Source organism: Soonwooa sp., from assembly GCF_032062245.1.
Lineage (GTDB): Bacteria > Bacteroidota > Bacteroidia > Flavobacteriales > Weeksellaceae > Soonwooa.
In genome coordinates, this window is the sequence record NZ_DAMBQF010000003.1 from 57,703 (window position 1) to 114,868 (window position 57,166).

The window sequence follows — 57,166 nt, forward strand, 5'->3', positions numbered from 1 at the left end:
TTAGGAATTAGGAATTAGGAATTAGGAATTAGGAATTAGGAATTAGGAATTAGGAATTAGGAGTTAGGAGTTAGAACTTATAAGTTCTTAGAATTGGGAATTAGATATTGTGGTCACTGAGCGGAGCCGAAGTGAATTTAGAAGTTCAAATATTTACGAATGGCGAATTACGATTTTAGAATCGTAAATCATAAATCTAAAATCTGAAAAAATCAAAACAAAATAAATAAAAATGAACATAATATTAGCATCGACTTCCACATTATTTGGAGGGCAATATTTAGAATATTTAAAACCAGAATTAGAAAAACTTTTCGCGGACGTTGACGAGATTTTATTTATCCCATTTGCACGTCCAGGAGGAATTTCGCATGAAGAATACACGGCGAAAGCTGCAAGTTTTTTTTCGACAATTGGTAAAAAAGTCAGAGGACTTCATGATTTCGAAGACAAAGCCGAAGCCATCAACCAAGCAAAAGCTTACTTCACAGGAGGCGGAAATACTTTTCTATTGGTAAAGACATTACATGAAGAAGATTTGATGTCGATTTTAAAACAAAATGTAGAATCAGGGAAAGCTTATTTAGGTTGCAGCGCAGGAAGCAATATCGGTGGTGTTAATATGAAAACCACTAATGATATGCCGATCGTGTATCCGCCAAGTTTCGATTGTATGGGATTCGTTCCATTTAATATCAATCCGCATTATTTGGATCCTAATCCAGATTTGCACCACAATGGCGAAACCCGCGAAACAAGAATTTTAGAATTTCTGACGCAGAACGATCTTAAAGTTATTGGACTACGAGAAGGAAACTGGATCAGAAGAATTGACAACAAAATTACGGTTGAAGGCTCACAACTAACCCGAATATTCGAGCAAGGCAAAGAACCTTACGAAATCGAATCGGGAAGCGAGTTATAATTACAAATAATAAAAATGAAATTACAGAAAGAAATAGACTTTATATTGGCGGTTGATGCGCTAAAAAATGTTAATCGAAGAAACTATAATGCTGACGACAGTCGTCGCGAAAACACCGCTGAACATAGCTGGCAGATTATCATTTTGGCGCAGATCCTTCATCCTTACGCCAAACACAAAGAACAAATTGATTTGTTACGCGTGATCAGGATGTTGTCGATCCATGATTTGGTTGAAATTCATGCGGGAGATACTTTTATTTTCGATGAAGCTTTAATGGAAGGAAAATTCGAGCGTGAAAAAATTGCAGCACGCAAGATATTCGGAATTCTTAATGAAGATCTAGCTGAAGAATTTTATAATCTTTGGATAGAGTTTGAAGAAGAGAAAACGCATGATGCTATTTTTGCTTGTTCTATCGATCGTATTATGCCATTTATCCTTAACTCTTATACAGAAGGAAAAAGCTGGACAGAAGCTGGTGTTACCTCAGAGCAAGCGCGCAAAATTATCGAAAATGCTGTGAAGCGTTCATCAGACGAAATGGGCGAAGTTTTCGATATTCTTATTGAAAAAAACATTGCTGAAGGACGATTGAAATAAACTTATATCGGTTAGAATGAAAAACGCAAAGCCTTGGCTTTGCGTTTTTTTTATGTTTAATAAAGTCCATTGAAAAATTCTAGGAACTTAGATTCTACAGGTTCTGGAAGTTTTTGGAAAGCTTCATCGGTATAAGTTTTCTTATAATTATCATCTTTATTTTTCCAAAGTTTATAAGCTTTATTATTAAAAACAACTAAGCCCCAAGCCTTTTCTAGTGGACTTTCGACACCATTTTCATTTTGCTCGATGTTATAAAGAAAATCGCCGTTTCCGTCTTTGTCAACATCGCTGTACATCATTCGATTATTAACAAAAGAAAGCGATTTGTTAATTGGGTGGGTAAATTTTTCGGTAACAACTTTTGTGAAAGTTCCATCGGCATTTTTACGAAATTTGTCCACATAAAGCAAATCATTTTCAGCACCAACTTTGTTCTTAGAAACGACTAGGTAATTTTCCGAAGTTTTGTCATTAAGACCAATGGCATAAAGCTTTCTGTCACCCGAAAAGTCTAAATCTGCTTTGGATAAGTTTGTTGAAAAACCGTCGGTAACCGTTGTAATTTGTGAAAAGGAAAATGTTGAAGTTAGAACTCCAAATGCTAGGATTAATTTTTTCATATTAGCGTTTTTTATTAAGATAAAAATAAGCAATTAAATTTTATTTTTGTTTTAAATTTGATTTAATTATAAATTTAAACATGAAAAAAATACTATTTGCACTTTCTATTTTGGCAGCTTTTTTCTTGGGTTTTGGATTTAAAACTTTAACCGATACAAGCTGGAAGTCTGATAAAGATCTGAAACGCGTCACAGGTATTGGTGGGATTTTCTTTAAAGTTAAAGACCCGAAAGCACTTCGACAACGGTACAGCGATCATCTCGGACTTAGTGTTAACGATTATGGCTCGGTGTTCGAGTGGTATCAAGGTGCGGACAATTCTAAAAAAGGCTTTACACAATGGAGTTCTTTTAATGAAAAAACTAAGTATTTCAACCATCAGAAAAAGAATTTATGATTAATTATCGCGTGCAAAATCTTGAAAAATTAGTCGAAATTCTTAAAAAAGAAAATGTCACTATTCTTGATAAGATTGAAACCTACGATTACGGAAAATTCGTACATATTATGGATATCGAAGGTAACAAAATTGAGCTTTGGGAACCCAACGACATCGAATATGAAAAAATGGGAAACAGCATGAATTATAAAACCACAAAATAAATTTGTGGTTTTTATTTTGAGAGTTAAATACTTAATCTGTTTTTACAATTCGCATCAATATACCATGCAATCATGAGATATATTATTAAAAAAATAGGATAAGTAAAAACAGCTAAAAGGATGTAACCTTACTTCAAATGCTCCTCGTTAATAACCAAGAATATTAGATCATGTCTGAATATAAAAACTAAGAAACAAAGTGTTATAACAAGTAAAGAACCTAAAATTACGCTATAATTAAACTCTTTTGGTCTGCGTTTTCTAGTGTTTTTAACCATTTAAAATGAAGAAAAGCTAAGATAAAAAATGAAATACATATCAAACCAATTGGTTGGATAAAAAGTAGAATTTTCCCCAATATAGAAGGCTTCGTCGAGAAATTTATTTCCAAATCGTCAAGAACAATCTTATCAATTTTGAGCTGATAGTTACCGTTTTTCAAATTTTTGAGAGCGCCTTGGTTAACACTTCGGATTTCCGTGTCATTGGGCATATTGATGTTGACTTCAATTGGACCAAAGCTTTCCCAAAATTTTGACGGATAAAGCGCGTATTCAGTTTTAAATTCTCTCAAAAGTGCATAGACATTGTAGTCTGGATATCCATTATATTCTATAATTATTTCGTTTTCGCCAGCTTCAAAATTTGCAACAAAAGTGATAACGTCATCTGGCGGAATATAATAGGTGTTTGTCTGATCGAATTTCAATTCATACAATCCATCGCCGTCTTTGTCTTTAAAATTTTCTGGAAATTTCTTGATTTTAGAAGCCGTAATTGTCTTTCCATTAACGCTGATATTTTCAGAAGCAAGCATATTAATATCAACAAAAATCAAATACAATTTTTCTTTTTTTTGGAGATGAAATCAGTAAGTTATTTTGTAGTTTATTAAATAAGATTTAATGTAATCTGAGTGGTCCTGCGTAAGTTTTAAGTCAATTTTTTTCCTTAATAACAGTACAATCCTTACTTCCAAATAAAGTCGAGGTCGTCGTGCCATCAACAGTAGGTTTCGCCATATTTGCAAACAAAAAAATGTGAGAAATGAAGAATATTAAAAAGTAAAATTTGGATTCTGTCATCGATTTTGTATCTGGTTTAAAAATAAAAATATATTTCTGTTTTTAAAATTTCAGATTAAGTTTTTTAAAATTCTTTTCATCCTTAAGCTAAAATTTTTAAGTTAAAACGTTAGATTTTTTTTATATTTAAAAAAGCAAAAAATAAAAACACTAAAATGAAATTATTCCGAATTAGTTTTCTAACAATTTGTCTCTTAAGTTCTTGCTCTGATAAAGCGCAAAAGCCAGCAGTTTCAACTGAAAAAATTGTAAAACCTGCGACAACTTTAGAGAAAATTCCGTCGCAAGAAGAGATCGCGAAAATGCTTCAATTAAAGAAAGTTGAGAAAAATGTGACGTTTGATAAAGATAATTTTATTTTGCCTTTTAATATTAAAATGAAAGCCAAGAACCGTGCAGAATCTTTGTTTTTGTGGCAACTTGGCGATTTGGAATTAAATAGCGAAAGCAATAATTTTTTCAGTTTTGGTTTTGAAGATGAGTTAGAGTATAAATTTAATAATATCGATCAAGGTGCGATGAATCTTGTGTGGACAGACAAGCAAGAAGCGGTGACGATTGCAAAGGTTAAAGAGCAGTTAAAAGATGTTGATTCGATTTATTATTCTGATAACGAAAGTATTATCTATCGCGAAAGAGGTTCGGTTAACAGTATTTATTTCAAATATTTAAAAGATAAAAAAGCCTTTGCTTTATTCTTTTCGTCGAATGATCATTTTTCGTTTGAGCTGGAAATTCCTCAAAAATTAGAGTTTGCTATTAGTCAATTGTCTTTGGCTAAAAACTTTTTTAGATCTGAGCCAACAAGCTTACCAAAAGATTGGGAAGCTTACGAAAAAAGCTTGAATAGTGTAGATTTAGAAACGATTAAAGAAACAAAATCCGAACTCGCAAAAAGCTTAGAGTCTGCTAAAGAAAAGCAGTTTTCTAAATTAAAATTAATGTCAATAGAAGTGATGCCAATTGCAACGGATAGTGGAAAAGCTTGGGCTACACTTCAAAATTATTATTCTAAAAACATAAAAGATATCGACGAAAATCTCTTCCCAAATTCGGAATATTCTTTGCAAAATATAAAAATCATAAAGTCATATATTCGGAGGCAGATGCTATGATTTTGGAATTGACGGACGTTTTTGACCATGTCGCTTATGCAACAATTTTGAAAACTAAAATCCAAAATAAAGACGTGCTTCTAGCCACACAAAATATCTCCAATTGGGTTAACGATCGACATTCTAAAGAAATGGCTTATTTTTATTTATCGATGTTTCGACATTTTTGGAAGTGATAAATAATTTCCGTCTGGACTAAATTATTTTTCTATTTCCAATTTTAAAATTTCGTTGTTTGCTTCTCCATTTGCATAAATGATTCGAACATTTAATCCATCATGGAAAACATTACTATGATTTCCTCCAAAATGACTGAATTCGGAGATTGCATTATCATAATATTCAAAATGAATTGAATCAACATCAAAACTTTCGAAGCTAGTTTTTCCTTTGTGACCTCTAGTGAAATTGGATATTTTCCCTTCTACTACTTTTCTTTCGCTAGAATTAATAAATTCAATTAACCTTTGTTGACTATCGTCTTTTGCGAAAAAACGTGTATGAATATACATTGGCAAAGTAATAAGGATAAATATTCCTACTATGAACAAATAGAATTTCTTTTCGAAGTTTGATTTTTTAAATTTTAATATAATTAAAAAAACGAAAATGGAAATTAGCAAAGCAATAAATAATACAATATCTGAAGAAATTGAATTGCTTGGTGTGTCAAGAAATGACCAGTAAGTTTCATATTTCATATTGTTTTGAAGGTGTTTTTGCGATCTTACTTAATCTAATTCGCTATAATTATTACGTATTTTTTGCTTTATCTAGATCTTAAAATCTTAAATCCTCTCTAACTCATCTGCGCTAATCACTGTTTTGAAAGTTCCGTAATTAACCGTGATTTTATTCTTGTTAATCATTTCGATGGTTCCGACGCTGGTGCTTCCTGAGATGCGAACACGTTGCCCGATTTTCAACCAAAGTGCACGTTCTTTTTGACGCTTTTCTTCGATTTTTTCATTGGTTTCAGCAATCTTTTCAATGACTTCTTCTTTCTTCAGTTGTTGCGTAATTTTACGTTTTACAACTTGCAGACGCTTGGATTCATCTTTATCGGCGCCAACTTTTCGGAATTTTTCTTGTTCCAAAAGTTTAACAAAATCTTTAACGATATCTTTACGAGATTTTCCTTTCGTATAGCTGTCAATAAAAGCTTCGACTTTGTTTCCGAATTGCAATTTGCGATGTTCATCTTCGTACAATTTTTGAAAGTTAAACAACTTTTGTTGCAATTGTTCATTCAGTTTGTGAAGATTATCACGTTTGTCTTCAACAGATTCTTTTCGAGTTGTAAGGTCAGATTTTAGTTTTTCGACTTCATATTTTTCTTGTTGAAGTTTTACAATCGTTTTGTCAAGATTAACGATGTCGTGCTCAACTTTCTTTTTCGCATTATGAATGATGAATCTCGGAATTCTATTTTTCTCCGCAACTTCGAAAGTAAACGAACTTCCCGCTTGTCCGATTTCCAATTTGTACATCGGCTCCAAAGTTTCTTCATCGAAAAGCATTGCCGCATTCATCGCGTGTGGAAGTTGCTCGACAACCAATTTGATGTTGGTATAGTGCGTTGTGATAATCGCATAACTTCCTTTTTCGTAGAAAAATTCTAGAAAAGCTTCTGCCAAAGCACCACCCAATTCTGGATCGGATCCTGTCCCAAATTCGTCGATTAACAATAACGTATTGTCGTTGGCTTCGCGAATGATGCTCGCCATTTTTTTGAGTCGAGAAGAGTAGGTCGAAAGATGATTTTCAATCGATTGGTTATCGCCGATGTCCGTCATTAATTTATCAAAGAAAAACATCTCCGACTTTGGATGAACAGGAACCAAAATCCCTGTCTGGATCATCAACTGAAGTAAACCTAAGGTTTTTAACGTAATCGACTTTCCGCCAGCATTTGGACCAGAAATACAAATGATACGATTCTTCTCAGAAAGTTCTAAAGTCTGCGAATATATCTCTTTGTTTTCGGCTTTGTTTCTTAACCAAAGTAAAGGATGGAAAGCGTTAATCAGTTTTAAACTTTTATGACGATTAATTTTTGGTAAAACACCATTAATGATTTTTGCAAACCTTGCTTTTGCACGGATGATGTCGAGGTCAAAAATATAAGTCTGATAATCCTCTAATTGCGGCTGAAACTCTGCAAGTTCGGCGGTTAGCTTTCTAAGAATTTTGTCAATTTCTTTTTTCTCTAATTCTTCATTTTCACGAAGACGAAACTGATGTTTAACAACACTTTCTGGCTGAATGTAAGTGATAGAACCTGTTTTGGAAACGCCTAATGTACGACCAGCAACTCTTTTTTTATAACCAGATTTAACTGCTAAAACGCGTTGGTCATCGATAATACTTTCACGAATATCATCCAAAAAATCACCTTGCGCAAGCGAAGATAATGCGCGATTAAAATTCTCCTGAATGGCTTTTCTGGCATGTTGAATTTCGCCTCGAATTGTTTTTAAATCCGTTGATGCATCACTTTTAACTTCTCCAAAACGATTAAAAACTTTTGCGATTTTATCAATGATTTCTTTTCTAAAATCTAAATCTTTAACATCATTATTAAGATTTGGAAAAACGTCGATCAACTTTGGAAAGTAATTTTGAAGCTTGCCAACTTGCTCTGTTAAGTTTTTGATTTTGATAAAAGCATGATTTTCTAATCGATAATTCTCGATGTGCATCACTTTTAACGCATCTTCGATATCTTCATACTCATCAAAAGGAATCGCGTTTTCGCTTTCGTAAGAACTTAAGAATTCGGATGTTTTTTTTAATGACAATTCGGCTTCATCAATAGACATTGGTTGAAGCTCGAGGATTTTTTCGGATATTTTGGGAGAGTAGGCGAGTGGCGCGATTTCGGCCAACAAGCGCGGAAACTCTAATTCTTGTAAATTTTCTTGACTGACTTGCACACGACAAAGATAAGAAATTGAAGTGATAGATATTATGTAATAGGTTTCAGGTATTAGGTGGCAGTTTGTAAATCAAAGTTAGCAGAAGATGTAACTGCTGCATTTTCCATCACATAATAATATCGAGAACCAGCTCTGTCACCGTCATAGAAATATAAACTATGTGTTTGCGCTGCATTGTAAACCGAACCTGTTAAACGAACTCTCAGATCATTGTTAACTTGCTTGTCATAACTAATTTTTGCGTAGACTGAAGGACTTGTTCAACCTGTAGTATTTTGGTTAAATCGGCCGTTGGTAACAGCCGCCATTCCTAAAAAGCCATTTTTTTAATATGTCTTAAATGATTGTGTATAGAAGTACAAAGAAATATGGATGTTAATTGAAGAAAAAGTATTCATTAGTCGATGAATAGGACTTTTGAGTGACAAAAATCAAGGTTTGGGAACTCTGTTTTGATGAGAAAAATTGTAATTAATAGAATTGAATTTTCATAATGAAATCAATGACATCGGCAAAATGAATAGGTGTAAAACTAGTGTCTATTTCTAATCTCACATTTTAAAAATAAAAAAGCCCATTTGTTTAAAAATAGGCTTTGTAATTTATTTGTTGATTTGATTGGTTTCGTTAAGGTTGTTAAAGATATCTGGGAAAAGTGCGGCTATCGCAAAGTATACAATTATCATTAATACAATAACTACAAACAAAACAATAACAAATATTGGAGGTTTATTTTTTAGATTTTTCATAATATAAAGTTTTGATGTACTAAATATTGATGCAAAAATCATTCTTATTTTGTATTTGTTTTAAATAAACGAATAAGTTTTAAAATATTTTAATTAAGAACTTGTAAAAAAGTTTTGAGTGTAAAAACAAAAAAAAGCAAACATTAAAAATGCTTGCTTTTAGTACTCGGAGTGGGAATCGAACCCACACTCCTAGGAACACGAGTTTGAGTCGTGCGCGTCTACCAATTCCGCCATCCGAGCGTTGTATTGAGGTGTGCAAATATACAAATATTTCGTTTTAGTAAAAATGTTTTCCGTGTTTTTTTAATTTGTAGATTCTATTTATTTGAAAATCAATTTCAAAAATTTAAAATTCTATTTCCAATCCATCATAAGCAGGCTGGATATGTGACGGAAGTTCGGCTACCAAATCATCATGAAATCCTAAAAGATGAGAAATATGTGTCAAATAAGTCATTTTTGGGTTTAATTCTTTCACTAATTCTAAAACTTCTGGTAAGATAAAATGCGAATGATGTGGTTGTTCCTTACGAAGACAATTAATAATGAAAAAATCAAGATTTTTAAGCTTTTCTTTTTCGATATCAGAGATGTGACTCGCATCTGTAACATAAGCCATATTACGAAGTTTGTAACCTAAAATAGGCAATGCAGAATGCATCACATCAATACTTGTAATTGCTTCTCCAAAAACTTCGAAATGCTCAGTCGCTCTTTCGATAATAAATGACGGCGATCCTGGATACTTTTCTTCTGCAAAAGCATACGGAAAACGGAATTTAATTTCTTTACCAACACGCTCTTGACAATAAAGAGGCATTTCCATTTTATTTTTAAAAATGAGAGGGCGTAGATCATCCAATCCGATAATATGGTCATTATGTTCGTGCGTAATAAGTACGGCGTCCACTTGTTCTTCGTGATTCGCAAGCATCTGTTGGCGAAAATCTGGGCCGCAATCGATAAGGATTTTCTTGTCATTATCAAGTGTGATAATAACCGACGCCCGAAGGCGTTTATCGTTAGGATTTGTCGATAAACAGACAGGATGATGACTTCCTATAATAGGGATTCCTTGGGAAGTTCCGGTGCCTAAAAATTTAAGCCGCATTCGTTAGATTTGGATTTATTTTGGTAAATTTACAAAAAATTCTACATGTCTGTTATTCATCAAAAATTAACACCAAAACAAAAAGCTTTAGCAATTAATTTAGATAGTTCAATTTACGGAACTTTTGCGGAAATTGGAGCGGGACAAGAGACAGTAAGATATTTTTTCCGTGCTGGGGCGGCATCACAAACAATCGCAAAAGCCATGTCGGCATACGATAAAGATTTTAGTGACGCTATTTATGGAAAAGAAACTAAAAACCGCTACGTAACTCAAAATCGTCTTCGCAAGATGCTTCGTTATGAAGTAGGCTTGGTGGAAGAGCGTATTTCTCGAGACAACAATCCAGGGAAAAAATTCTTTTCCTACGCCAATACTGTAACAACCATCAATTTTGATAAAACCATGAAAGGTCATGGTTGGGTGGGTATTCGTTATCAATTGTCAGAAAATGAAGATTATAACGAAATTGTTATTCATGTGAAATTCAATGACAATGATGCGACTTTGCAACAAGAGACTTTGGGTGCTTTGGGTGTTAACTTGATATATGGCGCTTTTTATTATGCTGACAATCCGAGAAGATTGATCGATTCGCTTTATGACGAATTATCGACAGACCGCGTGGAGATTGATATGATTGACTTTAGTGGACCATGTTTCGAATATGTTGATAATCGATTGATGAGTTTGCAATTGGTGAAAAAAGGCATGACCGATGCAGTTATTTTTAATTCGGAAGGTAACAATATGCTGCCAGCAGATATTCTTTATAAGAAAAATATTTTCGCAGTTAGAGGAAGCTTTAGACCAGTTACAAAAGTGAACATCGATATGTTTGTCAATGGACTTGATATGTTCCTAAAAGACGTTGGTTGTACCAATGAAGATACACAAGTTCTTTTTGAAATTACCATCGCAAACCTACGTGCATACGGTGATATTGACGAAAGAGATTTTCTAGATAGGGTGGATGTTTTGGCTAAGTTAGGTTATACGATTATGATATCTAACTTCTCAGAATATTACAGAATGGTTGATTATTTCTCAGCCTATACCAATCAGAATATTGGTGTAGCGATGGGCGTTAACAATCTTTTGGATGTTTTTGATGAAGAGTATTACAAAAATTTATCAGGCGGAATTTTGGAGGCTTTTGGAAAGTTCTTCAAAAAAGATATGCGCGTATATCTATATCCGTACAAAGATGCTACAACAGGCGATTTACTGACTTCCGAGAATTTGAAAGTCCAGTCAAATCTAAAAGAACTTTACAAATATTTTAAACTAAATAAGAGAATTGTTGACATCAAAGATTACAATCCTCAGTTTTTAGAAATCTATTCGAGAGACGTTCTCAAAAAAATCAATTGTCACGAATGCGGTTGGGAAGAGCAGTTGCCTAAAGGTGTTGCCGAAATCATTAAAGACCGAGGGATGTTTGGTTACAAAGAGGTGAGTCTTATCGATTAATATTATTAAATATGAACGAATTAAAAAAACGTGCAGGTCTAATTTTGGACGCGCCAGATGCAGATACAAATTCTAAATTATTAAAAATCTGCCAACTTCTTGATCAAGAGGTTGACTATTACAATTGGACGGGCTTCTATTTTAGAAATGGTGAAAAAGAAGAATTGATTCTTGGACCTTATGTTGGTGCAGAAACTGATCACACAATTATTCCGTTTGGGAAAGGGATTTGTGGGCAAGTTGCCGTTTCTGGAGAGACTTTCGTGGTTCCAGATGTACATGCGCAAGACAATTATCTGTCATGTTCGATTGATACAAAATCCGAAATCGTTGTTCCGATCTTTAAAGACGGAAAAAACATTGGCCAAATCGACATCGACAGTCACAAGATTGATCCTTTCACAAAGGCCGACGAAGAGCTTTTGCAATGGATTTGCGAGAAAGTTGCCGAGATTATTTAATCATAATTTTTGAGGCATGGATTTACAAATTGCCATCAATATCGAGACTTCTAAGTTTTACGCAATTATAGAATATTTGCAAAAAAGTTCTTGGAAATTGATTTGTTAATACAGTCATTTGGCTTTTGATAAAGGCGTTGATTTCGATTTTTATCAGTTTAAAAAAGATCAAGAAGAAATCTTATTCGCTTGGTCGAATTGGTTTGAAGGTGAAATAAAATCTTTGTCACATATTTTGGAAAATCTTTCCAACGAATTTGATTTTAAACTCCGCTTTGGAGAAGCAGAATATCTCAACAATGACAACATTATCGAAGAAATGAAATCTGTACTAAGTTTTCATTGGATTTAATCTTACATAAAAAACAAAAAGGCTAACCTGGAAAATTAGCCTTTTGTTTTGGAAATTGTTCAAAAAATATTTATTTACCAAATACTTGTAAAACTATTTTTCCGTTGTATTATAAATAAAATCACAACAGTCAAATTATTTATTATGAAACTAAAATCTCAACTTTTTTTACCAGTTTTTTATTACTTGTTTTAAGTTCTTGCTCCACCAAATATGTGACGCCAGGCGGCGATGTCAAATTTTCGGAATTGGCGGACGAAGACATTTCTAAAGTTTTGTCTAACAAACCAACAGCTGAATTTCCCGTAACGATTGCCATTGCAAGAATCCAAGCGCCGAGATATTCTAATTATCGTTATTCTCAAAATGAAAATCAAGCCAATAATGGAAATTTTACGATAATCTTGACACGAGATGCAAACGAGGAAAAACAAATTCAAGAGATTGAAAAACTGCAAGGCATCAAACAGATTTCACCATTCAACAGATTGTTGCTTCCTTATAATTATAGAACGATAAAAGATTTGCGTTTGGCTGCTGCAAAAATGAAAGCACAAATGCTCTTAGTTTACACGTTTGATACAGAATTTTCTGTCGATGCAAAGAATTTTGGACCTCAAAATGTTTTTGCTTTGGGCTACCTTAAAAACAAAGAAGTGAAAGTGAGAACGACCTCTTCTGCGGCTTTGTTTGATGTGCATACAGAATATTTATACGGTTTGACAGAAGCAACGGATGAAGTTGAGAAAAAATCTTATATTTGGAAAGAAAATCAAGATGTAGATAATCTGCGATTAGAATCCGAAAACAAATCGCTTGAAAAACTATCCAAAGAAATTGTAAAAATCTGGGACGGAATTTATCTAGAGTATAAAAAGTAGTTTGATTTAAATTCTCTTTACTTACTTTTTAAAACCTCCGAAACCAAGTTTTGATAATAATCTCCGATGTGCGCAATTCGGGTGCCGTACCAAGAAAAAGCTTCGCCATCAACAATTTTGATGATTTTGTTGGGATAAATTTTCTGAAGTTCTTCGACGTGCTTTTCTTTAAAAGGATAAGGTTCTGAAGACAGAAAAATAACATCAGCATCCGCCAAATCTGTTAGCTCAAAACTTGGATAACGTTTTTGATTGGCGAAGAAATTTTCGAAACCGATGTCTTGTAAAACATGATGAATAAAAGTGTCGCGACCAATGCTCATAAAAGGATCTTTCCAAATAAGATAAGCGACTTTTAGTTTGGTTTTAGCTTTTTCAAAATTAAATTGCTCCTGAATTTTAAGATTGAATTGTTGTGCAACTTCTTTTTTGTTAAGTAAATTTCCGAGGTTTTTTAGCAAATAATAATTGTCTTCCAAAGTTTCGACGTGCGTGACAATCACTTTGTGCGTTTGCATTAATTCTTCGACTTGCTCTTTAACGTTTTCCTCTTTGTTGGCGAGGATGATGTCGGGGTTTAGAGATTTTATCTTTTCAATATTAATGTTTTTGGTTCCGCCAATTATCGCAACATCTTGGACTTTATTTTTGGGATGAACACAGAATTTTGTTCTGCCAACAACCTCTTCGGAAGTCAATCCAAAATCAAACAAAATCTCTGTCAACGACGGTACCAAGGACACAATTCTCATAACTCAATATTAAAAAGAAACTCCATCAAAAATAAACCTTTTGATAGAGTTTTTATTGTTTTAATTAAAATTGTGACAATTCTTTACATAAAACTTTCAACGAATTTTACCCGAATTGACGATTTATAATTAATCTTCTTTTTTAGTGGTCTTTTTAGTTGCAGGTTTTTTAGCTGGTTTTTCTTCAGCATCCTCAGTTTTTTCAGTTGCTTTTTTAGTCGTTTTTTTAGCTGGTTTTTCCTCAGCTGCTGGCGCTTCTTCTACAACTTCCTCAACTTTTACAAAGCTTTCTGGTGTAATGTAACCCGCTTTTTGCAAAAGATTATACCATTGCGCTAATTTTTTGATATCAGACTCGTATACTCTTTCTGTATCGTAGTTAGGAAGCGATTCTTCCATAAAAGTCTTAAGCTCGTCACTTTTTGACTTGTGGTTAATCGTTTGTTTGAAATCGTATTTTTTAGCAATATTTTCAAATACTTCAAATAACGGAACTTCTTTATCAAAAGTGAACATCGCGATATTGTCTAGCAAGCTAACTTGGCTAGAGTTTGAGATGCTAACTTTCTTTTTAGTTGTGATATCTTCAACAATAAATCCATTTCTTAATTGAGAAACTAATTTGAAAAGTCCTGGTTTTCCTGAGATTGAAATTATTTTTTCTAACTGCATTGTTTCAATGTTTAGTCGTTGTTTATTTTTTTCTTATTTATTTTAAATTATTTCGGGAAGCGCATTTTGTAGTTAACGCCTACATCGCCGTTAGCGATTTTTTGTAGTTTTCCTTTTACCAATTTCTTTTTTAGTGCGCTTAGGTGATCCGTGAAAAGTATGCCCTCGATATGGTCGTACTCATGTTGAATAACGCGCGCACGAATATCCGAAAAAGTATCGATATGTTTTACAAAATTTTCATCAAAATATTCAATTTTGATAGTTTCTTTGCGTTTTACATCTTCTCTAACTTCCGGAATCGATAGACAACCTTCGTTGAATTTCCATTCTTCACCGCTTTCTTCAAGGATTTTTGCATTGATAAATACTTTTTTGAAAGTCTTAAGTTCTTCCGCAATATCTTCGTAATCTTCGTCGTCCGCAAGTGGCGTAATGTCCACGATAAAAAGTCTAATGTCCAAGCCGATTTGGGGCGCAGCAAGGCCAATGCCGTTAGCACCATTCATGGTTTCGAACATATTGTCTATCAAAGTCTGTAACTCAGGATAATCTTTGTCGATATCGTGAGCCACTTTTCTTAATATTGAATCGCCAAAGGCGCGTATTGGTAAAATCATTGTTGATCTAAAAAATTTTGCAAAATTATGGTTGCACTTACACGGTCTATAAGACCTTTTTCTTGTCTTTGTTTTTTATTTTTTCCGCTTTGACTTATAAAAAATGAAGCCATTTTGGAAGTAAAACGCTCATCCAAACGATATACTTTTTTATCAGGAAATTCAGTTTCAAAAACTTTCAAAAACTGCTGAATTTCCCTTTCTATTTCAGAAAGTTGTCCTTTGAGGTCGGTTGGTAAGCCAATAACAACCGCTTCTACATTATTCTTGCTGAAATAATCCTTTAGGAAAACGATCAACTTTGGCGTTTCCACAGTCGTTAGCACACTTGCGATAATTTTGGCATCATCGGTGGCAGCGAGTCCTGTTCTTACTTTTCCGTAGTCAATTGCGAGGATTTGTCCCATAGGTTTGCAAATTTACGAAAAATTTTAGGCTTTGAAAATTGTTTTAAAAGAGAAATGAATTTCAGAATTAGATTTAGTATTTTTGCCCTAGATATTTGTAAATAATGGCTTTAGATATTATAAATCTGACGAAGAAATTTGGTGACCAAGTGGCACTTAATGATGTTAATATTTTAATTAATAAAAACGAAATTATCGGACTTCTCGGTCCAAATGGTGCAGGAAAATCAACGCTGATGAAGTCTATTGTTGGCGCTTTGAAGATTGATGAAGGTCAAATTTTATTGGATCAAAAAGACATTACAACGCACGATATCGAAAGCAAAAAAAAGATTGGTTTTCTCCCAGAAAATAATCCACTTTATCAAGAAATGTTCGTTAAAGAATATCTTCAGTTTGTGGGGAACATCCACGGAATCAAAAAAAATAGAGTAGACGAGGTTGTTGAATTGGTTGGGATAACACCGGAAAAATCGAAAAAAATAAGTCAACTTTCTAAAGGTTACAAACAGCGTGTTGGCCTTGCACAAGCGATTCTTCATCAACCAGACTTATTGATTTTGGATGAACCTACCAACGGATTAGATCCTAACCAAATTGTTGAAATCCGAAATGTAATTAAAGAAATTGGGAAAGAAAAAACTGTTATTTTATCAACACACATCATGCAAGAAGTGGAAGCGCTTTGCTCACGCGTGATTTTGATTCATAAAGGAAATATCATTCAAGATTCGCCAATCTCGGAATTCAAAGGGAAATACGAAAGTCTCGAACAGGCTTTCCAAAGTTATACAGAAGCCAAACAATAAGAATAAAAGAAGCGCGATGTCCTTGGACATCGCGCTTTTATTTTATTATTAAGCTTGTAATTCTTCAACAAGTTTTTCGACTTTGTCAATATATTTTCCATAATAATATTGAAACCAGAATTTTCCTAAAAGCCATAAAAATAGAAGTCCTGCCAAGATTGATCCAACAAAATAAATGGCTAATGCTAAGTCGGGCAAATCTCTAGATTTTGGAATAGATTCTATAACGATAATCATTTCGCCAACCAAAAATGGAACGAAGCTGATGTAGAACGACAGATAATATTGCTTGTTAAGATTAAACTGTGTCAACAAGTCTTTTAATGATGTTAAAGTTTCTAATTCGGGATTGGTGATTTCTTTATAAAGTTTGAAAAATTTAGAATAGAAAAAGAAGGTAACCACAGTCATCGCTGCTACCAAAATTTCTAAATACAATCGGAATCTAAATGGCATTTGGATTCCCCAAATTGCAACCAACACAAAAGCTAAAAGTATTACGGTTGACCAAAACTCCCAACGCATATTCCGACGGATTTTTTCTAAAGGTAGATTTAGGCTTTTTCTTTGTTCTAGGCTGACTTCAGGCGTATTTTGGCTTTCGTCATTATCCCAAATATTTTTTAGTTCATCTATATTCATTTCTTTGTAATTTATGGATTAGATAAAATGTCTTTTAATTTATTTTTTGCACGATTCATTTTTACGCGGACGTTGCCCTCGGAGATTCCCATTTGTTGTGCAATATCTTTTCCCGAAAAATCTTCGAGATAATAAAAGATAAAAGCTTTATCGATAGGATTAAGTTGTTGGATGGCTTCGTACATTTTTTGAAGTTTCTCTTCTTTTTCGTGGTTGTAATCTTCTTGTTCAATTTTAAAATTTGAGACTTCTGCATTGTCGATAAAGCTTCTTCTTTTCTCTGATTTTAAAAATACAATAGCGGTGTTAAGCGCCACACGATAGAGCCAAGTCGAAAATTCGCTTTCGCCTTTAAAACTCGAAAAAGCCTTCCAAACCTGAAATGTAATCTCTTGGAAAAGATCTTCTTGATCTTCCCGATTGTCCATATACATTTTCGAAATTTTGAAAATGATGCCTTTATGCTTGTCGATTTTTTGTAAAAACTCAGATTCTAGAGTTGTCATTTATTTTAGTTCTCACAAGGTTAGTGACTGATTCTTTAAAATGTTACAAAAAAATAATATTATTTTTTCGAGGCTCGAATTTGATAATTGTCAATTTAGTTTTAAAATATTAGATTTGTATCACATCAAAGATAAAATTATGAAAAGAACACTTTTAGCATTGGCTGTAGTCAGCTTAGTTGCTTGTAAGAAAAATGATGATGCTAACGCAAAAACTTCCACTTCGGTAGGTGACGTTGTCAGCGGTGCAAAAACCCTCAACAACTTATCAGCATCTATGGATGATATCGAGAAAAAAATGAAAGAGTTGAAAACAACAGCTCCAGCAACTAATGATGAGCTAAAGTCTATTCTGCCAACAACCGCACTAGGTTTAGCAAGAACCGAAATAAGAGTAGGAGATAGCTCTATGATGGGTTTAGCTTCGGCAGATGCAAAGTATAGCGACAACGCAGATAAGTATGTTGAGATTAGCATTGTTGACGGCGCAGGCGAAGCTGGGAGCGGTATGCTTGCTATGTTGATGATGGCGCTAAAAGCAGAATCAGAAAAAACAGATGCTGAAGGTTATGAGAAAACAACCAATTTTAATAACGTACGTGCAAGCGTTTCTGAGAAGAAAAATGGAGAAATTATGGAATCGGAAATTCAGTATCTTGTTAAAGACCGTTATGCAATAAAGATACAAGGCGAAGGTTATACACTCGATCAGCTAAAAGCTGTCATGAGTGAGATTAATACATCTTTATTAAAATAAGCTAAAGCTTCCGAAAGGAAGTTTTTTTGTTTTAAATTTGATTTAAATTTTAGAAATATTGAAAGCTTTAAAAATATTAAGTTTCGGATTGTTAATGGTTGTTGGATTTTCAAACGCTCAACAATCGACAGTGTTAATGCGCGGTAAAGAAATAAAAACTTTTGCAAAACTTCCTAATGTTGGTGCTGTGGCTCCTAATTTTGAACTGACAGATGACAAAATGGAAAGCAAAAGTCTTGAGAGTTACAAAGGAAAATATTTAATCCTAAATATTTTTCCGAGTGTTGATACAGGCGTTTGCTCGATGTCAGTAAGAAAGTTTAATGAGATGGCAGCTGATCTTCCAAATACGTCGGTGTTATGTATTTCTAAAGATTTGCCCTTTGCGCAAAAGCGTTTTTGTGGTGCAGAAGGTATTAAAAATGTTGTAATGTTGTCAGATTTTAGAACAGATTTTGGGAAACGTTATGGCGTCGAAATGATGGACGGCGCGTCACGAGGATTGCTAAGTCGAGCGGTAGTTGTTATTGATCCGCAAGGCAAAATCGTGTACGAAGAACAAGTCGCAGACATTAGCCAAGAACCTCACTATGATAAAGCTTTAGCAGCAATTAAAAAATAAAAAAACAGTCTCAAAATTTTGAGACTGTTTTTTGTTTAAAAAAGATTGTATTTATTTCAGTTTTTTCAAACCCAAAGCAAGCATGATTTGGAAAACACCAATCATAATAAATGAAATAGCTGTGTAGTACACAATTGTTAAACCTCCAAAAACAGGATTTGCAATCATTAGTATCGCGAATAATAATCCCAAAATACTAAAAATCATCACAGTCGCCCAAGATTTAATCCCAACTTTTTTTAATGCTAAAGACGATCCAATACCCATAATCGAACGAAACAAAATCGTAATCCCAACATATAACGGCAATATTGTCGCACTCAAAGCAGGCGAAGAGATTAGCATAATCCCTAAAATTAAATCAACAATACCTCCAGCTAGGGACCATCCCCAGTTGGGATATTGTCTGTTGCTAAAAGCGTTTACAACTTCCATGATACCTGTAACAAAAAAGATAGCTGCAAATAACATCGATAATGTTAAATAAGAAGCAAGCGGTGTACGGAAAATATATATTCCACTAATGATAAAGATAATCCCTGTAATTAACGGAAGATACCAGTACTTGTAGGGATTTGTGTAGTTTTGACTCATTGTAATAATTTTTTTGAATACCAATAACTTGCAAAATATATACCTTATCCGACTTTCATGATATTTATTATGCGATACGTTATATTTAAAATTTTGTCATTTTATTAAATTTTTATTAAACGAAATCGAGAAGCTTTAGTTTTATCTTTATTTAATAAAGCATTAACATATTTTTGAAATTAAAGACAGTAATTTTATAATTCACAAATCACACAAAAATGGATACATTATAACAACTTAAAGAAGAATTAAAAAACGAGTACGAAACAACTTAAGCATTTTTGATCGTTTTCCTGAGAATAAAAATGATTACGCACCGCACGAGAAAAGTATGAAATTAATGCCGTTAGCATCACATATTGCTGAGGTTTTTGCGTGGCCAAATTTATTCTTAACACATCAGAGTTAGACTTTGGAAAAGGCGATTATCAACCAGTTAAGATCTCAACAAAAGCCGAACTTCAGCAAAAGTTAGAAGACGATTACAATGCTGGAATTGCAAGTCTAGAAGCGGCGACAGAAGATCAACTAGAACCGAATTGGGCTATAAAAAATAATGGCGAAACGATGATGGAATGGACAAAGTACTGTGCCATCCGACATGCGCTGAATCAAGCGACGCATCACAGAGCGCAACTAGGCGTCTATTATCGATTAAATGATATTCCATTACCACCAAGCTACGGACCATCTGCGGATACAAAGTATTAAAGATAAAAAAGGCTATTTCAAATCTGAATTAGCCTTTTTTATTTTAAATTATTTCTTTTTCGAGGTGATTACAATGACGCCATCTTTTGCTTTTTCGCCATATTTATTTTTCGCTTTTTCATCTTTGAGGACTTCGATTTTTTCTATATTACTAGGTTTTAGATCTTTAACTTTTTTCTCATCAACGATAATTCCGTCCAAAACATAGATTGGGTTGGCTTTGTCTTTATTAGGGTAAGCCGCAATTTTCCCAAGGCGGAAAGGCTTTCTAATCGTATCTTTTTTCGGAGGAATATAAGCCATTTTGCCCATTACACGAACATTGTTAGTGTCTTTGTTAGCACTAATATGTGTCACTTTTCCTTTCGTCGTTTGTTGATTTTCTTTTTGTTGAGCATTGATACTTACAATTCCAGCGGAGGTCAAAATAACACCTAATGCAAATTTTGAAAATAATGAATTAATAAAAGAATATTCTAAATTTCTATTCATTTGAGAATGGTTCGCAACGACGCAGATGTCGGTGTTAGATTGTAATTCATTTAGAATTTGATCATCAGACATTGTGGTAAGATCAGTAACATTTTTACTGCAAATACCACAATATTTTCCCTTTTCGGCGGGTGTCATTTGATCCCAATTTTCGTGACATGGTTTTGGAATGGAGATTTTCATAATTTAATATTTAAAACTTAGAGTTTTATTCTTTTTAAAAGTTAAATTAAATAAACGACTTTTTTAATATTAAATAATATTTTCAGTACCAACTTGTTTTCTAATTAAATAAGGTGAAAATAAATAAAAAAAAGCTATCAAATTTGATAGCCTTTTTTATTGAAGTTTAGAACTTTTGTTGTTTAATAATATTTTTAAAAAAAAATTAAAGTAAACTATCATCCACCAAATTCGGCAGCGTAACTTTCAAATTTGGTTCGGCTTCCATGGCACGTTTGATGGCAAAAATAGCACCTTCATTTCTTGCCCAACTTCTTCTGGAAATTCCGTTGTTCACGTCCCAGAAAAGCATTGATTTCAATCGTCTGTCTGCATCATCGCTTCCATCCAATAACATTCCGAAACCACCATTAATCACTTCTCCCCAACCAACGCCACCACCGTTGTGGATAGAAACCCAAGTTGCTCCTCGGAAACTATCGCCAATCACATTGTGAATCGCCATATCCGCTGTAAATCTTGAACCGTCATAGATATTAGAAGTCTCACGGTAAGGAGAATCCGTTCCCGAAACATCGTGATGGTCTCTTCCTAAAACTACTGCTCCGATTTCTCCGTTGGCAATGGCTTTATTGAAGGCTTCTGCGATTTTCATTCTTCCTTCCGCATCGGCATATAAAATTCTCGCCTGTGAACCAACCACCAATTTATTTTCTTGAGCGCCTTTTATCCATTGGATATTATCTTTCATTTGTTGCTGAATTTCAGCAGGAGAATTCTGAATCATCTCTTCTAAAACTGCACAAGCAATATCATCTGTTTTTTGTAAATCTTCCGGTTTTCCACTTGTACAAACCCAGCGGAACGGTCCAAAACCATAATCGAAACACATTGGCCCCATTATATCTTGAACATAGCTTGGATATTTGAATTCCCTTCCCAAACTTGGCGTTGCAGACATCACATCTGCTCCTGCACGCGACGCTTCCAATAAAAAGGCATTTCCATAATCGAAAAAATAGGTTCCTTTTTCTGTATGTTTGTTAATTTCTGCAGCGTGTCTTCTCAAGGTTTCCTGAACTTTTTCTTTGAATAATTCTGGATTTTCAGCCATCATCGTATTGGATTCTTCAAAAGAAATTCCAGCTGGATAATAACCACCTGCCCAAGGATTATGCAAAGACGTTTGGTCGGAACCGATATCGATTTTCAAACCAGCATCCTCAAATTTTTCCCAAACATCAACGATATTTCCAAGGTAAGCCAAAGAAACGGTTTCTTGATTTTCTTGAGCTTTTCTCACTCTTTCAATCAATTCATCCATATTTTCATGGATTTCATTCACCCATTTTTGGTCGTGACGAATTTTCGTGATTTTAGGATTCACCTCAGCACAAACCGTTACACAACCTGCGATATTTCCTGCCTTTGGCTGTGCTCCTGACATTCCACCCAATCCAGAAGTCACAAACAAGCCTCCTTTTGGTGATTTATTGATTTTTCTAAAAGCATTCAGAACCGTTATCGTCGTTCCATGTACAATTCCTTGTGGACCGATGTACATATAACTTCCTGCCGTCATTTGTCCGTATTGCGTAACACCCAAAGCATTGAATTTCTCCCAATCATCAGGTTTTGAATAATTTGGAATCATCATTCCATTAGTTACAACAACTCTCGGAGCGTCTTTGTGAGAAGGGAAAAGCCCCATCGGATGCCCAGAATACATCACCAAAGTTTGCTCGTCCGTCATTTCCGACAAATATTGCATCGTCAAAAGATATTGCGCCCAATTGGAAAAAACCGCACCATTTCCGCCATAGGTAATCAATTCGTGAGGATGTTGCGCCACGGCATAATCCAAATTATTCTGAATCATCAACATAATCGCCGCAGCTTGTTGAGATTTCGCCGGATAATCGTTTATCGGACGGGCTTTCATTTCATAATCCGGACGAAAACGATACATATAAATTCTTCCAAAATCCTCTAATTCTTTCTTGAATTCAGGGATTAAAGTGGCATGAAATTGAGGATTGAAATAACGCAACGCATTTTGTAAAGCCAATTTCTTTTCCTCGTCGGTTAAGATTTCTTTACGCTTTGGAGCGTGATTGATATTGGGTTCGTAAGCTTTTGGTTGAGGAAGTTCCGTAGGAATCCCTTGTTTTATTTGTTCTTGAAATGTCATTATTTAATTTGAAATTTGAGATTTGAAATTCAAAATTGGTTTTAAAGATATTCAAAATTGAAAATATAAAGCAAGAAAATTGACCTGATTAAAGGAGAATTTCATATTACAACGTTACAAAATCACTTCAAAAAAAATTATCTTTGCACTCGAAAAGGGTGAATCGTGTGTAACTCACGAGCTGTCGCGCAACCGTGATGCTTTTGCAAAGCCGGATCCCCGAAAACTTTCGCGATTTGAAGTAAGAATCTCATAGATTTTTATTCATTTCAATTGTTAAACTTTTAATTCTAAAAAAAGAAATGAATTACGACGACAAAATTAAAGCGTCTGAAACCCACGTTTTTAAAGTTGTTTTCCCAAACACAACCAACCATCACAACACCATGTTCGGCGGAAAAGTTATGGAAATGATGGACGAAGTTGCCTTTATGACAGCAACCCGATTTGCCAGAAAATCTTTTGTAACAGTGAGTTGTGACCGAATCGATTTTAAAAAACCTATACCAGCAGACACTTTAGTAGAGCTGATAGGAAAAGTAAAATATGTTGGGAACTCGAGCCTAAAAGTTAACATCGAAATCTTTATCGAAGAAATGTACGCCGATACGCGTGAGAAAGCCGTTTCGGGAGATTTTACTTTGGTAGCGATTGACGAGAATAAAAAACCACAACGTATTTTCGAATAAAATAAAAGGCTCTCAAAATTTGAGAGCCTTTTTGTTGCTTTTAAACCTAAGAATTCATTAAAGACTCGATTTCGTCGGCTTCGATAGGGATGTTTTTCATAAAATTTTTCGGATTTCCTGAAGCTTGAATCTCGTAATCGTCTTCAAGTCGCACGCCAAAACCTTCCTCTGGAATGTAGAATCCAGGTTCGTTGGTAAAGACCATTCCTGCCACGAAATCATCTGACAAAAGACCATAGTCGTGCGTGTCAAGGCCCATGTGGTGGGATGTCCCGTGCATCATGTATTTTTTGTAAGCTGGCCATTTTGGATCCTCATTTTGGACATCAACTTTATCAATTAATCCCAAATCTAACAAAGTAGAAGTGTAGACTTCGCCCATTTCTTTATGGAATTTATGCCAATTATTTCCAGCAATCAAACGATCTTCAGCCTCTTTTTTACAATTAAGAACCGCATTGTAGATTTGTTTTTGGCGAGGTGTATATTTTCCATTTACGGGGATTGTACGAGTTAAGTCCGATGAATAATTCGCATATTCTGCACCGACATCTAATAGGATAAGATCACCATCTTTCAGTTGCATATTGTTAGAAATATAATGCAAAACATTCGCATTGTTTCCGCTTGCGATAATGGGTGTGTAAGCAAATCCACGACTTCTATTTTTTATAAATTCGTGCGCCAATTCAGCTTCGATTTCATACTCCCAAACGCCAGGTTTTACAAAGCCGAGAAGTCTGCGAATTCCTTTTTCTGTAATGTCACAAGCATGTTGAATCAAAGCAATTTCCTCAGGTTCTTTGATACTTCTTAAACGCTGCAAAATAGGATTACTGCGCAAAATTATATGAAGTGGATATTGTTTTTTTACAAATTCGATGAAGCGATCTTCACGCGTTTGTGTCTCTACAGCCGCGCGATAATGTTCATTTTTATTTAAATAAATATTTTCTGCTTCAGCCATCAAATCATAAAATACTTTTTCGAATTCTGACAACCACATTACGGTTTTAATTCCAGATACTTCCGTTGCATCTTCTTTGCTCAATTTTTCACCTTCCCAAACGGCGATATGATCGTTAGTTTCTCTAACAAATAGAATTTCGCGATACTCTTCTTTGTAAGCATTCGGAAAAATTAACAAAATACTTTCTTCTTGGTCAACACCCGAAAGATAAAAAATGTCGCGGTGTTGCTGAAAAGCTAGTGTAGAATCGGCGCTGATAGGATAAATGTCGTTAGAATTAAAAATCGCTATAGAATTTGGCTTCATTTGAGTGACAAATTTTTTGCGATTTTTGATGAACAAAGTATTAGGAATTCTGTCGTATTTTGTAGTCATGTTCTATTTTTATTTTCAGTATTAAATTTAAAATTGCTTTCAAAATTACAAATAATAATATGGTTTTAATCGTTTTTAATTCAATAAAAATGTCGAAATTATTAAAAGTTAGTTTTAAAGTTAAGTTAATCTAACATTTTGTATCTTTGATGTATGAATTCCTTAACAGAAGAAAATTATTTGAAAGCCTTATATCATCTAATGAGTGATGAACACGAGGTTTCTGTAAATGATCTTAGCAAACGTTTGCAAATTAAAATGCCATCTGTGAACAGTATGATTAAAAAATTTGCAGAGAAAAATTGGGTGATTTACGAATCTTATAAACCAATCCGTGTTACCGAATCGGGTAGGAAAGAGGCTGCGCTCATCGTGAGAAAACATCGTCTAACAGAAATGTTTTTGGTGGAAAAAATGGGATTTGGTTGGGAGAATGTTCACGAAATTGCAGAGCAACTAGAACATATACATTCTGATGCTTTTTTTGATAAAATGGATGAAATCCTAAGTCACCCAAAAGTTGATCCTCATGGTGAACCAATTCCTGATAAAGATGGTGTTGTCGTACAACCAGAGCTTAAAAAGTTAAGTCAATGCAAAGAGAACGAAAATGTTGTTTTTGCTTCTGTCACAACATCTTCCGACGATTTTCTTAATTATCTTAATAAACGGAATATCCAATTAGGAACCGAAATGAAAGTTATAAGTATCGAAAATTTTGACCAATCGATGCTCATCGAAATTGATGGTAAACAGGAAGTTTTTAGTAAGTTAGTTTGCGAAAAACTTTTAGTAAAATAAATAATGATAAGCCTTTTAAAATTTGAAAGGCTTTTTTTGTTTGATACTTTTACCTTTTATATAAAATTGGTTTTTTTGATTAAAATTTGTATTATAGAATAGAAATAATAAAAAAAAGTATTCCTAAAAATGCAAAACGAACCTAATGTTATTTAGCTAGAAAGAGTTGTTTATGACAATACACATTGGGTGATGATAGCTTTTGATATTATGATCGTCTATTTTTTACTCTGCTTTTTAATGACTAGAAAATGGAAAAAAGATATTATCATACCATAATTTTCTTTGCCTAAAAATATGACGCCTGCTGAAATGGCTTATTTAATTTATGGTGACTTCAGAACAGGAATGTTGTCGACTTTGATCATTAATTTGGCGGTTAAAAAGTACATTAAAATTCGAAAATCAAAAGTTAATATCACGTATCAATTAGAAGTTTTGAAAGAACCTGACAATAATTTGTCTCTTGACGAAGCGCAGCTTGTTAGAAATTTATTTGCTCAGGATTCTAAGATTATCATTAATGGTGATAAAATGAAAACATCAATTCGGCTTGTGATAATCTGTCAAATTCTCTACGAAATCAATATCGAAAGACCATTCGAAGAGGTTTTCGTGGACGATTATTTTTGATGTTTAGCGCATCGGATTATTAGCTTTTTGTATTTCGGATTGACGATTTATTTTTACTTCAAAGGCAGTTATCGGGAAGTTCTTGACCTGATTCATAATATCGGATTTTATATTTTTTGGCTTGTTGTATTTTTGCTTTTTCAACAGATGAAAATCTTATTGCTACGACGATTCACTATGCCATTGTGAAAAACGTTGCTGACATTTTTAAATAAAAAAAACCTACTCAGAAAGTAGGTTTTAGATATATTTTGCAAATATTTAATCAAACAAATCTTTAACTTTTTCAAAGAAAGATTTTTCTTTTCCAGTTGGTTCTGCAGCCATTTCGTTATTATCTATTTGACTTTGGAAAAATGCTTTTTGTTCTTTAGTTAGCTTTTGAGGCGTCCATACATTGATGTGTACAAACATATCGCCTTTGCCACCATAGCCTTCAATATTTGGAAGACCTTTACCAGCAAGTCTCAAAATTTTTCCAGACTGCGTGCCTTCTTCAACTTTGATTTTTACTTTTCCACCAACGACATTGATTTCTTTAGAAGTTCCTAAAGCTGCTTCCGCAAAAGAAATAAACAATTCTTGGTGAAGATTGTCGCCTTCGCGTTTGATCAATTTGTCAACTTCTTCCTCAACCACAACATACAGGTCGCCCGCTGCACCACCAAAAGGCGCTTCGTTACCTTTTCCTCTTACATTAAGTTGAATGCCGTCTCTCGCTCCAGCTGGGATGTTGATCGTGATTTCTTCCTCAGTTTTAACCAAACCTTGTGCATTAGCGCCAGCAGGAATTTTATCAGCAACTTTTCCGATCCCATTACAAGTTCCACAATTAGCCTGAGTTTGCATCTGTCCGAACATGGTGTTCATCACTTTAATCTGCACGCCAGAACCTTGACAAGTAGGACAAGTTTTTGAAGTTACACCTTCTGCCAACTTCATTTTCTTAACTTTAACCGTCTTCTGCGTACCATTCACCATTTCTTCTAGGTTAAGTTTGATACGGATTCTAAGGTTAGTTCCTCTAGTTTGTTGTTGACGACCGCCACCAAAGCCACCGCCGAAATGTCCACCAAAAATATCTCCAAATTGGCTGAAAATATCTTCCATGTTCATGCCGCCACCGAAGCCTCCGCCAAATCCGCCACCTGCAGCGCCACCAAGACCTGCGTGACCATATTGGTCATAACGCGCACGCTTGTTGTCATCACTTAGGACTTCATAAGCTTCTGCAGCTTCTTTGAATTTTTCCTCAGCTTCTGCGTTGCCAGGATTTTTGTCAGGGTGATATTTGATCGCTTGTTTACGATAAGCTTTCTTAATTTCTTCGGAAGTTGCAGATTTCGTAACTTCTAATATCTCGTAATAGTCTCTTTTTGCCATTGTCTTAAATTCTAAAATGCTTTATATATAAGCGATTTTAAGCTCCTGTTACCACTTTTGTGAAACGAATAACTTTGTCATGAAGTTGGTAACCTTTCTCGATGACGTCAACAATTTTTCCTTTTAATTCAGGTGTTGGTGCTGGGATTTGCGTAATTGCTTCATGAAAATCTACGTTAAAGTCGTCGCCAGGATTAACTTCAATTGGTTTAAGGCCTTTTTCCATTAATTTTCCTTTGAATTTTTGATAAATCAATTCTACGCCTTTAATATCGTCTTCGTTGCCAGTTTTAGCAATTTCTTTAAGTGCTCTTTCGAAGTCGTCAAGGATTGCTAACATCGAGATCATAATGTCTTGGTTAGCATACATAAAGAATTCGTTCTTTTCTTTTGCAGTTCTTCTTTTGTAATTTTCGAATTCTGCATAAAGACGAAGGTAACGGTCTTTTTCTTCTGCCAATAATTCCTCAGAAGTCTTTTCGGCTGTCACATTGTCAGTCGTGTTTTCTTCTGTGTTGGTTTGTTCGTCAGTCGTTAAATGTTCGTTTTCCTCGTGTATATCTTTGTTATCTTCCATAATGTTATGTATTTCTTTGTCAGATTACACAAAGAAACTGCCAAAACGGAATTTTAGACATTTAGTCCGATTTTTTTTTGATATCGTTAAGAATCCATTCGAGTTGAAGATCTTTGCCTTGGTTGACATTATAGAAATCGGCATCAACTTCCACATCGGGCATTACGCCACGTTTTTGCCCAAGAGGTTCGATGTTAGGTTGGATGAAAAGTAAACCGATTGGTAGATTAAGTTTAGAATTGGTTAGTTCAATCGTATTATTGAAACCAGCAACAGTACCATCATTAGCGCCGCCAGTCTCTTCGCCAACGATAATGGCGCGTTTGTCGTGTTTTAATTTTGCTGAAATAACAGAGGATGCAGAAAAGCTTGAACCATTTACTAAAACATAAATTTTCCCTTGGAAAGCATCTTTTTTGGACTTACTTTCCTTAGCAGCAGATTCTTTAAAAATAGCTTTACCTTCTTTATTTTTTCCTGATAAAAAACGATTGCCAGCGATAAAAAACGGATAAGCTGGCGCTGAAATTATTTTGCTGGTTGTTGGTAAATTGTAAAAATAATTACGATGTATCGCAGCATTTTCAAAAGTCATTTCTGGCATTTTTACCAAAGTATAGTTCTCAGTTGTTAGGTAAGAATACAGATTGTTGATTTCGTCCAAAGAACCACCAAGATTATTTCTAATATCAAGAATTAAATATTTTGATTTAGCTTCCTTTATTTTTTTGAAAGTTTTTTTATAAAATTTTGAAGAACCTGTATCCGAGAAAGTTTTTATTTTCATGTAAGCGACAGAGCTATCTGCGACTGCAAAACGCATACTTCGGTTGAAAGAATTGGTTCTCGCATCAAAATCATAGATTTTTTTTATCTCTTTACTAGGCGTGTATTTTTGTTTTTTAATTTCCTCTTTATCAACTCTTTTTAAGGCAAAATCACTAATCTGATTTTTGAATTTTATCTTTAAATTAGCTTCACTCAAAAGACCATATTCTGCAGTGTAATAATTAAAAAAAGCCTCGCTCAACGCATATTTGTAATAGGTTTGGTTGTAAGCATCCGAAGTCATAACACTTCGATATTTTTTGATTAAATCTTTAACTTTTACACCATTTATTTCTAAAATTTCGGTGCCAGGAAGAAGCTTCTTTTCAGAATCAACCTTTGGTTTATAAACGATCATTTTCTCATCCGAAATGCGATAGGTATATTGACCAAAAAGTGGCGTTTTTTTATCGAAAACTTTTGTTTCTGCCTTTGTATATTGTTTTTGTGGAATGCGAAGTCGGAGATGACCTTCTCGGATTTGGGCGATAACTGGCGCGAGTTTAAAATAAAATTCTTGCTTATTTAACGGTTCCGAAATCGTGTTTTTAAGGCTGTCAAATTTCTTTTCTAAATCTTTTTCAGAAATGTACCAATAAAGTTCGGGGTGAAATCGTTTAAGAGAAACATAGGTTTGGTCAATATCGTCTTGTAGTTGCTGGATAGGGATTTTTTTTTCGAATTCGGCATTAGCTTTTTTAACAGATTGACAACCTATTATTAAAAAACAAAAAACGAATAAATAAAGTCTTGTCATCGAATATAAATCTTTCCGAAATCAAATGTAATGTTTTTATTGAAAAGTTTTTAAAAACTATTTATGAATGATAATTAATTAAAATTAAATTATCTTGCTAACCCATTATGGTATTGATTTTGTCATGACTAAAAAAGCTAAATAAGAACCAAAATTATGATTAAACAAATTTTGACCACAATGATGATTGCAGCAGGTACGACACTTGCGTTTGCACAAATGAAAAATGTAGGAAGCTTTACAAAACTTAAAGTTTTTGATCAGATTAATGTAGAACTAATCCCTGGCGACGAGTATAAAGCCGATATTTCTGGAAAAAATGCTAGTAATGTAGAATTTGTAAATAGCGGCAATGAGTTAAAAGTTAGAATGGTCACTTCTAAAGTGATGCAAGGTGATGCAACGAAAATTATCTTGTATTACAAAAACCTTGGAAGCATCCAAGCGAGCCAAGGCTCTATTATTTCATCGACTTCTCCAATTACGTCTTCTAATCTAAGTTTAATATCAAATGAAGGTTCGGTGATTGATGTTCTTGCAAACTCCACAGCTATTACTTCTAAAGTGAACACTGGAGGTTTAATAAAAATTGCTGGTGAAACTACCACACAAGATGTTGTTGTTAACGCTGGCGGAAAATATGAAGGTGCTGATATGAAGTCCGAAAATACTTCGGTGACTGTTAATGCTGGCGGTGAAGCTAATGTTTTTGCAAGTCAAGATGTTACGACAACGACTCGTGCAGGTGGAATTATCAATGTATATGGTAATCCAGAAAATCGAAACGAGAAAAAAGTTATCGGTGGAAAAGTGAATTATAAATAATTCAATAATAATCGATTATAAAAAAAGCTATTCAGTTGTGAATAGCTTTTTTATTTTATTGTTCTCCATTATTTGTGTTCGTAGAAAAGCTTGCAAATGCTATGCCACAGAAATAAATTGAGATTTATTAAGACTCGAAGAATGTCATCAAATCCATATAATTTTTTTGATTAACACCATGTCCACTCATATATTCTCTAAAACTGAAGTAGCAACTTAAATCGTAAAGCAATTCTGCAGCTTTTCGTCCCCAATCAATCGGGATAACAGCGTCATCTGTCCCATGAGAAACAAAAAATCTTAATTGCTCTAGTTTTTTCTTATCCTTAACAATGTTTGTTAAAAGCTTTTCTTCTGGATAACTGCTAAGACATGCAATTTTATTAAATAATTGAGGAAAACGTAATGCCATCGCGTAACTCAAAATTCCGCCTTGACTGAAGCCACAAAGATGCGTGGGGTTATCGACCAAGCCGTATTGGTTGCTGATTTTCATGATAGCTTCCATTATTCCAGAAATTGCAGCTTCCGCTTGTTCCACATCCACATATTTTTCGGGATTTGTAAGATCGATGTCATACCAAGCATAACCACCATAAGGCGTGTCTTTTGGCGCTCGAAAGCTTACAACTAACCAATCTTTGGGAAGCGTTGGTACAAAGCTAAAAAGGTCTTCTTCGTTGCTTCCATAGCCATGTATTAAAACTAAAAGTGGTGTAGAAGAAGTAATATTTTCGGGTTCTCTAAGAAGGTATTTTAAATCCATAAAGCAAAGATACTTTTTTAGTTTTTAAAGAAGCAAAAATCCTAAATGACGAATTGTCTTATAAATAATTAATGTTGAATAGCATAGGCTTTCTTTCTTTCTTTCTTTCTTTCTTTCTTTCTTTTTTCGCTTTCTTTTCAAGTTTTTTCAAAGCTTTTTTCTTTTTTTCGCAGCATATTCTATTTTATACTTAATAAAACCGTAAATAGATAGAACGAGAAAAAATCCTAAACCTGTACAAATTACTGCACCGCCAAAGCTCGTGTACCTTTTGCCTAAGATAAAATAATCGTAACCAATATTTAGGAATAGATAGATTAAAACAAAAAATGCAATGGGAAAAACAATGTAAGCGAAAATTATAAGCAATAAATTGGAAGACTCTTCGAAACCTCCAGTTTTTGCAAAAGTGTAAAAGATAAAGTAAAACATAAACATAAAAGCTAGTGTCACAATGTTCATGACAAATGCAAATGTTTTGATAGGTGTTTCTTGCATCCTAACTTTGTTATCTTCAACAATAACTTTTATGACGCTCCCGACTGGTTTCTGATTAATTTTACTGAAAGAAACATCTCCTTTGGCTTGTCTAATATTTCCGTTTTTATCGCGATATTCTAAAGTTGGTTTATAGTAAGTATTAGTGCTTGTTCCTCTGCCGATATTTCTTCGATTTGAGTCTTGCGAAGTACTTGTAAAAGTGTCGTAATTACCAATAGTTGCGGTTTGTTTATTAGGATTTAGTTCGTCTTTAATTGTGGTATAAAAACTTCCAAAAATTCCGAAGAACAACACAGCAACAAAATAAGAAGCAACGCCACCAACAATTCCTCCAAAAATACGTTGAAACATTGGTCGATGACTTTGATAAGAGAACCATGTCCCAGCAATACATAAAGCTGCCAGAACTGTAAATATCTGTATGAAAATGTTGTCACTGTCCTCGAAAGAAAGCGAAAATGGATGCATAATTGTGTTTGTCCAACGAATATTAAGATTTTTGACACAAAAAAAGCTTCCCCGATTTGAGGAAGCTTAGTCTATGTAGGTTTAAATAAAAACTTAAACAACTTTTATGATAAAGTAAGACTTTTTGCCTTTTTGTAAGAGTAAAAATTTACCATCGATAAGGTCACCTTCCGAAGCTGTAAAAGTATCATCAACTTTGTCTTTATTTACAGAAATTGAATTCCCTTTTAGTTCACGCGTAGCTTCAGATTTTGATTTTAAGAAACCAGACTTTTCCGAAACCAAATCCACGATGTTAGCACCGATAACTTCCGATTTTGCGATTTCCTTTTGCGGAACGCCATTAAAAATCTGTAAAAACAAATCTTCATCAAGACTTTGTAAATCCTCAGCAGTTGAACGTCCAAAAAGAATTTCCGAAGCTTTCAACGCTTTTTCGAACTCCTCTTTTCCATGAACCCAAATTGTCACTTCTTCCGCTAGACGCTTCTGAAGTTTGCGCTCGTGTGGCGCCGTTTTGTGTTCCTCGATCAAAGCTTCGATTTCTGGCTTGTCGATAAAAGTATAATATTTAATAAAGCGCTCAGCATCGTCGTCTGTCGCATTTAACCAAAATTGGTAGAATTGATAAGGCGAGGTTCTTTTCGCATCCAGCCAGTAGTTTTCACCACTTTCAGACTTTCCGAATTTTGAACCGTCCGCTTTAGTAATCAATTTAGTTGTCAATGCAAAAGCTTCACCTTGGGCTTTACGACGGATTAGTTCAGTCCCAGTCGTGATGTTTCCCCATTGGTCAGATCCACCCATTTGCAACTTCATACCCATAGTTTGGTATAGGTGCAGGTAATCGTAACCTTGCATCAATTGGTAAGTGAATTCTGTAAAGCTCATTCCGTCCGCGCCATCTTCGCCAGAGAAACGTTTTTTAACAGAATCTTTCGCCATCATATAGTTAACGGTGATGTGCTTTCCGATATTTTTAGCAAAATCCAAAAACGAAATATCCTTCATCCAGTCATAGTTGTTCACCAATTCTGCTTTGTTAGGTTCGTTACCATCAAAGTTTAGGAATCGTGACAATTGACCTTTAAGACAATCAACGTAATACAAAAGGGTAGCCTCATCTAACAGATTTCGTTCTGCGGATTTTCCAGATGGGTCACCAATCATCCCTGTCGCGCCACCAACCAAAGCAACTGGTTTGTGTCCATGACGTTGAAAATGAGCCAAAATTTTAATTGGAATCAAACTTCCGATGTGTAACGAATCTGCAGTTGGGTCAAAACCAATATAGGCTGTGGTCATCTCTTTTTCAAGTTGCTCCTCAATCCCAGGCGTCATGTCGGCAAAAAGCCCGCGCCATTTTAGTTCTTCAATAAATGCATTCATTCGGTTAAAATTTAATTTGCAAAGTTAAGCAATTGCTTTCTCCCACGCCTCATAAAAGCGCTGATAATTCTTAGGAGCCAGGAACCTGCTTTCCACTATATCTTTTGGGTTGTCGCTCGGACGGCTCCGCTGCGCTCCGCCGCCTCACGCCAACCCAAAAGGATGCCGTGTCAATCAGGGCTAGGGGATTTATTGTTCTATGATCATTGGTTCAGGAAAGATATTTTCTCTACCAAGGCGTCAGTTCGAGTAGCGAATCGTATCGAGAACTATTTTGAACAAAGTTCTCGATACGGTTTTTTCAAAATCTATTCTAACTGACGATAATTTTCTAATCTTAAACTCAGGCTATGACCGACTTCACAAAGTTGAAAGCTTCCGATTCCCAATTTTTATTTTCGAGGAGGATTTTCACGAAAGCAGTTCCGATGATGCCGCCTTGTGCTTTTTCGGTCACCGATTCAAAATCCTGTTTGTTTTTAATTCCGAATCCTACATAAACAGGATTTTTAAGATTGAGCGAAGCAAGTCGACTCAGATAACCATCATTCTTCAAAGTTGCGTTGGCATTTCCTGTTGTCGAAGATGAACTTACGGCGTACAAAAATCCAGAACTCAACAAATCCAAATATTTGATGCGCTCTTCCGAAGTTTCGGGTGTCACTAGAAAGCTAAAATTAATATTGTACTTTTTTAAAATCTCGCCGTATTGTTTCTCAAATTCGAAAGCTGGCAAATCTGGAATTATCAAGCCCGAAACGCCAACTTCCTGACATTTTTTGCAAAAATTCTCAAAGCCAAATTGCAAAACGGGATTTATATATCCCATCAAAACTTTTGGAATCGTGACAGAATCTTTTATTTCTAAAAGTTGTTCGAACAATTTTGCGATGGTCATTCCGTTTTCTAAAGCCAAAATGTGAGCATCTTGGATAACAGGTCCATCAGCAACAGGATCGGAATACGGAATACCGATTTCCATCATGTCTGCTCCAGAATCTTGGATAAGTTGAGCGACTTTTCCAGTATCTTCAAGATCAGGAACGCCTGCTGTAAAGTATATGTTTAATTTTTTCATTATAAAATAAATGTTAATAGTTGATTAATTGCGTACATAATGACTTCATAACTCAGTGCGACAACGATCGCAACAGGAATATAAATCCATCTAAATTTGAAAGTGAATCTGCCTTCCAAGGCTCTGTAAGCTTTAAAAATTTTGTGTCTATGTCTATAAAAAACAAATAAAATAACCAATTGATAAAAAATGGCGTTGGCTAAAGCGCCTTGAAGAACTTCGAAAAAGTAATCTTGCAATATGATGTTTGTCAAAATAACTGTCAACAAAAAACCACCAATTAGTCGTGTTCTTGGGATTACTAAAAGAAGCGCGCCCAAAATTTCGAAGAAGCCAATTATTATAACATAAGGTTTTGAATAGGAATAAAAAGCCCACATCAACGACATAGGATCTAGCTTTTTAACTGGTTTCGTATAACTAGAAATGTCACCAAATTGTAAAGGTTTTCCAACGCCATATCCAATCATGTGAATCGCTACAATAATTACAGAAATCCATTCGAAGATGTTGAGGATTTCGTCCTTTGTTATTTTGAGTTGTTTCATTTTTTGATAGGATTTTTCCATATTTCATTTCTATCCATGATAATACATTTTTCTAATATCGGATAATTGTCAGTTCCTTTTCTTCTGTTAACGACTCTGCGACCCGACTTGAGCGGAAATCCTTTTTTTTTAAGGTTTTAGGTGCTGGAAAAAAGATTGAGAGCGGAAGGCGGAAAAGTCGCCCACAAATTAATCATTCAAATGTTTGAGATAGGTTTCCATGTCTTTGTCGCCGCGTCCCGACAAACAAATCACGACTACATCGTCTTTTTCGAACTTTTTCTTGTCCAAAACCGCCAATGCATGGGCACTTTCGAGCGCTGGAATAATGCCGTCGAGCTTGGTCAAATCGAAAGCTGATTTCAGAGCTTCATCATCATTGATACTGAAAAATTCTGCACGTTTTTCTTTGAAAAGATTGGCGTGCATTGGTCCAATTCCGGGATAATCCAAACCTGCAGAAATCGAGTGTGGCTCGATAACTTGACCATCTTTAGTCTGCATCACCAAACTTTGACTACCGTGCAAAACGCCCAAAGTCCCAAGAAAAGTGGTCGCCGCCGACTTCCCAGAATCTACACCCAAACCGCCAGCTTCGGCAGCAATAATTTTGACTTTGGGTTCGTTTACAAAATGGTAAAAAGTCCCCGCTGCATTGCTTCCGCCGCCAACACAAGCGATAACATAATCGGGATTTTTGCGACCGGTTTGTTCGTGAAGTTGCTCTTTAATTTCTTTTGAAATCACACTTTGGAATCGCGCCACCAAATCGGGAAAAGGATGCGGTCCAACAACGCTACCAATGATGTAATGTGTGGTCGTTGGATTGTTGATCCAATCTCGCAAAGCCTCGTTGACAGCGTCTTTAAGAGTTTTGGAACCCGAAGTTGCGGGCACAACTTTTGCGCCAAGCATTTTCATTCTAGCAACATTGGGCGCCTGACGTTGTATATCGATTTCGCCCATGTACACGATACATTCGAGCCCAAGAAGTGCGCAAGCTGTCGCGGTTGCCACGCCATGTTGGCCAGCGCCAGTTTCTGCAATAATACGGTGCTTACCTAGCTTTTTTGCTAGCAAAGCTTGGCCAAGTGCATTGTTGATTTTGTGAGCGCCGGTATGGTTGAGATCTTCGCGTTTTAAATAAATGTTGGTATGATATTTTTCGCTTAAATTTTTCGAAAAATAAAGTGGTGTTGCACGTCCAACATAATTTTTAAGAAGCTCCTGATATTCGTTTTGGAAATCTTCGGAGTCGATAATTTCTAAATATTGTTCTTGCAATTCTTTCACATTTGGGTACAACATTTCAGGAATAAATGCACCTCCGAATTCGCCGTAATAGCCATTGTTATCTGGGTTTTTGTAGTTCATTTTATAATTTTTTTTATTTAAAAGAGTTCCGAAAGAACGATTTAACAAAGGATAGGAAGTCATTCCTATCGTTATATGTTTTTAATATTATTTTTTATTTGAAAAGAGTTCCGAAGGAACGATTTAGCAAAGGATAGGAAGCTATTCCTATCATTATATAGTTTTGGTTTTTTTAGTCCCAAAAGTATTTTTCGTCGTATTCGATTTGATATTTTTTATAATAATTTAGGATTTCGGTTTTGAATCCAAATTCTTTATGATGTTACAGTTGGTTTTTAATATAATTGATGACTGTATTTACATTAGTTGGACTTAATGAAAATGCGCCGTAACCATCTTGCCAAAAGAAGTTTTCATATTTTTCGGCTTTCGTTTTTATCCATTTAGAAGAATGTGCTTTTACTTCTTGAACAAGCTTTATCAATGCAATTTTTCTGGATAATAAACATAAAATATGTAGATGATTGTCTGTGCCACCAATTTGTAAAGCCTGACTTTCGGAATCTTTGCAAAGGCTGGCTATATACGAAAACAATTCATTTTCTATTGTTTCGTCAATAAAGTCAACACGATTCTTTGTGCTAAAAATGATGTGAACATAATTTTTGACTAATGACTGTGCCATAATTCTATTTTATTTTTTCAAAAAATTGAATTCTATAAATCGGATTTTATCCGATTCTGATTTAAGTCGTCCTTTTGGGACTTTTTATTTGTGTTATAAAGTTTTTTATTTTTTCTAAATCTTTGTTTCCAGCTTCGATTTCGAATTTTGAATTGATGTCCAAGGCAATAGGTTTTTGTTTTAAACTTGGTAATTGTTGGATATTGTCTTCTGAAACTCCGCCACTTAAAAAATAGGGAATAGGAATTTCTAATTCGTTTAACATTGACCAATCAAATGATTTTCCTGTCCCGCCAAAAGCTTTGGATTCGGTATCAAATAATAAATTTGAGATTTTAGATTCGAGGTTTGAGATTTCGGCTAACTTTTTTTTGACTTCCGAAATGTCATTTCCAACTCGAATAACCTTGATGATTTGGACATCATTAGATAGTTTTTGTCTTAATTCTGAAACAAAATTTTCGTCTTCTTCACCATGCAGTTGAATGTAATTGAGTTTTGCTTTTTCAGCTATTTTTATAATATTTTCTATTGTTTCGTTTACAAAAACGCCGACTTTTCCTTTATGATTGATTCCTGAAATTTGTTCTAAAGCCAAATGATTTAACACAAATCTTGGCGATTTTTCGTAAAAGATAAATCCTAAAAAGTCAATATCCATCGCAACCAAGTCTTGGATTTGGTCAAGTTTGGTCAATCCGCAGACTTTTAATTGGATTTGAGATTCGAGATTTGAGATTTGAGATTGCATTGTCGGTTGATATATTTCTATTTTGATACATTAGTTACAAATTCTTCAAATTTGTTTCTCGGGTTGTCAGATTTCATAAAATATTCGCCCATCAAAAATCCATCAAAGCCTTTTTCTTTTAAAAATCTAAAATCTTCTTCATTGTAAATTCCGCTTTCAGCAATGGATAAAATGTCTTTCGGTAATTGATTTTTGAGATTAAGCGAATTTTGTAAATCGACTTTGAAATCTTTGAGATTTCGGTTGTTGATGCCGACAAAGTCGATGTTGTTGTTAATGTGTTTTAGTTCTTTTTCTGAATGGATTTCCAATAAAACTTCAAGATTAAGTTGATGTGCTAAATCTGTAAATTCTGAAACTTGTGTTGGAGAAAGGCAAGCTGCAATCAGCAAAACGACATCAGCGCCGATTGCTTTGGCTTCATAAAATTGATAATAATTTATCATAAAATCCTTACGCAAAATCGGAATGTTAATATGATTTCTGACAGAAATAATATCCTCAAAATTTCCGCCGAAAAAATCTGAATCTGTCAAAATAGAAACCGCGCTTGCTCCAAATTTTTCGTAAGCTGTAACAACTTCCAAAGACGAAAATTGATTGTTGATAATACCTTTGCTTGGTGATTGTCTTTTGAATTCTGCAATGATGCCAGATTTTGATTTTAAAGTGTTTTTTAAGGAAATAGTTTCTCTGTTAAAAAACTCGGAGTCTTTTAATTGTTGAAGGCTGACTTTCGTTTTTGAAACTTCCAGTTCTTGCATTTTACGTTCTATGATTTTATCTAAAATTGTCATTTTTTTACTTAATTTTCTATTGTTGTAGAATCTGCGTCCCGACTTAAGTGGAACTCCTTTTTTTGCATGGCAAAAGCTTTGGCAAAAAAGAGTGGGAACGGAAGGCGGAAAAGACGCCCAAATATTAAATTAAATTTTGAAAGGCTTTAAGCGCCTTTTTTGAGGTTAAACTTTCGCTTGCTAAAGCCAAACAATCCGAATAATTACCATACTTTTCGGTGTTTAACAAAGCCATTGCAGCATTGACACAGACAACCTTATTTTGAGCTTCTGTCGCTTCGCCTTGTAAAACTGACATGAAGATTTTGGCTGCTTCAGCTTTAGTTTTTCCACCGAAAATTTCTCTTGGTTTTAGATTTTCGAAACCTAAATCTTGCGCAGAAAAAATCTTTTCGCCTTGTTGTGTAAATATCTTGGAATCAGCAGTTAGTGAAATTTCATCATAGCCGTCCAAGGCATTAACTAGCATGAAATTCTTATTTTCTTTTTGAAGTAAATATTGATAAATTCTTGCAATCTCTAGATTTGCAACACCAATCATCGAATATTTTGGCTGCGCAGGATTGACCAAAGGTCCCATTAAATTGAAAAATGTCTTCAAACCCAATTGTTTGCGAAGTGGCGCCACAGTCTTTAACGCAGGATGAAACAAAGGCGCGTGCAAAAAACAAATATTGGCTTTTTCTAAATCTTGTTGTAAATCTGTCTGAGTCGACTTGAATTTGTAACCCAATTCTTCTAAAACATTGGACGAACCGCTAACCGAAGATGCCGCATAATTACCATGTTTTGCAACTTTTTGACCAGCGCCAGCAACAACGAAACTCGCCAAAGTGGAAATGTTGAACGTGTCTTTTCCGTCGCCGCCTGTCCCGACAATATCTACAACATCGTCTGCGCCAAGGTCAATTTTGGTGCACAATTGCAATAACGCCTCGCGAAATCCATCAAACTCGTCCAAAGTAATGCTGCGCATCATGAAAACCGTGATGAAAGCTGTGACTTCGCTGTCATTGAATTTGTTCATCGAGATTTCTGTCAAAATAGCTTTGGCTTCGGATTTTGAAAGTGTCTGATGATTGAAAAGATATTCTAAAATTTGTTTCATAATCTGGTTTGGTTTTTAGTTGGCGGTTGTCAGTTTGTGGTTCTTGGATTTAAAAACTAAAAATTTAAAAAATTTTCGAGGATTTGTTTTCCGTGTGGTGTTAAAATACTTTCGGGATGATATTGTACAGCATGGACGTCATAAGTTTTGTGTTTAAGACTCATAATCATTCCTTTCTCATCAACCGAAGTGATCTCCAATTCTTTAGGGAAATCTTGTGGATTAACTGCCCAAGAATGATATCGTCCTACCTCTAAGTTTTCTGGTAAATTCTTGAAAAGCGAATGCTCTTTAGTTTGATTTGCTGTGGTTGCAACGCCATGGTAAATCTCGGAAAGGTTGATTAGGCTTCCGCCAAAAGCTTCTGCAATCGCCTGCTGACCGAGGCACACGCCGAAAATGGATTTGGTGGGCGCGTAGGTTTTGATGACTTCTAAAAGTATACCTGCTTCAGACGGAATACCGGGTCCGGGAGAAAGTATGATTTTGTCATACTTCTGAATTTCGTCAATAGAAATTTCATCGTTTCTAAAAACGTCAACTTCATGACCTGTGATTTGTTGTATGATCTGCACAAGGTTATATGTAAAGCTGTCGTAGTTGTCGAAGACTAATATATTGTTTTTCATGTTTTTCTTTTTTGTAATAAATTATAGTAAAACAAATAGGATTTTGCCCTATTCTTTGTTAAGGCGTCCTCTTGGCCTTTTATTGTTGTACATCATTATTTGTCGATTGATAAAATATAGATTTCAAAAACTCATTATTATCCATCATTTGCAGCCCGACTTGAGCGGAACTCCTTTTTTTGAATTGCAAAAGCGTTGGCAAAAAAGAGTGGGAGCGGAAGGCGGAAATGCCGCCCAAAAATTAATGCATTTTTTCAGCTTTTGAAATGGCTTTTTTGAGAGCTCCGAGTTTATTATTGACTTCTTGCAGTTCATTTTCTGAGACTGATTTTGCCACCAATCCTGCGCCAGCTTGGTAAAACAGTCGGTTGTCTTTGCTCAAAAAAGTACGTATCATAATCGCTTGATTGCAACTACCATCGAAACCGACAAAGCCAATACAGCCTGCATAAAAGCTGCGAGAGGTTTTTTCGTAATTGTCAATTAATTGCATTGCGCGATATTTGGGCGCGCCACTCAGAGTGCCTTGTGGAAAGGTTGTTGCAATCATTTCGTAAGGATTTTGATTTTCTGAAACATCGGCAACAACTTCCGAAACCATGTGAATGACATGCGAAAAGAAATGAATTTCTTTGAGTTTTGAAACTGTTGTGTTTTTCCCATGAATACTTAAATCATTGCGCGCCAAGTCCACCAACATTGTGTGTTCTGCATTTTCTTTCGGGTCTTTTTTAAGGTCTTCCGCCGATTGTAGATCTGTTTCTACATTTCCTGTTCGTTTGAAAGTCCCAGCAATAGGATGAATAATGGCTTTTCCATCTTTGATGATCAATTGACTTTCCGGACTCGAACCCATTAATTTGTAATCGCCATAGTCGAAGAAAAATAAGTAAGGCGACGGATTAATATTCCGCAATGCTCGATAAACATTGAATTCGTCACCGCGAAATTGCTGCTCAAATCTTCTACTTAACACCAATTGAAAAACATCGCCACGGAAACTGTGTTTCTTGGCAAGTTCTACCAAATCTAGATAGTCTTGATCGGTAAGATTTGAAGCTTCTTCACCTATTTTTTCAAAAGGATAAATTGGCGCATTTTTCTGATTGATGATATTTTCGACTAAAGAAATTTCAGATTTTAAACCATCGATTTTATTTTCGATAACGTACATTTCGTCGTTGTGGTGGTTAATTGCGATGACATATTGGTACAATCTGTAACGAAGAAGTGGGATTTTGGTTTCGTAACTTTTTTCTTTAAACTTAATATTTTCAAAGAAGGGAATGGCGTCATAACTCGTATATCCAAAAAGTCCTTGGGCTTGGGTTCCGATGTCATGATTTGGCTTTTCACAGTTAAAACTTTGAGAAAAGTCTTGAAGTATTTCTGTTAGTTTTTCGTTTGTTAGTTGGACTTTGAATGGATTTTCCAAAGGAAATTTCAGTTCGGCTTCGTTGTAATTTCTGATTTCGATACCAGCGATAGCATTAATGCAAATGAAAGAATAGTTTCTGTCATTATTTTGATTACCAGCACTTTCTAATAGAATGGTATCACGAAACTGATCTCGAAGTCTTAGATAAATGCCGATTGGCGTAAACAAATCGGCTAGTTGAGATTTAACCGATGTTTTGATTTGGATATTGCGTTTGAAGTTCATTTTTGATATTATTTTTAGTTTGACCAAGCCGCAAAATCCTACAAAAAAAGACTTTAACGGATTCGTCAAAGTCTTTGTGATTTAATATTTTATTTCTACACTATACAAAAAGCCGAATAGCTTCAAGACCTTGACCAAGATTTTGAAGACCACCACCAGTTTTTGTTTAATGATAAGTTCATGAGGCAAATGTAAAAATGTTTTTTAATAAAACAATAATGTTTTTAAATTTTTTATTCAAATTTTAGAACAAACATGAAAGCATGTGTTTGCATGGTCGAAATACCAGCTGCCCAATATGGTGGTGTTTCTGGATTGTCGGCAACAATTTCGTTGTTCATAAAGAATGTTCCACGAATAGCTGGCGTCAGTTTGAAACGGCTAAAATAGATCTGCATCCCAATCTCCGCAGTCCAACCAAAATTATGTGTTGTAGAACGGAAAATATTTCGAGAGTTATCTTCTGTACTGGTTTCGTTGGATTGTAAATTCATCAAATAATTGACACCACCAGCGGCGTAAGGACGTGTATTGTACCATCTGTCACCGTGGATTTCTAACATAATTGGAATGTCAAGGTAGGTCGATTTTACTCTTTTTACCTTGTCGATATCTGTTAAACTGATTGGTGTAAAAGCTGGAAATTGTGTAGTACCACCTGAATATTTATCATTACTTTGCGTATTAAAAGTATATTCTCTCTCAGTAAAATGAAGTCCAGGTTCCATACGAAGATCTAAATATTCGTTAAGACGCATCTTCCCTATAAGTCCTGCACCAAAGCTATAGCCAGGTTTTGAGGTGATAAGACTTTGCTGACCATTCATCCCGTAATACGGATCCAAAACTAGTTTTGAATCAAAATTATTCGCGGCAAGATAAAATCCCCAACTGAATTTTTGTGTGTCAAAATCTTCTAGGTTATCTAATCTATCTTTTTTCCTGAAAATATCCGTCAATTGTGCATTAGCTGAGAAGCTGCACAAGAGTCCGAATACTACAAGATGTTTTAGTTTCAGTTTTATCATCCTACTATTTTGTGGCTTTATAAATAGTTGCAATACCTAAACTTAGTTTTTTATATTCTACATTAGAAAAGCCTGTTTGCAACAATATATTTTTCATTTTTTCGCCAAAAGGGAAGGCATTAACCGAGTCTGGCAAATAGGTGTAAGCCCTGTTATCTTTGGATACCAACTTGCCAATTGCTGGCAAAATGTTTTTGAAATAAAACATATAAAGTGGTCCCATAAGTCCTTCAACTTTTGAAAACTCTAATATATAAACACTTTTGTTATTTTTCACAACTCTTTTTAATTCGGCTAAACCTTTTTCAAGATTTTCAAAATTACGAACACCAAAAGCTACTGTCACCGCATCAAAATGATTGTCCTCAAAAGGTAGATGTTCTGCATCGCCTTTAATCATCGTTATTTTGTCCAACAGGTTCTGCTTTTTCACCTTTTCGATACCAACATTCAACATTTGTTGAGAAAGGTCAAGTCCTGTAACTTGCGCTTGTGTACCTTTTTGCACTGCAATAGCAAGATCTCCCGTTCCTGTTGCAACATCCAAAACACTTTTTGGTTGGTCTTTATTTAACCATTTAACCAAAGTATTTCTCCAAAGCACATCAATCTTCATTGATAAAACATGATTAAGAAGGTCATACTTTGGTGCTATGTTGTCGAACATGTCTTCGACTTGACTTTTTTTGCTGTTACCGCTGTTATATGGTGTTACTTTATTATGATCCAAAATAAAAATATATAATTAAACGTGAAATTTGATTAAAACTTATAGTTTTCGTTGTAATAATTAATAAAATCTTGTTTTCTAAAGATTTTGGTGCGGCTTTCTACCTTGTCAATATTTTTGATGACTTTGTTATAATCTTCATCGATATTAAAATAGAAATCTTCGCAATACAATTTGTTCTCTTTTTTGATGTTTCCAAGAAAAGTTTTACCGTCAATGTTCATGCTGCCTTGTGCCATAATCAAAGAATCTTTATCACGGAAGTAACCATAAAACTGTTTGAAAACATAGTAATCTTTATGCGCAATATTGATTAGTCCTCGTTGGTTCTTTACATCAAAAGCAGAATCATACAGCATTTTTTTGTTTTGGTCAAAAACTTTGATGCTATTTTTTCCTTTATTAAGGTCAACCTTTAGATATTGACCAGATGATAAAATCTTTTGTTCGCCATTATTAACACTAAAGAAATAAGTGTCTGGTGTTGGATTATCCACCAAATAATAATTTTGTTTTGCTAGAAATATAAAATAAGTTGCAAAAGCCGCAATTGCTGCCAAAATAGCAAACAAAAGCCCCTTTAACGATGGGTTGTTCTTTAACATTTTAAAATTTATCTTGTTGATTAGTTTTCAAAAAGACAATGCGCAAATTTAGTAATAATTTGTAAGAAATTTAGATGATAAATTTCGTATTACTTATAGTTGTAGATACTTCTCTGTGATTGTGCATAGCTTTTCTAAGAAATCTCGACTTCTTATTCAAAAAAATATGTAATTTTGTTCTTTTAATTATTCAAAAATCTTCAATGCCAAATACAGTTATTATAGGCTCTGGATGTTATATCCCAGAGAATGTTATCACCGGTTCTCACTTCATGGACTCAGTTTTTTTTGACGAAAACAACGAAAAAATTGATAAACCAAATGATGAAATCATTCAAAAATTTGTAGAAATTACAGAAATTGAAGAAAGACGTTACATCAGTGCAGGTGACTATAACTCGGATTTGGGACTTCGCGCTTCTTTACAAGCGATTGATGATGCGGGTATTGATAAAGAAGAAATTGATTACATTATCTACGCAACTAATTTTGGTGAAGTTGATGAAAGAGGAATTCCGAATTTCATGCCTTCTTTAGCGGCTAGATTAAAAAATAAATTGGGCATCAAAAACAGAAAATGTATCAATTATGATATGATTTTCGGTTGTCCAGGTTGGGTAGAAGCTTTGATTTTGGCTGATGTTTTACTAAAATCTGGTCGTGCAAAAAATATTTTGGTTGTGGGTGGCGAAACTTTGAGCCGCGTTACAGATAACTATGACCGAAACAAATTAATCTTTGCAGATGGCGCTGGTGCGGTTGTCGTGACAACAACAGACGAAGAAAATGTTGGGATCATCGCAGATTCTACAATTTGTGATAATGGCGAAGAATTATGTTATCTGGAAAATGGAACATCATTAAATTTAGAAGATAAAGAGAAGCGCTTATACATCAGAATGCGTGGTCGCAAAATTTACGAATATGCTCTTAAAAATGTTCCTGATGCAATAAAAGCAACGATCGATAAAGCTAACTTAGATATTTCGGACATTGATAAAATCTTAATTCACCAAGCGAATGCGAAAATGGATTATGCAATGATTTCGAGATTGTTCAAGCTTTATGGGATTAAAGATTATGATCATGCGATTTCGCCAATGACGATTCAGAAGTTCGGAAACTCTTCGGTAGCAACAATTCCGACGATGTTTGATTTGATCAGAAAGGGCAAAATGGAAGGACAAAGTTTCAAACCTGGAAGTTACATTATTTTCACTTCTGTTGGCGCTGGGATGAATATCAATTGCGTGGTATATCGTTTTCCAGCTGATAAAATTTAATTTATTTAAATAAAAATAAGTCAAAAAGGCACAAAGTAACAATTTGGTTTACTTTGTGCTTTTTCTTTTTGCACATTTTTTTAAATTGTTTTTAAATGATGAAAAATATTTTGGGAATAATAGTTTTCTTTATTCTCATAGAATTTTATATTTACCAAGCTGTTCGCACTGTCGTTAGTCAGCCTTGGGCGCGCGGCGCATATTGGGTGATCACCATTGCTATCTATGCAATTTTGATATATTTGGTTACCCAATTCGATCGTACCGTTCGTAATCCAATGCGGGTCAACATTATTATGGGACTTATTTTGGTGTTTGTAATGCCCAAACTTTTAACCTTTGTTTTCTTATTAATAGAAGATATCGTTAGATTGTCAAGGTATGGATTTCAGGCGCTTTCTTCAACCAGTTCTGCGCATATGCCGAGCAGGAGGAAGTTTGTAAGTTTGGTAGGTTTGGGTGTTGCAGGATTGATGTCTTACGCGTTTTTGGATGGAATGATTTTCGGAAAATACCGTCATTGCGTTCGTAAAGTGAAATTAAAATTGAAAGGTCTTCCCGAAAGTTTTAAAGGTTACAAAATTGTACAAATCTCAGATGTCCACAGCGGAACTTTCCAAGAGCCCGCAAAATTGCAACATGCGATCGATTTAATTAATCAACAAAAACCAGATTTAGTCCTTTTTACGGGTGATATGGTGAATAATTATGCGGAAGAATTCCAGCCGTTCATTAATTTGTTTAAATCTATTCAGGCGAAAGATGGAAAATTTTCGGTGTTAGGTAATCACGATTACGGCATGTATGGAAAATTTAATTCTAAAGAAGAAGAGCGTCAAAATGTTCCGAATCTAATTAAATTTCAAAAAGAAGCTGGCTTTAGAATGTTGCGAAACGAAAATCTTAGCATCGATAGAAATGGTGAAAAAATCTACCTACTCGGTGTCGAAAACTGGGGCGAAAAACCTTTTCCACAATACGGAGATCTTGATAAAGCTTTACAAAATGTGCCAACAGATTCTGTTAAAATTTTGATGTCGCACGATCCAACGCATTTTGATTATGTAGTTAAAAATCATCCTAATTTTGTGCACTTGACATTGTCTGGGCACACACATGGGATGCAATTTGGGGTTGATCTCAAAAATGTGAAATGGTCGCCAGTAGAATATAAGTATAAAAAATGGATGGATCTTTATGAAAGTAACGATCGCTATCTCTACGTTAATCGAGGTTTTGGCGTCATTGGTTATTCGGGAAGAGTAGGGATTTTACCGGAAATTACCTTATTTGAATTGAGTTAAAACTTATTTTAAATATATAGAAGCCTTTCAGAGTTTCAAACTTTGAAAGGTTTTTTTATTCTAGTTAATCAAAATTTTAAAATAAATAATCCTTCATTCTCGACGTTGCGATTTCTTTTTCGGTAACAAATTCTAAGAAAGCGATAAGTTTGTCCTCAAATTTTTTTCCAAGATTATATTTTTTATAAAACGGAAACTTATAAGGCAAATTTTCCTTTTCATAAAACTGCCAAGCATTCATGTAGACTTGGACGTAATCTTCGTTTTGAAGCGTTTCCAAAATCATGTTTTCATAAAACTGCAAAGGCGTCATCTGGAAAACATAATCATTGAAGGGCAACTGAGAATAAGGCGATAAACTTTCTGGGACAATCACAAGATTATCATCATAATAAAGCTGCGTTTTTTCCTTTTTTAAACGACGAAAAACGAAACCAATATTAGAATGCTCAATATCCGAAACGTAAGAAAAACCTAGGTTTTTAATATCTTTATTGGGAAGTCGTAATAATTTTTGGCGAAGTCCACGGACACTTTTTTGAAGCTGATCTTCGAGATTATTTTTGACAATTTCGATATCTGCAACGGAGGACGAAATGTTGTACAAGGCGACTTCGTGACCTGCAGAAACTAACTTTTTTAAAGTTTTGCTAAGTCGTTCAGCTATTTTAACTTCGACAAAAAAAGTCACTAAAATGGAATAGATCTCAAGATTTTGAAGAATAATCTCAAGGTTTTGTTCCAAAGATGCTATCAAAGTTTCGTCGTCCAAATTCGGATCCGCACGATCTTCCCCAAAAGGAATTGTAAGATTGAAACTCAATAACAGCATCTCCAGAACATATTTTTATGACTATTTAGCCAATTTTATTTTTAGATTTTTAATCATGTCTTCCGACATTTTTTTGATATCAAAATCGTAGCTAAGTCCCCAATCTTGTTTTGCAACAGAATCGTCAATGCTTGCTGGCCAAGAGTCAGCAATCGCTTGACGGAAATCTGGCTCATATTTAATCGTGAAATTAGGAATGATTTTTGTGATTTCTTCAGCCAATTCTTTAGGATTAAAGCTCATGCCTCCAAGATTGTAAGACGTTCTAACTTTCACATCATCTTTTGGCGCAGTCATCAATTTAATCGTTGCATTAATGGCGTCATCCATGTACAACATTGGCATTTTTGTATCTTCTTTGATGAAGCTTGTGTAGTTACCATTTTCTACAGCTTCATAAAAAATCTCTACTGCATAATCTGTTGTTCCTCCACCAGCAGGCGCTTTCCAAGAGATAAGACCAGGATAACGGATACTTCTCACATCAACACCATATTTATCAAAATAATATTCGCACCATTTTTCACCCGCCATTTTTGAGATTCCGTAGACTGTTGAAGGGTTAAGCACAACTTCTTGTCCAACATTTTCTTTAGGAAGTCCTTTCCCAAAAACAGCGATAGAACTTGGCCAAAATATTTTGCTAATTACACCTTGTTTTGCCAATTCGCAAAGGTGAAGAAGTGGCTCTAGATTAAGCTTCCAAGCGAAAAGAGGTTGCTTTTCCGACGTGCCAGAAAGTAGGGAAGCCAAATGATAAACTGTTGTTATATGATGTTCTTTGATAAAGTTGGTCATCGCGTCAAAATTGCTAACGTCCAATCTTTCGTAATGTCCAGCTTCTGTAATGCCTTCTTTCCACTTGTCAAGGCCAGATGCAAACACATTTTCTTTACCGTAAAGTTCTACCAATTTTAATGTTAATTCGGTGCCGATTTGTCCCAAAGCACCAGTCACAAGAATGCGTTCTGTAGGGCTACTCATAATTACTTTTTATGTTATACAAAACTAAAGAAAAATAACTGCTCACCGAAATTTTTAATCGAAATTATCCACGATTTTATAATGATAAATATGCGATTCCCAAGAATTATTAAGTACCTTAGTTTCATAAAAATTTTAAAAATGAAACCCATCCTAAGACTTCAAGATTTTATTAAAATAAAAAACAATCCTGACATTCGAATTTATGATGTGAGAACAGGATCAAATGCTGTTGAAAATTACAAAAATGAGCATCTCACAAATGCAGCTTATGTAAGTTTGGATACTGATTTGGCTGAGATTGGTGATTTCAAAAATGGTGGACGACATCCATTGCCGAGCTCAGAAAAATTTGCGGACACTTTAGGAAATTTAGGAATAAACCCAAATTCGCATGTTGTAATTTATGATGATAAAAATGGAGGCAATGCTGCAGCGAGATTTTGGTGGATGCTAAAAGCACTTGGTCACGAGAAAGTACAAGTTTTGGATGGTGGACTTCAAAATGCGAAAGCCAACAATATTGAAACAGATTCTGGCGATTTTAAATATGAAAAAGAAAATTATCCAAGTTCTGATTGGATTTTGCCAACAATAAAAATTGATGAAGTTGAAAAGGCAACGGAAGACAATGATTTTGTGATTATTGATGTTCGCGAAAACCAAAGATTTGCTGGGATTACAGAACCAATCGATTTGGTTGCTGGTCATATCCCAAACGCTATTAATATTCCGTTTTCTGAGAATCTTGACGATAACGGAAACTTCAAAACATCAGAACAACTTCATAAAAAATATGAGGAAATTTTTAATCAACATTCTAAAAATCAAATTATTGTGCACTGCGGTTCTGGTGTAACGGCTTGTCACACCTTGTTGGCGATGAGTGAAGGTGGTTACGAGATACCAAATCTTTATGTTGGTTCTTGGAGCGAATGGTCTCGAAGTAAAATATAATTGATTGATTCTAAATGAAATATTCTTTTAAAAATGATTATACAGAAGCTTGTCATCCTAATATTTTGCAAGCTTTGGTGGATACTAATTCGATGCAGCAATTGGGTTACGGACATGACGATTATTGCAAGCAAGCTGCTGCTATTTTTCGATCAAAAATTAAAAATGAAAAAGCAGGTATTTTTTTTGTAAGTGGTGGGACACAAGCTAATCTGTTGGTGATTTCTTCTTTGTTAAAACCTTTTGAAAGCGTTATCGCGGCGCAAACTGGTCACATCGAATCCAACGAAACTGGCGCTATCGAAGCAGTTGGTCATAAGATTAATTTGATACCAACTGACAATGGAAAAATAACGACAGATGCGATCCAAAAAGTATTGGACACGCATCAAAATATTCCGCATCAAGTCCGACCAAAATTGGTTTATATCTCGAACACGACAGAAGTTGGGACACATTATTCTAAATCCGAATTGGAGAATTTATATCGATTCTGTAAGTCAAAAAATCTCTTGTTTTTCATTGATGGCGCAAGATTGTCACAAGCTATTGCGATTCCAGAAGCTAATTTAAGTTTAGAAATTATCGCTAAAAATTCGGATGTTTTTTATTTTGGTGGAACAAAAAATGGAGCGTTAATCGGTGAAGCTATTATTTTTAATAACGAAAAATTGTGTGAAGATTTTCCTTATTTCATCAAACAAAAAGGTGCGATGTTGGCAAAAGGACGATTGTTGGGCATTCAGTTTTTAGAATTGTTGAAAGAAGATTTGTTTTTAAAACTTGGAGAAAACGCCAATCGTCAAACTCAAAAACTTAAAAATGCTTTTGTTGAAGTTGGGACAGAATTTTTGACAGATTCGTCGAGTAATCAAATATTTCCGATTCTTAAAAAGGAAGATATTGAAGTTTTGCAAACCCAATTTGATTTTTATGTTTGGAAAGAAATAGATACAGACTTCGCAGCGATACGTTTGATTTGTTCATGGGCAACGACGGACGAAGCAATTGAAGAATTTGTTGCAGCCATCCGCAATTTGAATTAATTTTTAGAAAAAAATGCAATTCAAAGTTTAATATTTTCTAAGCTTTTGATATTTTTGTTCAACAAAATTTACAATAATTTATGGCTTCAGGCATTTTTGCACTTTTAGATGATTTGGCAGCGTTAATGGACGATGTCGCAGTAGCGAGTAAAGTCGCAACTCAAAAAACCGCTGGTATTTTGGGGGACGACCTCGCAGTAAATGCCGAAAAAGCAACAGGATTTCAGTCTTCGCGCGAGATTCCTGTGTTGTGGGCGATTACGAAAGGTTCGTTCCTTAATAAGTTAATAATCGTTCCGATTGCGTTGTTGCTAAACGCTTTTTTCCCAGTTATTATTAAATATGTTTTGATTGCGGGGGGCTGTTATTTAGCATTCGAAGGCATGGAAAAGATTTTCCATTTTTTGTTTCATAAAAAAGAAATCGAGCAAACGGATAATAATATTACTGAAGTTCTCGAGCATCAACTTCCTGAACAACAGGAAAAAGCAAAAGTAAAAGCTGCGATTACAACCGATTTTATTTTGTCCATCGAGATTGTGATTATTGCTTTGGGAACGGTTCTTAAGCAACCTCTTAATATCCAAATTGTAACCGTTTGCGTCGTATCAGTTTTAGCAACAGTAGGTGTTTACGGGATTGTTGCGCTAATTGTTAGGATGGATGACGCAGGTTTTAGATTGATTGATAAATCTAACGACCGCGGAATTTTCTCAAAAATTGGACATTTTTTAGTGAAACTTCTTCCGATTGTTATTAAAGTTTTGGGCGTTGTTGGGACGATTGCATTGTTACTGGTTTCTGGCGGAATTTTTATGCATAATATAGATCATCTTCATGATTATCTTCCTCATATTCCGGATATTATAAATGAAGCTGGACTTGGTATTATTGTCGGAACTGCGATGGTTGCGGTAATTACTTTAATTCAAACTATCGTAAAAAAGATGAAGAAGGCGTAGAAATATTAATTTTTAAATAAATCAAAATCGGCAGTTCCCAATGAGACTGCCGATTTTTTTTGAGTAAATATTAAATAAATTCTTAACCGCCAACGCGACTTTGTTCCTCAAATTTGGTTTGGTTGGTTGCGCCTTTTATGTTGTTATTTCCAAACTTGTAAGTCAACGAAAGGTTGGCGCTTTACGAAAGACCTTTGTATTTGAAATTCGATGTGAAATTCGAGTACGTTTCGCGGCCTTTGTAAGTTTGTGTGTTAAAAATATCATTAACACTCAAGGTGATCATAAGATTCTTATATAGTAAATTTAGTTTTAAACCTGCATAAAGATTATTACTGAAATTAATATCCGAATTGCCTTGTTTGCTTGGCAAATCCATCCAATAACCAAGCGTAAATGCTAAGTTTTTATCCTTTCTTAAATAGAAACTATTGTTGATATTAAGGTTGGCGCCAAAACTTGCTGGGAAAATATTGACATCGGATCTGGTACTCGTAGATTGGTTGTAGAAGCCCGTTAAGAATACATTTGACTCCAACCAACGTAATTTGTTAAAGCTGTAGTTAAGACTCATCCCAGTTTGATTTTCGGTAAAGAAATTCTCGGTTTTCGTGATTTTGTTTCCGTTTTCAATCTTCTGAATTCTACCCCAAGAAGCGGATGTATGTGTGAAGTAAAGCGTTGTCGTAAAGTTATTTTTTAAAACATAACTCAATTCCACATTGTCCGAGAAAGAAGGCTTCAAAAACTGATTTCCTACATAATATTCATAGTCTGAAGTGTAGACTTTTGAAGGACTAAGATTTCCAAAATACGGACGACGAATTCTACGCGAATAGTTAAGCGACATCGTGTTGTTATCGTTCGCTTTGTAGCTAAAATAAACCGTTGGGAAGAATTTCCCATAAGACGATTTAACCATTGCTCCGTCAGATTTTGCAGTCCCATCCAACTCTGTATGTTCGTATCTAAGTCCTAATTTTGCATCCCATTTTTCAGCTATTTTAAAACTTGATGACACATAAGCTGCATAATTTTTTTCATGATAAATAAAGGCGTTGCTTCGCAGAGGATTTAACTGTGTTTGTTCATTTTCAATATCAAAAAACTGAGCTGTAGATTCATTTTTAAACATGGTATATTTAAGACCTGATTCGGTTTTAATTTTCGAAAAATTCTTTTCAAGATCGACTTGTCTAGAGTAAACATTGTACAAGTTATCGTTGTAGTTAACAGCTTTTTTTTCTGTGTTTTGTAAGGTTGAAACATTGTTAATCAACGCCAATTTATTGGAGATTAAATTTCCAGAAAAACTTAATTTACTGCCTAAACTGTCCAATTTGATATCGTAGAAAGCTGTTGCGTAATGATTATTGTTATGATTGTGGTTGACATTTTGCGATACAAATTCAGTCGAAGTTCCGTTTTGTAAAGTTCTAACATTATTTTTTGCTAATGTTGTAAGGATTTGAAAATGAGTAATTATAATTAAAACCTATTAAATTTTTGTCATTGAGTTTGTATTCCGTTTTTATGTTGGCATTTTTGTAACGATAATTTCCCCAATAACTTCCATCCGAATTCCAATATTGATCTTCACCAATGCTATAATTATAGTTTTTTTGCTTCCAAATATTTTCGCCCATACTTCCAGATGTCGACACCGAAAGTTTTTTGCCTTGGTAATTAAAAGTTGCACCATCGCGCCAACTTGTGACAGAACTCACGCTTCCCGAAGTTTGCAAAGATGCATTCCAACCAATATTTGTATTTTTCTTGAGTACAATATTGATAAGGCCACTTTTGCCTTCAGCAGCATATTTTGCAGGTGGCGTCGTAATCACTTCGATTTTTGCAATGTCATCAGAACGTAGATTTTTAAGATAATTGATCAATTCTTCACCTGACAAATTCACAAGTCGGTCGTTGATCATAATTGCAACGCTGCTTTTCCCCGCAATGCTTATGGCGTCGTCGGTTGTGCGCAACATTGGCGTTTGGGACAAAGCTTCGACAGCGTCAACACCTTGCGACGCTACAGAATTTTCTACATTAAAAACCAAGCGATCAACTTTTCGCTCTACCAATTTTTTACTTGTTGCAACAACAGTTACGCCTTCGATTTGCTTTTCTGCTGTGGGTTGCGATGTTGTTTGTATATTTTTAAGAAGTGTCCCTTGCACTTGGATTTCTTCATTGAAAATACTTTTTTGGTCTTTAAAAATTTCTAGTTTGTAAGTTCCGTTTTCGGGAAGTTGCAGAGCAAAATTTCCATTTTCGGTACTAATACTGGAATATTTTTTATCCTTTTGTGTTGCCACAATTTCAACGTACGAAAGATTGGTATTGTTGGTATCAGTTATTTTGCCTTCGATTTTTTGTCTAAAAGTAAAAATGCCGATTAAATTGATTAACAAGAAACTTGCTTTTTTCATAACACTAATTTTATAGGTATAATAAAGCAGAAGGATTTCCTGTTACATCAAAAATGAAATTATTTTTAAATTAAATTGTAAGTTGTTGTAATTGAGTATTTTAAAAATGAAAATTATTTCTGATAATTCTCTTTTTTAATTTGATAAATGAAATTTAATTTTGGACTTTCTCCGAAATATTCAACCAATTGTTCGTCAATTTTTTCGGCACCGAGACGCGAAATAGAAATTTGAGAACGTAAATTTTCTGCGCCAATGTGGAAAATAACTTTATCAACATATTGGAAAATATAGTCCATCATCATGCGTTTCGCTTTGTGATTAAGTCCAGTTCCCCAAAACTTAGTTCCATAAAAAGTGTAACCAATTAAGATACTACTGTCAGCTTCATTGTAATCGTAAAAGCGCGAACTTCCTGCTAATTCGCCAGATTTTTTATCATAAATTTTGAACGCACCTCCGCTTTTTATGGCACCTTCGAAAAAATTTTGGAAAACTTCTATTTTATAACGGTCAGGATTGGGATGTTGCGCCCAAACTTCCTTTTCGGATGCAACTTTATATAAAGCTTCGAAATCTTCTTTTTGAAGTGGTTCCAAAATCAAAAAATCGTTTTCTAATCGAGATTGCAGCGAGAATTCCATATTATTGATAACGTTTGTGTTCTTTAGTTTTTGTAAATCTTTTCGTGATTGGTTTTAACAAAGTTCGATATTTCTCAATGTCAAATAGTTGAGAGTCTGTTAAAGCTTTGTATGTCAACCAAATAGCAAACGGGAACAAAATCATATTAGGTGCCCAAGTTGCCAAATAAGGATCGAGTTGTCCTTTCCAAGATAAGTTTTCGACACTCAAATTAATGACGTAGAAAATAATGAAAATGATAATCGCAATAACGACGGGAAGTCCCATTCCGCCTTTTCGGATAATGGATCCGAGACTCGCACCAATCATGAAGAAAATAATACAAGTCACTGAATAAGAAAGGATTCTCTGTTGGTAAATGACTATTTTATTCTTGTATTTTTTCATTTCCAAGATTTGCTCTTGCGATTGTTTGTTGCTGTCTTTTAGATTGTTAAGTCTTACGTAAGCATTGTAAAAGACTTCCATTTTTTTGTCCGCAGCGAGATCTTCACCTGTAAAGTTTGGCGTTGGATCAACCTTGGTTTTATTATGTGGATTATCTAAATATTGAACATAAGCATTGACCGTCATCATCGACTGATTCGATATACTATTGATGCTAACTTTGTTGTTTTCATCAGTTTTTGCTAAGGTTTCGTTGACTTCAAAATAGTTTTGAAAACGATAATCATCCGTAATTTTCTCACTTTCGATGGCTTTGTTGATAAGATCACTAATGTCGATGTGGAAAGCTAATGAATCAAATTTAATGGACTGATTGGGCTGATTTAACCTTTCATTATAAGCTTTGTTGGCGATATCGTCTTCGTAGATGTAACCGCTGTATAAGATTAATTTTAAATAATTAGGATCTGGTGCTTTTGCAAAACGACCTTTTTTAGCAATAATCGTTTGTTGGTTTTCGTAAGAATTTGAATTTTTGTGAAGAAAAACTCCTTCTAAATTTTCCTTATTTTCTCCCGATATTTTATCAAACTTTACAGAATATCCAGAGATTTGATCGATGAAAACGCCTGGGGTAAAATTAAGAGCAGGTTTACTAGAAACAATGTTAAACAACATATTTTTAGCTTTCCGTTGGAAGTCGGGTATGACGTTATTTGAAAACAAAAATAGGACAAAGGACATCATAGTTACTGTGATAAAAAGTGGTGCCATAACTCGCGTCAAGCTAATACCAGCAGCTTTCATCGCAGCGAGCTCATAACGTTCTCCAAAATCCCCAAAGGTCATAATGGCAGATAACAAAATCGTTAATGGTAAAACCATCGACACGACATTGGCGCTCATGTAGAACAAAAATTTAATAATCTCCCAATAAGTCAGCCCTTTACCCGTGAATTGCGACATCTGCACCCAAATGATGTTGACAATGAAGATGAAAAACAGGACACTGAATATAAAGAAAAATGGCCCGAAAAAGGTTTTAATGATATATTTGTCTAACTTTTTCAAATGGAAAAATTATCTAATTTGACGTCAAAAATACAGCAAAAAAGTCATAATGCGAAAGACATTATGACTTTTTATATTTAAGCTTTAATGATAAGATTAAAGTTCTGTGATTAAATATTTAGCATACTTCGCTTTATCGAAGCTAAAAACATTAGAAGATAAGTTTTGATTTTCTTTATAATCGCTAATGCTAATCGTTGCTAATTGGTTGTTAGTGGCGATTTGTTCCAGTTTTACCAATTTGTTTTGGGCGCTGTTAACATAAAGATTAACTTGTGATAGACCATTTTCTTTAACAGGCGTCATCTTGATATAATCCAAAGATTTTCCGTTAACAGTTCTTTTGCCAACATAGGTTACATTATAGTCTTTTTTATAAGATTCTAAATAACTAAGCGGCGAAAACATCACATCGCTATCATTTGGTTTTGCAATCGTAACTTCTTTGTCAGAATCGTTGATGTTGTATACTTTGCTACC

General features: G+C 34.6%; 63 protein-coding genes and 1 tRNA gene (1 of these 64 cut by a window edge). 23 read left to right on the forward strand and 41 right to left on the reverse strand.

Translation table 11 applies throughout. The annotated features are described in order from the left end of the window. Positions 1 to 232: 232 nt before the first annotated feature. Positions 233 to 925: a dipeptidase PepE gene (gene pepE, locus RT037_RS03005; protein WP_312324726.1), complete on the forward strand. Its 693-nt coding sequence runs from the start codon at positions 233 to 235 to the stop codon at positions 923 to 925. Between the two features lie 15 nt (positions 926 to 940). After that, positions 941 to 1,528 (forward strand): HD domain-containing protein, encoded by a 588-nt coding sequence (locus tag RT037_RS03010; protein ID WP_312324727.1) that lies wholly within the window; start codon positions 941 to 943, stop codon positions 1,526 to 1,528. A gap of 56 nt (positions 1,529 to 1,584) precedes the next feature. Here the strand turns inward: RT037_RS03010 and RT037_RS03015 are convergent, their stop codons facing one another. Further along, positions 1,585 to 2,151, reverse strand: coding sequence for a hypothetical protein (locus tag RT037_RS03015; RefSeq protein ID WP_313028060.1), 567 nt, complete (start codon positions 2,149 to 2,151; stop codon positions 1,585 to 1,587). Between the two features lie 80 nt (positions 2,152 to 2,231). On the opposite strand from RT037_RS03015, the gene RT037_RS03020 reads away from it, so the two are divergent. After that, entirely contained in the window at positions 2,232 to 2,549 is a 318-nt protein-coding gene (locus RT037_RS03020; RefSeq protein ID WP_313028062.1) for a hypothetical protein, read from the forward strand. Further along, a complete protein-coding gene (locus tag RT037_RS03025; protein WP_313028063.1) occupies positions 2,546 to 2,755 on the forward strand; it encodes a hypothetical protein in 210 nt (69 codons plus the stop codon). The genes RT037_RS03020 and RT037_RS03025 overlap by 4 nt, the downstream gene beginning before the upstream one ends. A gap of 226 nt (positions 2,756 to 2,981) precedes the next feature. Here the strand turns inward: RT037_RS03025 and RT037_RS03030 are convergent, their stop codons facing one another. After that, positions 2,982 to 3,599, reverse strand: coding sequence for a hypothetical protein (locus RT037_RS03030; protein WP_313028064.1), 618 nt, complete (start codon positions 3,597 to 3,599; stop codon positions 2,982 to 2,984). Between the two features lie 396 nt (positions 3,600 to 3,995). On the opposite strand from RT037_RS03030, the gene RT037_RS03035 reads away from it, so the two are divergent. Together RT037_RS03035 and RT037_RS03040 are read left to right on the forward strand one after the other, a co-directional pair. Next, positions 3,996 to 4,955 (forward strand): hypothetical protein, encoded by a 960-nt coding sequence (locus RT037_RS03035; RefSeq protein ID WP_313028065.1) that lies wholly within the window; start codon positions 3,996 to 3,998, stop codon positions 4,953 to 4,955. After that, a complete protein-coding gene (locus RT037_RS03040; protein ID WP_313028066.1) occupies positions 4,952 to 5,131 on the forward strand; it encodes a hypothetical protein in 180 nt (59 codons plus the stop codon). The genes RT037_RS03035 and RT037_RS03040 overlap by 4 nt, the downstream gene beginning before the upstream one ends. 24 nt (positions 5,132 to 5,155) lie before the next feature. Here RT037_RS03040 and RT037_RS03045 read toward each other — a convergent pair whose 3' ends face one another. The 4 genes from RT037_RS03045 to RT037_RS03060 form a co-directional block, all read right to left on the reverse strand. Continuing rightward, positions 5,156 to 5,506 carry a hypothetical protein gene (locus tag RT037_RS03045; RefSeq protein ID WP_312323899.1) on the reverse strand — a complete coding sequence of 117 codons (351 nt, stop codon included), beginning with the start codon at positions 5,504 to 5,506 and terminating at the stop codon, positions 5,156 to 5,158. A 237-nt stretch (positions 5,507 to 5,743) separates the two neighbouring features. Continuing rightward, positions 5,744 to 7,891: an endonuclease MutS2 gene (locus RT037_RS03050; protein WP_313028067.1), complete on the reverse strand. Its 2,148-nt coding sequence runs from the start codon at positions 7,889 to 7,891 to the stop codon at positions 5,744 to 5,746. Positions 7,892 to 8,806: 915 nt separating this feature from the next. Further along, positions 8,807 to 8,886, reverse strand: a tRNA-Leu gene (locus RT037_RS03055). Positions 8,887 to 8,992: 106 nt separating this feature from the next. Then, entirely contained in the window at positions 8,993 to 9,757 is a 765-nt protein-coding gene (locus tag RT037_RS03060) for an MBL fold metallo-hydrolase (RefSeq protein WP_312323825.1), read from the reverse strand. A gap of 45 nt (positions 9,758 to 9,802) precedes the next feature. On the opposite strand from RT037_RS03060, the gene RT037_RS03065 reads away from it, so the two are divergent. From RT037_RS03065 to RT037_RS03080, 4 genes are all read left to right on the forward strand, one after another. Continuing rightward, positions 9,803 to 11,230: a TonB-dependent receptor gene (locus tag RT037_RS03065; RefSeq protein ID WP_313028068.1), complete on the forward strand. Its 1,428-nt coding sequence runs from the start codon at positions 9,803 to 9,805 to the stop codon at positions 11,228 to 11,230. An 11-nt stretch (positions 11,231 to 11,241) separates the two neighbouring features. Next, positions 11,242 to 11,691 carry a GAF domain-containing protein gene (locus tag RT037_RS03070; RefSeq protein ID WP_312323822.1) on the forward strand — a complete coding sequence of 150 codons (450 nt, stop codon included), beginning with the start codon at positions 11,242 to 11,244 and terminating at the stop codon, positions 11,689 to 11,691. A 118-nt stretch (positions 11,692 to 11,809) separates the two neighbouring features. Beyond that, positions 11,810 to 12,043 carry a hypothetical protein gene (locus RT037_RS03075; RefSeq protein WP_313028071.1) on the forward strand — a complete coding sequence of 78 codons (234 nt, stop codon included), beginning with the start codon at positions 11,810 to 11,812 and terminating at the stop codon, positions 12,041 to 12,043. A 215-nt stretch (positions 12,044 to 12,258) separates the two neighbouring features. Continuing rightward, positions 12,259 to 12,924, forward strand: coding sequence for a hypothetical protein (locus RT037_RS03080; protein ID WP_313028073.1), 666 nt, complete (start codon positions 12,259 to 12,261; stop codon positions 12,922 to 12,924). A 17-nt stretch (positions 12,925 to 12,941) separates the two neighbouring features. On the opposite strand, the gene RT037_RS03085 is transcribed toward RT037_RS03080, so the two are convergent. From RT037_RS03085 to ruvX, 4 genes are all read right to left on the reverse strand, one after another. After that, positions 12,942 to 13,676 carry a helical backbone metal receptor gene (locus RT037_RS03085; RefSeq protein WP_313028075.1) on the reverse strand — a complete coding sequence of 245 codons (735 nt, stop codon included), beginning with the start codon at positions 13,674 to 13,676 and terminating at the stop codon, positions 12,942 to 12,944. 129 nt (positions 13,677 to 13,805) lie between these two features. After that, positions 13,806 to 14,348: a DUF5606 domain-containing protein gene (locus tag RT037_RS03090; protein WP_313028077.1), complete on the reverse strand. Its 543-nt coding sequence runs from the start codon at positions 14,346 to 14,348 to the stop codon at positions 13,806 to 13,808. A 47-nt stretch (positions 14,349 to 14,395) separates the two neighbouring features. Next, positions 14,396 to 14,968: a peptide deformylase gene (def, locus tag RT037_RS03095; RefSeq protein ID WP_312322341.1), complete on the reverse strand. Its 573-nt coding sequence runs from the start codon at positions 14,966 to 14,968 to the stop codon at positions 14,396 to 14,398. After that, positions 14,965 to 15,375, reverse strand: coding sequence for a Holliday junction resolvase RuvX (gene ruvX / locus RT037_RS03100; RefSeq protein WP_312322340.1), 411 nt, complete (start codon positions 15,373 to 15,375; stop codon positions 14,965 to 14,967). The genes def and ruvX overlap by 4 nt, the downstream gene beginning before the upstream one ends. A gap of 104 nt (positions 15,376 to 15,479) precedes the next feature. On the opposite strand from ruvX, the gene RT037_RS03105 reads away from it, so the two are divergent. Beyond that, complete coding sequence (locus RT037_RS03105; protein ID WP_313028080.1) at positions 15,480 to 16,184, forward strand: ATP-binding cassette domain-containing protein; 705 nt, start codon at positions 15,480 to 15,482, stop codon at positions 16,182 to 16,184. 48 nt (positions 16,185 to 16,232) lie between these two features. On the opposite strand, the gene RT037_RS03110 is transcribed toward RT037_RS03105, so the two are convergent. Beyond that, entirely contained in the window at positions 16,233 to 16,826 is a 594-nt protein-coding gene (locus RT037_RS03110; RefSeq protein ID WP_313028082.1) for a hypothetical protein, read from the reverse strand. Positions 16,827 to 16,837: 11 nt separating this feature from the next. Then, entirely contained in the window at positions 16,838 to 17,332 is a 495-nt protein-coding gene (locus RT037_RS03115; RefSeq protein WP_312322335.1) for an RNA polymerase sigma factor, read from the reverse strand. 139 nt (positions 17,333 to 17,471) lie between these two features. Between RT037_RS03115 and RT037_RS03120 the strand changes: the two genes are divergently transcribed. Beyond that, positions 17,472 to 18,089 carry a hypothetical protein gene (locus RT037_RS03120; RefSeq protein ID WP_313028084.1) on the forward strand — a complete coding sequence of 206 codons (618 nt, stop codon included), beginning with the start codon at positions 17,472 to 17,474 and terminating at the stop codon, positions 18,087 to 18,089. A gap of 94 nt (positions 18,090 to 18,183) precedes the next feature. Next, a complete protein-coding gene (gene tpx, locus RT037_RS03125) occupies positions 18,184 to 18,711 on the forward strand; it encodes a thiol peroxidase (RefSeq protein WP_409529540.1) in 528 nt (175 codons plus the stop codon). 51 nt (positions 18,712 to 18,762) lie between these two features. Here tpx and RT037_RS03130 read toward each other — a convergent pair whose 3' ends face one another. Further along, entirely contained in the window at positions 18,763 to 19,305 is a 543-nt protein-coding gene (locus RT037_RS03130; protein WP_312322333.1) for an HdeD family acid-resistance protein, read from the reverse strand. 375 nt (positions 19,306 to 19,680) lie between these two features. On the opposite strand from RT037_RS03130, the gene RT037_RS03135 reads away from it, so the two are divergent. Beyond that, a complete protein-coding gene (locus tag RT037_RS03135; protein WP_313028087.1) occupies positions 19,681 to 20,016 on the forward strand; it encodes a hypothetical protein in 336 nt (111 codons plus the stop codon). Between the two features lie 48 nt (positions 20,017 to 20,064). Here RT037_RS03135 and RT037_RS03140 read toward each other — a convergent pair whose 3' ends face one another. Both RT037_RS03140 and RT037_RS03145 read right to left on the reverse strand, forming a co-directional pair. Beyond that, a complete protein-coding gene (locus RT037_RS03140) occupies positions 20,065 to 20,691 on the reverse strand; it encodes a hypothetical protein (protein WP_312322329.1) in 627 nt (208 codons plus the stop codon). Between the two features lie 205 nt (positions 20,692 to 20,896). Next, complete coding sequence (locus tag RT037_RS03145; protein ID WP_313028089.1) at positions 20,897 to 22,882, reverse strand: urocanate hydratase; 1,986 nt, start codon at positions 22,880 to 22,882, stop codon at positions 20,897 to 20,899. Between the two features lie 302 nt (positions 22,883 to 23,184). Here RT037_RS03145 and RT037_RS03150 point away from each other — a divergent pair, with 302 nt between their 5' ends. Then, a complete protein-coding gene (locus RT037_RS03150; RefSeq protein ID WP_312322323.1) occupies positions 23,185 to 23,571 on the forward strand; it encodes an acyl-CoA thioesterase in 387 nt (128 codons plus the stop codon). Positions 23,572 to 23,617: 46 nt separating this feature from the next. Here the strand turns inward: RT037_RS03150 and RT037_RS03155 are convergent, their stop codons facing one another. Beyond that, a complete protein-coding gene (locus RT037_RS03155; protein WP_313028091.1) occupies positions 23,618 to 24,916 on the reverse strand; it encodes a Xaa-Pro aminopeptidase in 1,299 nt (432 codons plus the stop codon). 153 nt (positions 24,917 to 25,069) lie between these two features. Here RT037_RS03155 and RT037_RS03160 point away from each other — a divergent pair, with 153 nt between their 5' ends. Then, on the forward strand, positions 25,070 to 25,717 hold the full coding sequence (locus RT037_RS03160) for a metal-dependent transcriptional regulator (protein WP_312323715.1): 648 nt from the start codon (positions 25,070 to 25,072) through the stop codon (positions 25,715 to 25,717). Positions 25,718 to 26,014: 297 nt separating this feature from the next. Continuing rightward, positions 26,015 to 26,350, forward strand: coding sequence for a DUF2207 domain-containing protein (locus RT037_RS03165; RefSeq protein WP_312323714.1), 336 nt, complete (start codon positions 26,015 to 26,017; stop codon positions 26,348 to 26,350). Positions 26,351 to 26,611: 261 nt separating this feature from the next. Here the strand turns inward: RT037_RS03165 and dnaJ are convergent, their stop codons facing one another. The 3 genes from dnaJ to RT037_RS03180 all read right to left on the reverse strand — a co-directional run bounded on the left by dnaJ (position 26,612) and on the right by RT037_RS03180 (position 29,895). Further along, positions 26,612 to 27,733, reverse strand: coding sequence for a molecular chaperone DnaJ (dnaJ, locus tag RT037_RS03170; RefSeq protein ID WP_313028093.1), 1,122 nt, complete (start codon positions 27,731 to 27,733; stop codon positions 26,612 to 26,614). 37 nt (positions 27,734 to 27,770) lie between these two features. Continuing rightward, positions 27,771 to 28,310 carry a nucleotide exchange factor GrpE gene (locus RT037_RS03175; protein ID WP_079665615.1) on the reverse strand — a complete coding sequence of 180 codons (540 nt, stop codon included), beginning with the start codon at positions 28,308 to 28,310 and terminating at the stop codon, positions 27,771 to 27,773. A 61-nt stretch (positions 28,311 to 28,371) separates the two neighbouring features. Then, entirely contained in the window at positions 28,372 to 29,895 is a 1,524-nt protein-coding gene (locus tag RT037_RS03180) for a S41 family peptidase (RefSeq protein WP_313028095.1), read from the reverse strand. A 156-nt stretch (positions 29,896 to 30,051) separates the two neighbouring features. On the opposite strand from RT037_RS03180, the gene RT037_RS03185 reads away from it, so the two are divergent. Further along, a complete protein-coding gene (locus tag RT037_RS03185) occupies positions 30,052 to 30,720 on the forward strand; it encodes a head GIN domain-containing protein (RefSeq protein ID WP_313028097.1) in 669 nt (222 codons plus the stop codon). 127 nt (positions 30,721 to 30,847) lie between these two features. On the opposite strand, the gene RT037_RS03190 is transcribed toward RT037_RS03185, so the two are convergent. The 15 genes from RT037_RS03190 to RT037_RS03260 all read right to left on the reverse strand — a co-directional run bounded on the left by RT037_RS03190 (position 30,848) and on the right by RT037_RS03260 (position 44,780). After that, positions 30,848 to 31,486, reverse strand: coding sequence for an alpha/beta hydrolase-fold protein (locus tag RT037_RS03190; RefSeq protein ID WP_312324648.1), 639 nt, complete (start codon positions 31,484 to 31,486; stop codon positions 30,848 to 30,850). Positions 31,487 to 31,633: 147 nt separating this feature from the next. After that, complete coding sequence (locus RT037_RS03195) at positions 31,634 to 32,455, reverse strand: hypothetical protein (RefSeq protein ID WP_313028099.1); 822 nt, start codon at positions 32,453 to 32,455, stop codon at positions 31,634 to 31,636. Between the two features lie 93 nt (positions 32,456 to 32,548). Next, positions 32,549 to 33,844: a tyrosine--tRNA ligase gene (gene tyrS / locus RT037_RS03200; protein ID WP_313028100.1), complete on the reverse strand. Its 1,296-nt coding sequence runs from the start codon at positions 33,842 to 33,844 to the stop codon at positions 32,549 to 32,551. A gap of 343 nt (positions 33,845 to 34,187) precedes the next feature. Then, positions 34,188 to 34,922: a tryptophan synthase subunit alpha gene (trpA, locus tag RT037_RS03205; RefSeq protein ID WP_312323787.1), complete on the reverse strand. Its 735-nt coding sequence runs from the start codon at positions 34,920 to 34,922 to the stop codon at positions 34,188 to 34,190. After that, a complete protein-coding gene (locus tag RT037_RS03210; RefSeq protein WP_312323785.1) occupies positions 34,922 to 35,470 on the reverse strand; it encodes a DoxX family protein in 549 nt (182 codons plus the stop codon). The genes trpA and RT037_RS03210 overlap by 1 nt, the downstream gene beginning before the upstream one ends. Before the next feature lie 189 nt (positions 35,471 to 35,659). Then, complete coding sequence (gene trpB / locus RT037_RS03215; RefSeq protein ID WP_313028103.1) at positions 35,660 to 36,844, reverse strand: tryptophan synthase subunit beta; 1,185 nt, start codon at positions 36,842 to 36,844, stop codon at positions 35,660 to 35,662. 262 nt (positions 36,845 to 37,106) lie between these two features. Then, positions 37,107 to 37,469, reverse strand: a complete 363-nt coding sequence (gene tnpA, locus RT037_RS03220; protein ID WP_313028104.1) for an IS200/IS605 family transposase — start codon at positions 37,467 to 37,469, stop codon at positions 37,107 to 37,109. Positions 37,470 to 37,530: 61 nt separating this feature from the next. Continuing rightward, positions 37,531 to 38,220: a phosphoribosylanthranilate isomerase gene (locus RT037_RS03225; protein WP_313028106.1), complete on the reverse strand. Its 690-nt coding sequence runs from the start codon at positions 38,218 to 38,220 to the stop codon at positions 37,531 to 37,533. Positions 38,221 to 38,237: 17 nt separating this feature from the next. After that, on the reverse strand, positions 38,238 to 39,017 hold the full coding sequence (gene trpC / locus RT037_RS03230) for an indole-3-glycerol phosphate synthase TrpC (RefSeq protein ID WP_313028108.1): 780 nt from the start codon (positions 39,015 to 39,017) through the stop codon (positions 38,238 to 38,240). Between the two features lie 124 nt (positions 39,018 to 39,141). Continuing rightward, positions 39,142 to 40,125, reverse strand: a complete 984-nt coding sequence (trpD, locus tag RT037_RS03235; protein ID WP_313028110.1) for an anthranilate phosphoribosyltransferase — start codon at positions 40,123 to 40,125, stop codon at positions 39,142 to 39,144. Positions 40,126 to 40,181: 56 nt separating this feature from the next. After that, positions 40,182 to 40,754, reverse strand: a complete 573-nt coding sequence (locus tag RT037_RS03240; protein ID WP_313028112.1) for an aminodeoxychorismate/anthranilate synthase component II — start codon at positions 40,752 to 40,754, stop codon at positions 40,182 to 40,184. Between the two features lie 241 nt (positions 40,755 to 40,995). Then, a complete protein-coding gene (locus tag RT037_RS03245; protein WP_313028114.1) occupies positions 40,996 to 42,417 on the reverse strand; it encodes an anthranilate synthase component I family protein in 1,422 nt (473 codons plus the stop codon). 233 nt (positions 42,418 to 42,650) lie between these two features. After that, the gene (locus RT037_RS03250; RefSeq protein WP_313028116.1) at positions 42,651 to 43,445 is read right to left on the reverse strand and encodes a porin family protein; all 795 of its coding nucleotides are present in this window, start codon (positions 43,443 to 43,445) and stop codon (positions 42,651 to 42,653) included. Positions 43,446 to 43,449: 4 nt separating this feature from the next. Next, positions 43,450 to 44,175 (reverse strand): bifunctional demethylmenaquinone methyltransferase/2-methoxy-6-polyprenyl-1,4-benzoquinol methylase UbiE, encoded by a 726-nt coding sequence (gene ubiE, locus RT037_RS03255; RefSeq protein ID WP_313028118.1) that lies wholly within the window; start codon positions 44,173 to 44,175, stop codon positions 43,450 to 43,452. A 32-nt stretch (positions 44,176 to 44,207) separates the two neighbouring features. Continuing rightward, complete coding sequence (locus tag RT037_RS03260) at positions 44,208 to 44,780, reverse strand: hypothetical protein (protein WP_313028120.1); 573 nt, start codon at positions 44,778 to 44,780, stop codon at positions 44,208 to 44,210. Positions 44,781 to 44,983: 203 nt separating this feature from the next. On the opposite strand from RT037_RS03260, the gene RT037_RS03265 reads away from it, so the two are divergent. Both RT037_RS03265 and RT037_RS03270 read left to right on the forward strand, forming a co-directional pair. Beyond that, positions 44,984 to 46,063 carry a 3-oxoacyl-ACP synthase III family protein gene (locus RT037_RS03265; protein WP_313028122.1) on the forward strand — a complete coding sequence of 360 codons (1,080 nt, stop codon included), beginning with the start codon at positions 44,984 to 44,986 and terminating at the stop codon, positions 46,061 to 46,063. 95 nt (positions 46,064 to 46,158) lie between these two features. Continuing rightward, on the forward strand, positions 46,159 to 47,367 hold the full coding sequence (locus tag RT037_RS03270) for a metallophosphoesterase (RefSeq protein WP_313028124.1): 1,209 nt from the start codon (positions 46,159 to 46,161) through the stop codon (positions 47,365 to 47,367). 76 nt (positions 47,368 to 47,443) lie between these two features. Here the strand turns inward: RT037_RS03270 and RT037_RS03275 are convergent, their stop codons facing one another. Further along, complete coding sequence (locus RT037_RS03275) at positions 47,444 to 48,190, reverse strand: polysaccharide deacetylase (protein ID WP_313028125.1); 747 nt, start codon at positions 48,188 to 48,190, stop codon at positions 47,444 to 47,446. A gap of 30 nt (positions 48,191 to 48,220) precedes the next feature. Next, the gene (locus RT037_RS03280) at positions 48,221 to 49,183 is read right to left on the reverse strand and encodes an NAD-dependent epimerase/dehydratase family protein (protein WP_313028128.1); all 963 of its coding nucleotides are present in this window, start codon (positions 49,181 to 49,183) and stop codon (positions 48,221 to 48,223) included. Positions 49,184 to 49,324: 141 nt separating this feature from the next. Between RT037_RS03280 and RT037_RS03285 the strand changes: the two genes are divergently transcribed. The 3 genes from RT037_RS03285 (at position 49,325) to RT037_RS03295 (ending at position 52,148) form a co-directional block, all read left to right on the forward strand. Continuing rightward, on the forward strand, positions 49,325 to 50,140 hold the full coding sequence (locus RT037_RS03285; RefSeq protein ID WP_312321744.1) for a sulfurtransferase: 816 nt from the start codon (positions 49,325 to 49,327) through the stop codon (positions 50,138 to 50,140). Positions 50,141 to 50,154: 14 nt separating this feature from the next. Beyond that, the gene (locus RT037_RS03290) at positions 50,155 to 51,186 is read left to right on the forward strand and encodes an aminotransferase class V-fold PLP-dependent enzyme (protein WP_313028131.1); all 1,032 of its coding nucleotides are present in this window, start codon (positions 50,155 to 50,157) and stop codon (positions 51,184 to 51,186) included. 80 nt (positions 51,187 to 51,266) lie between these two features. Then, positions 51,267 to 52,148, forward strand: a complete 882-nt coding sequence (locus tag RT037_RS03295; protein ID WP_313028133.1) for a DUF808 domain-containing protein — start codon at positions 51,267 to 51,269, stop codon at positions 52,146 to 52,148. A 181-nt stretch (positions 52,149 to 52,329) separates the two neighbouring features. Here RT037_RS03295 and RT037_RS03300 read toward each other — a convergent pair whose 3' ends face one another. The 5 genes from RT037_RS03300 to RT037_RS03320 form a co-directional block, all read right to left on the reverse strand. Continuing rightward, positions 52,330 to 53,637 carry an outer membrane beta-barrel family protein gene (locus tag RT037_RS03300; protein ID WP_313028248.1) on the reverse strand — a complete coding sequence of 436 codons (1,308 nt, stop codon included), beginning with the start codon at positions 53,635 to 53,637 and terminating at the stop codon, positions 52,330 to 52,332. Then, positions 53,591 to 54,583, reverse strand: coding sequence for a TonB-dependent receptor (locus RT037_RS03305; protein WP_313028135.1), 993 nt, complete (start codon positions 54,581 to 54,583; stop codon positions 53,591 to 53,593). Before RT037_RS03305 ends, RT037_RS03300 begins: the two co-directional genes overlap by 47 nt. Positions 54,584 to 54,696: 113 nt before the next feature. Then, entirely contained in the window at positions 54,697 to 55,227 is a 531-nt protein-coding gene (locus tag RT037_RS03310; RefSeq protein ID WP_313028138.1) for a GNAT family N-acetyltransferase, read from the reverse strand. 1 nt (position 55,228) lies between these two features. Next, positions 55,229 to 56,686 carry an LptF/LptG family permease gene (locus RT037_RS03315; RefSeq protein ID WP_313028140.1) on the reverse strand — a complete coding sequence of 486 codons (1,458 nt, stop codon included), beginning with the start codon at positions 56,684 to 56,686 and terminating at the stop codon, positions 55,229 to 55,231. Positions 56,687 to 56,782: 96 nt separating this feature from the next. Further along, positions 56,783 to 57,166 carry the 3' portion of an outer membrane lipoprotein carrier protein LolA gene (locus RT037_RS03320; RefSeq protein WP_313028142.1) on the reverse strand. The gene runs 261 nt beyond the window's last position, so the window shows 384 of its 645 coding nt (coding positions 262-645); its start codon lies off the right edge, out of view; it ends in the stop codon at positions 56,783 to 56,785.

Bases quoted from the DNA above. Each gene is read 5' to 3' on its own strand.
- pepE (WP_312324726.1), top strand. From the start codon at position 233: ATGAACATAATATTAGCATCGACTTCCACATTATTTGGAGGGCAATAT.
- RT037_RS03010 (WP_312324727.1), top strand. From the start codon at position 941: ATGAAATTACAGAAAGAAATAGACTTTATATTGGCGGTTGATGCGCTA.
- RT037_RS03015 (WP_313028060.1), bottom strand. From the start codon at position 2,151: ATGAAAAAATTAATCCTAGCATTTGGAGTTCTAACTTCAACATTTTCC.
- RT037_RS03020 (WP_313028062.1), top strand. From the start codon at position 2,232: ATGAAAAAAATACTATTTGCACTTTCTATTTTGGCAGCTTTTTTCTTG.
- RT037_RS03025 (WP_313028063.1), top strand. From the start codon at position 2,546: ATGATTAATTATCGCGTGCAAAATCTTGAAAAATTAGTCGAAATTCTT.
- RT037_RS03035 (WP_313028065.1), top strand. From the start codon at position 3,996: ATGAAATTATTCCGAATTAGTTTTCTAACAATTTGTCTCTTAAGTTCT.
- RT037_RS03040 (WP_313028066.1), top strand. From the start codon at position 4,952: ATGATTTTGGAATTGACGGACGTTTTTGACCATGTCGCTTATGCAACA.
- RT037_RS03060 (WP_312323825.1), bottom strand. From the start codon at position 9,757: ATGCGGCTTAAATTTTTAGGCACCGGAACTTCCCAAGGAATCCCTATT.
- RT037_RS03065 (WP_313028068.1), top strand. From the start codon at position 9,803: ATGTCTGTTATTCATCAAAAATTAACACCAAAACAAAAAGCTTTAGCA.
- RT037_RS03070 (WP_312323822.1), top strand. From the start codon at position 11,242: ATGAACGAATTAAAAAAACGTGCAGGTCTAATTTTGGACGCGCCAGAT.
- RT037_RS03085 (WP_313028075.1), bottom strand. From the start codon at position 13,676: ATGAGAATTGTGTCCTTGGTACCGTCGTTGACAGAGATTTTGTTTGAT.
- RT037_RS03090 (WP_313028077.1), bottom strand. From the start codon at position 14,348: ATGCAGTTAGAAAAAATAATTTCAATCTCAGGAAAACCAGGACTTTTC.
- def (WP_312322341.1), bottom strand. From the start codon at position 14,968: ATGATTTTACCAATACGCGCCTTTGGCGATTCAATATTAAGAAAAGTG.
- ruvX (WP_312322340.1), bottom strand. From the start codon at position 15,375: ATGGGACAAATCCTCGCAATTGACTACGGAAAAGTAAGAACAGGACTC.
- RT037_RS03105 (WP_313028080.1), top strand. From the start codon at position 15,480: ATGGCTTTAGATATTATAAATCTGACGAAGAAATTTGGTGACCAAGTG.
- RT037_RS03110 (WP_313028082.1), bottom strand. From the start codon at position 16,826: ATGAATATAGATGAACTAAAAAATATTTGGGATAATGACGAAAGCCAA.
- RT037_RS03115 (WP_312322335.1), bottom strand. From the start codon at position 17,332: ATGACAACTCTAGAATCTGAGTTTTTACAAAAAATCGACAAGCATAAA.
- RT037_RS03120 (WP_313028084.1), top strand. From the start codon at position 17,472: ATGAAAAGAACACTTTTAGCATTGGCTGTAGTCAGCTTAGTTGCTTGT.
- tpx (WP_409529540.1), top strand. From the start codon at position 18,184: ATGGTTGTTGGATTTTCAAACGCTCAACAATCGACAGTGTTAATGCGC.
- RT037_RS03130 (WP_312322333.1), bottom strand. From the start codon at position 19,305: ATGAGTCAAAACTACACAAATCCCTACAAGTACTGGTATCTTCCGTTA.
- RT037_RS03140 (WP_312322329.1), bottom strand. From the start codon at position 20,691: ATGAAAATCTCCATTCCAAAACCATGTCACGAAAATTGGGATCAAATG.
- RT037_RS03145 (WP_313028089.1), bottom strand. From the start codon at position 22,882: ATGACATTTCAAGAACAAATAAAACAAGGGATTCCTACGGAACTTCCT.
- RT037_RS03150 (WP_312322323.1), top strand. From the start codon at position 23,185: ATGAATTACGACGACAAAATTAAAGCGTCTGAAACCCACGTTTTTAAA.
- RT037_RS03155 (WP_313028091.1), bottom strand. From the start codon at position 24,916: ATGACTACAAAATACGACAGAATTCCTAATACTTTGTTCATCAAAAAT.
- RT037_RS03160 (WP_312323715.1), top strand. From the start codon at position 25,070: ATGAATTCCTTAACAGAAGAAAATTATTTGAAAGCCTTATATCATCTA.
- RT037_RS03165 (WP_312323714.1), top strand. From the start codon at position 26,015: ATGACGCCTGCTGAAATGGCTTATTTAATTTATGGTGACTTCAGAACA.
- dnaJ (WP_313028093.1), bottom strand. From the start codon at position 27,733: ATGGCAAAAAGAGACTATTACGAGATATTAGAAGTTACGAAATCTGCA.
- RT037_RS03175 (WP_079665615.1), bottom strand. From the start codon at position 28,310: ATGGAAGATAACAAAGATATACACGAGGAAAACGAACATTTAACGACT.
- RT037_RS03180 (WP_313028095.1), bottom strand. From the start codon at position 29,895: ATGACAAGACTTTATTTATTCGTTTTTTGTTTTTTAATAATAGGTTGT.
- RT037_RS03185 (WP_313028097.1), top strand. From the start codon at position 30,052: ATGATTAAACAAATTTTGACCACAATGATGATTGCAGCAGGTACGACA.
- RT037_RS03190 (WP_312324648.1), bottom strand. From the start codon at position 31,486: ATGGATTTAAAATACCTTCTTAGAGAACCCGAAAATATTACTTCTTCT.
- RT037_RS03195 (WP_313028099.1), bottom strand. From the start codon at position 32,455: ATGCATCCATTTTCGCTTTCTTTCGAGGACAGTGACAACATTTTCATA.
- tyrS (WP_313028100.1), bottom strand. From the start codon at position 33,844: ATGAATGCATTTATTGAAGAACTAAAATGGCGCGGGCTTTTTGCCGAC.
- trpA (WP_312323787.1), bottom strand. From the start codon at position 34,922: ATGAAAAAATTAAACATATACTTTACAGCAGGCGTTCCTGATCTTGAA.
- RT037_RS03210 (WP_312323785.1), bottom strand. From the start codon at position 35,470: ATGAAACAACTCAAAATAACAAAGGACGAAATCCTCAACATCTTCGAA.
- trpB (WP_313028103.1), bottom strand. From the start codon at position 36,844: ATGAACTACAAAAACCCAGATAACAATGGCTATTACGGCGAATTCGGA.
- tnpA (WP_313028104.1), bottom strand. From the start codon at position 37,469: ATGGCACAGTCATTAGTCAAAAATTATGTTCACATCATTTTTAGCACA.
- RT037_RS03225 (WP_313028106.1), bottom strand. From the start codon at position 38,220: ATGCAATCTCAAATCTCAAATCTCGAATCTCAAATCCAATTAAAAGTC.
- trpC (WP_313028108.1), bottom strand. From the start codon at position 39,017: ATGACAATTTTAGATAAAATCATAGAACGTAAAATGCAAGAACTGGAA.
- trpD (WP_313028110.1), bottom strand. From the start codon at position 40,125: ATGAAACAAATTTTAGAATATCTTTTCAATCATCAGACACTTTCAAAA.
- RT037_RS03240 (WP_313028112.1), bottom strand. From the start codon at position 40,754: ATGAAAAACAATATATTAGTCTTCGACAACTACGACAGCTTTACATAT.
- RT037_RS03245 (WP_313028114.1), bottom strand. From the start codon at position 42,417: ATGAACTTCAAACGCAATATCCAAATCAAAACATCGGTTAAATCTCAA.
- RT037_RS03250 (WP_313028116.1), bottom strand. From the start codon at position 43,445: ATGATAAAACTGAAACTAAAACATCTTGTAGTATTCGGACTCTTGTGC.
- RT037_RS03260 (WP_313028120.1), bottom strand. From the start codon at position 44,780: ATGTTAAAGAACAACCCATCGTTAAAGGGGCTTTTGTTTGCTATTTTG.
- RT037_RS03265 (WP_313028122.1), top strand. From the start codon at position 44,984: ATGCCAAATACAGTTATTATAGGCTCTGGATGTTATATCCCAGAGAAT.
- RT037_RS03270 (WP_313028124.1), top strand. From the start codon at position 46,159: ATGATGAAAAATATTTTGGGAATAATAGTTTTCTTTATTCTCATAGAA.
- RT037_RS03280 (WP_313028128.1), bottom strand. From the start codon at position 49,183: ATGAGTAGCCCTACAGAACGCATTCTTGTGACTGGTGCTTTGGGACAA.
- RT037_RS03285 (WP_312321744.1), top strand. From the start codon at position 49,325: ATGAAACCCATCCTAAGACTTCAAGATTTTATTAAAATAAAAAACAAT.
- RT037_RS03290 (WP_313028131.1), top strand. From the start codon at position 50,155: ATGAAATATTCTTTTAAAAATGATTATACAGAAGCTTGTCATCCTAAT.
- RT037_RS03295 (WP_313028133.1), top strand. From the start codon at position 51,267: ATGGCTTCAGGCATTTTTGCACTTTTAGATGATTTGGCAGCGTTAATG.
- RT037_RS03305 (WP_313028135.1), bottom strand. From the start codon at position 54,583: ATGAAAAAAGCAAGTTTCTTGTTAATCAATTTAATCGGCATTTTTACT.
- RT037_RS03310 (WP_313028138.1), bottom strand. From the start codon at position 55,227: ATGGAATTCTCGCTGCAATCTCGATTAGAAAACGATTTTTTGATTTTG.